Source organism: Streptomyces lushanensis (genome assembly GCF_001700515.1).
GTDB lineage: Bacteria > Actinomycetota > Actinomycetes > Streptomycetales > Streptomycetaceae > Streptomyces > Streptomyces lushanensis.
In genome coordinates this window covers 1-57,671 of record NZ_MAUD01000024.1, presented here as the reverse complement: position 1 = coordinate 57,671, position 57,671 = coordinate 1, and the positions used below count along the sequence as shown (strand labels likewise).

The following is a 57,671-nucleotide window of genomic DNA, read 5'->3' as shown; positions in this document are numbered from 1 at the left end:
GTTTGATCCGAGGTTCAGGCGGGTCGGTGGAGGCGGTGCCCGGACACCTTCACCGACCGGGCCCGTCCCCGGGCCGAACCGGTACGGCCCCGACCCCACCGGGCCCTACCGGCGGCGGGCAGCGCGACGATCCCGGCGGCCCACCGCCGCGACGATTCCGGCGGCGGGCCGTGCCGGAGCGGCGGGCGGCACTCGTGGAGCGGCTCAGCCGCTGTGCGATTCCAGGGCGTCGATGATCTGCGGCCAGAGCGGGCGGGGGCGGTCATGGCCCATGTCGGGAATCAACAGGAGTTTCGAGCCTCGCACCAGCTCCGCGGTGCGCCGCCCGCCGCTGGGATCGATGAGCGTGTCGTCCAGGCCGTGGACCACCAGGGTCGGGATCCGGAGCTGCCGAAGAGCCTCGGCGCGTGAGCCGGCGAGGGTCATCGCCGCGAGCTGGCGTGCCAGACCGGCCGGGTAGTACGCGCGGTCGTAGCTTCTGGCGGCCAGTTCGCGAACGGTCGCGGGGTCGCCGTAACGCCTGGAGGCCCACACCAACTCCCTTTCCGCCGCCGCGATGTATCCCTCGCGGTCCGACGGCTTCGGGCTGGAGAGCACCGCCCGGGCCTCGGGGCTCGACAGACCGTATTCGGTTTCGCCGGTCGAGGACATCATCGACGTCAACGACAGCAGCCGCTCGGGCCGGGTGACCGCCATCGTCTGGGCGATCATGCCGCCCATCGAGGTCCCGACCACATGCGCGCGTTCGATGCCGAGCGCCGTGAGCAGACCGAGGCCGTCGTCGGCCATGTCCCGAAGGGTGTAGACGAGCATCCCCAGGGCGGAGGGAATATCGCCCGAACTCACCGTGGCGATGAACTTGCCCATGTCCACGGGGTGATCGTCGAACTTCGTGGACAGCCCGGTGTCACGGTTGTCGTAGCGGATGACATGGCGGCCACGCCGCGCCAGCGCACGGCAGAAGTCGTCGTGCCAGGCGATCATCTGAGCACCGAAGCCCATCACCAGCAGGACAGGCGGGTGGGAGGGGTCACCGAAGGTCTCGTACTCGACGGACACCTCGGGCGAGACGTGAACGTTTGGCATGGCTCGGAGTGTCCACCATCGCCGGTCGGAACGCACACCGTTGGGGGAGGTGCCGACGCTCCACCCGCGACGGCGCGGCTGCCGCGGCCGACCGGCCCGGGTCCAGCGGCCGTCCTGCCATTCGTACGGGCCCGTCAGCGAGCCCGCCCGTCACCGGGCCTGTCCGTCCACCGGGGCCGCACGTCGGCGGGCCGTGCCGCGCGAAGGCGGGGGCCTTTTTCGCTGCGTCCGGCGCGCATCTCCTGTGTGAGTTCCGTTTGCCCGTTGTACGCCTTTTCCCTGTGTGATGGCGCAGTTCGTGAACGCGACGGGTGCAGTCCCGTGCGTCCACTGCCGTCTCGCTCCGCACGTGCCGGTGTACGGTCGGTCTGACAACGTTGTCTTCCTCCAGGTCGGCTCGTGCGGACGTACCGCGACGCTGGAGAGGTCACGTGCCCATCAGATCCCAAGTCCCCTTGCCCCGCGCGGTTCCACCGCGTACCGCCCGCCGACGTCGTCGACCCCTGCACGCGACGGTCGCCGTGCTGCTCACCGGCGCGCTCGGCTTCGGCGCGCTGGCCGGTGCCGGTGCCGCCGCGGCCGTGCCCGTCACCACCACGCCCGCGGGCACGTCCGGCGGGACGGACTACACGAAGCTCGTCGACCCGTTCGTGTCGACCGCGGGCGACGACGGCAACGACCTGCCGGGCGCGCAGGCGCCCCACGGTCTGGCCAAGGTCAACCCGCTGACCACGCCGAACCGCAACCACACCGGGTACGACTACAACGAGGACCACATCGCCGGGTTCACCTCGACGAACCTCGACGGCGTCGGCGGCTCGGGAGGCGGCGGCGACCTGCTCGTCGTCCCGACCTCCGTGCAGTACGACAGCCGGCCCGCCACCGGCACGTACGCCCACGCGTTCAGCCACGACGACGAGACCGCGACGCCCGGCTACTACCAGGTGGGCCTCGGGTCCGTCTCCGGTACCGCGTCGTCGGTGAAGCAGGACTCCGGCACCATCAAGGCCGAGATGACCGCGACGACGCGTACCGCGTTGCAGAGGTACAGCTTCCCCGCCGGATCGAACCCCGAGCTCGTCCTCGACCTGGCGAACAACTTCACCAGCCGCACCCGCTCGACCATGAAGGCGACGACGCTCCCGGACGGGACCACGTCGATCAGTGGTCTCATCGCCGGGTCGTTCAACGGCGCCGCGTACCAGCTCTACTACAACGCCACCACGAACGTCCCCGTGACCTCCCTGAAGAGCTGGGGCAACGACGGCAGGCTGAGCGACGCGACCACGCGGGACGGGTCCGACACCGGCGCCGTCCTCGGGTTCGACCAGGCCGCAGGCGACGACATCGAGCTGCGCGTCACGCTGTCGCCGATCAGCGCCGAGCAGGCCGCGACCGACCAGCGCAACGAGGTGGGCGGCCTCACCTTCGACCAGGCGCGCGCCCGCACGAAGGCCGCCTGGAACACGTCGCTCGGCGCGGTCGACGTGCGCGCCTCGGCGAAGTCCGACCCCGGGTCGACGCTCACCAAGGAGTTCTACACGCACCTGTACCGCATGTACGCGCTGCCGGTGAACGCCACCAGCACCAGCGGTACGTACCGCGGCGCCGACGGAGCGGTGCACGAGGCGAACGGCTTCACGTACTACGACGGCTGGTCCACCTGGGACGACTTCCGCAAGTACTCCGTCGAGGCGTACATCGACCCGGCCACCTACCGGGACATGATCCAGTCGTTGATCGTGCTCTTCGCCGACACGCGCGCCTCCGGCAAGAGCCTCGGCGGCCTCACCCACTCGGTCCCGACCGTGCGCTGGGAGCGCTCGGCCGTGCTGGTCGCCGACGCGCTGTCGAAGGGCTTCAAGAACTTCGACCGGCTCGACGAGGCGTACCCCGCGCTGCTGTCGTACTCCGGGTACTACACCGGGGCGCAGCTGCGGCAGGGGTACGTCACCGGTGATCCCGGTACGACCGTGCAGCGCGGCTACGACCAGTGGGCGCTCTCCGTCGTCGCCGACGCGCTCGGCAGGAAGGACGACGCGAAGAAGCTGCGCACCCGGTCCACCATGGCGATCGACAACCTCGTGAAGTCCGGCGCCTGGACCGCGGCCGACGGCACGGAGGTCGGTCTGCTCACCCCGCGTGCCGCGAACGGCGACTGGCAGAGCGCCGACTACGAGAAGTTCGAGGCGGCCGGGCTCTACCAGGGCACGCTGTGGCAGTACCACTGGTACGACGCGTACGACATGGGCGGCCTCATCGAGGCCATGGGCGGCGAGAAGGCCGGCAGGGCCGCGGTCAGGCACATGTTCGGCGAGGACTCCGGTGTCGACGACGGCTCGACCATGCTGCACTCCAACGCGAACGAGATCGACCTCCAGGCCCCGTACCTCTTCAACTACGTCGGCGAGCCGAGCCTGACGCAGAAGTGGGTGCGGGCCATCTACACCGGCACGACCTGGAACCGCTACATCGCGACGGGCTCGACGAACGAGGCCCCCAGCTCCGGCGGCCAGTTCACCCCGCCGGTCAGGACCCAGGTCTACAAGCTCTCGCCGAACGGCTTCCTGCCGACCATGGACAACGACGCCGGCACCATGTCGACCATGTTCGTCGGTGCCGCCCTGGGCCTGTTCCCGGTGACCGCCGGCTCCAGCCAGTTCCAGATCGGCAGCCCGTTCTTCGACTCCACGACGATCACGTACGCCAACGGCTCCCGGTTCACGGTGAAGGCCGACGGCGTGTCGCCGAGCAACTACTACGTGCAGAACGCGACCCTCAACGGCAAGCGGTTCGACAACACGTGGCTCGACTACTCGCAGATCATCTCCGGCGGAACCCTGGACTTCACCATGGGCTCCAGGCCCTCCCAGTGGGGCGCCCGCACGAAGCCCGCGTACTCGCTGAACACCGACTCGGGCGACACGGGTGACGGCGGTACGGGTACGGACAAGGGCGACACCGTCGTCTCCGCCCAACCGGGCAGCGTCGCCACCACCGAGGACGGCACCGTCCACGACAGCGTGAAGCTCACCCTGTCCGGACCGGCGTCGTTCGACGCGCGCAACGGAACCAGCCTCACCAGGACCGGGGCCGCGAGTGTGACCGGCCTGCCGGCCGGTGTCACGGCGGACCTCCGCGTCAGCGGCTCGCGCACGGCGACGCTGTCGCTCACCGGCACCACGAAGGTCGACGCGCGCTTCGGCATCACCTTCCGCGACGCGGCCTTCGCCCACGGCGTGCGGGCCTCCACGGTGGGCGGCACCGGGACATCCCCGACCGACCCGCTCCTGATCTCGGCCGCCGCGGTGCACCGCGAGGCCCTGGGCGCGCTCGTCGACCAGGCGTCCCTGGTGCGCGGCGCCAGTTACTCCGACGGCTCCTGGAACCTGTTCCGGTCGGCCCTCGAACGCGCGCGGACCGTCCTCGCGGACACCACCTCCGCGACGGGCACGATCATGGCCGCGGACGACGCGCTGCACTCCGCCATCGACACGCTCACCATCGACGAGGGCGGCTACGCCGTCCTCCAGGCCGAGGCCCCCGACCAGAAGGAGGGCCCCAGCCTCGTCAGCGAGCGGAACAACTCCGACGGCAACCTCGGCGGCGTCACCGAGGGATCGTGGGAGCGGTTCACCAAGCTGGACTTCGGCGAGGCCGCCCCGCAGAGCATCTCGGTCCGCTACGCGAACTCGCAGCCGACGAACGCGAAGCCGAGCAGCGTCGACATCCACGCCGGCGCGGCCGACGGCCCTGTCGTCGCCACCGTCCAGCTTCCCGGCACCGGCGGCTGGCAGTACTACACCACGGTGCAGGCGGCCGTCACCGACCCGGACGCCCTGCTGGGCGCGAAGAGCGCGACATTCGTGTTCCACGCCCCCTCGGGCCAGCAGTGGGTGTCGAACTTCGACTGGTACCAGTTCTCGCCGTACGAGGTCTCGGCGTCCCCCACGACCACGCTCGCCACGCTGACCGCGGTGAACACCACCACGACCGGCAACGGCTCGCTCCCGCTCAACCTCTCGAACGGCATCTTCGAGAACGTGACGAACGACGCGTGGGCGCGCTGGAAGGACACCGACCTCCGCGACGGCGCCGACACCGTCACCGTCAGCTATGACAAGCCCCAGTCCCGCGCGGCGTCGGACTCGCACATCGAACTGCGCCTCGGCTCGAAGGACGGCCCGAAGAGCGTCGACATCCCCCTCGACTACAGCGGATCGGGCTGGGGGACCGTCGCCACCACGAGCGTGCAGCTCGACCCGGGCGTCTTCACCGGCGTCCAGGACGTGTACGCGGCGTTCGTCTCCAGCACGCAGACCGCTTCCCAGCCCTACGTGGCCAACGTCTACTCGCTGGCCCTGACGCGGACCGCCGACGCCCCCGTGGGCTTCGACGCCACCGCGTTCCGCTCGCACAGCGGCGGCGGGCTCAAGAGTGAGCCGGTCGGCTGGACCGGCTCGGGTTCCACCACCGACCTCGGCGGTACCTACAACGGAGCCTGGCTCGACTACGGGGACATCGACTTCGGCAGCTCCCCGAAGAGCACCGTCACCATCACCTACGTCAACAACTCCGCCCGCTGCGGCACCGGCTCCGCCGTCCAGCTCTACCTGGACTCGTTCGACGCCGCCGACCCCGGCACGCCGTACGCGACCGTACCGCTGCCGGTCACGGGAAGCGCGTGGTCGTCAGGAGGGACGACGAGTCTGACACTGCCCGAGACGGTCACCGGCACGCACACCGTCCACCTGCGGCTGACGACGAACCCGGACTCCTCGCACCCGTACGTCGCGAACCTGGGCCGGATCACCTTCGACCACGTCGAGACGCCCACCGTCACGGACACGTCCGCCCTGCGGAAGGCGATCGAGCAGTACGAGGGGCTCTCCGCCGACGCGGAGCGCTACAACACGATCGACTTCGGTGTGTACGAGCGCGAACTCGCCGCGGCGCGCGCCCTCGTCGACACCGACGACGTGACGCGGCTCGAAGTCGACGCCCGGACGCGTCGCCTCACCCTGGCCGCCGGACAACTGGTCCCGCTCCCGAGGCTGCGACTGGAGAACCTGGTCGCCACCGCGTCGGCCCTCGGCAACGACCGCTACACGGACGCGTCCTGGAAGGCGTTCACCAAGGCGCTCGCCGAGGCGAGGACCGCGGTCGCGGACGGCGCGGCCACGGACGCGGCGCTCACCGCCCGGTACGACACCCTCCGCCATGCCCTGTCCGCGCTCACCACGAAGCCCAGGACGGTGCCCGCCACGCCTGACGCGGTGTCGGCGACGTCGTCCGGCTCCAGTGTGACCGTCGCCTGGTCCGCGCCCGAGGACACCGGCGGCTCACCGGTCACCGGCTACGAGATCACCCTCAGCGACGGCCACCAGGTCGAGATCCACGATCCGGACAGCCGGAGCACGACGTTCACCCGGCTGCGGGCAGGCAGGTCGTACACGGCACGCGTCCGGGCGGTGAACACGTTCGGCGCCTCGCGCCCGAGCGCCGCCACGGCACCCGTGGTGACCGGCGGCGGCAAGCCGCAGAAGCCGACCGTGAAGGGTGTGATCACCGACGGCGAGCGGGTCCGCGTGACCTGGCGGGCGGCCGGCGACGGCGGATTCCCGATCATCGGCTACACCGTGGCCCTCGGTGACGGAACCACCGCGCACGTGCCCGCCACGACCGACACGGCACTGCTCACGGCCACCGGCAGGGCCACGGCACACACGGCCACCGTGACCGCCGTCACCCTGGCCGGGACCTCGGACGACTCCGCCGCGACCGTCCCGGCGACCGCTGCGGCGGCCACCTCGGTGACCGCCTCCGACCCGGCGTACGAGCCGTCCCCCTTCCCGGACGACACGCTCAACGCCACCTACGCGTCGGACAGGTGGCCGGGCACCGGCGACGGGGCCGACTACTTCTCCGATCTGCTCAACGGCGTCGAGGACCTCGGTTCCGACGTCCTCGGTTCCGACGCCAAGGTGCCGAACGGCACCGCGCTCACCGCTGAGAACGACCGGATCGCGGTGCGTGTCAACAACGCGGCGACACAGAAGGAGGTGGACCGCGCCGAGGCCGACGCGACGAACAGCGCCACCGTCACGATGGCCGACGGCCTCGGCTCCCGGCTCGGCCAGATCTACCGCGACGCCCTGAACGGCGGCCGGCTGCCGAAGACCAGCGCGCTGTTCTCCCGCGTCACGAAGAACCTCGACCAGGTCGACGCGGCGAGGAACCACTACGCCTACCCGCGCCCGTATACGCGGCTCGGGTTCGTCGGCGACGGCGGCGACATCTACGAGTCGCAGGACGGCTCGTACGGCAGCCTCGCCACCAGCGGCTCGTACCCGAGCGACCACACCTACGACGGCTACGAAGCGGGGACCGTCCTCGCCACCCTCCTGCCGGAGCTGGCGCCGTCGATCCTCGCGCGCACCTCGGAGTACGGGAACAACCGCGTCGTCCTCGGCTTCCACTACCCGCTCGACGTCATGGGCGGGCGCATCGCCGGACAGGCCACCGTCGCACACCGCTGGGCCGACCCGGACTTCGCGAAGCTGCTGACCCAGGCCCACACCGAGATGGAGAACGTGCTGCTCGCGCGGTGCGAGGAGGAGGGCTACGGCGACACGCTCACGGCCTGCGCGGGCGACTCCTACGCGGGCCTGAGCACGGCGCAGCACGTCGACCTGTACACGCGGCGCCTGGACTACGGGTTCTCCCGGGTCGGGAAGTCCGGGCAGCCCCTCAGGATGCCGTCCGACGCGGCGGCCCTGCTGATCACGGCGTTCCCGGACCTCACCACCGCGCAGCGCGCCCAGATCCTGGAGCAGACCGCGACGGACTCCGGCTCCCCGCTGGACCTCACCGGGGACGGCGGAGCGAGCTGGGAGCGGATCAACCTGGCGGCCGCGATGTCGGCGCACGTCGTCGTCAACGCCGACGGGTCGGTCACGGTGACGAACCACTCGGACGCCACCGGGGCCGGTGTCGCCGACGCCAGGGCGATCACCGTCGCGGGCGCCGCGATCGACGGATTCGACCCGGCCGTGTCCACGTATGTCGTCGACTGGCCGAAGGACAGGAAGATCCCGGCCGTCTCCGCCGTACCGGCCCGGTCCGGCGCGCGGGTGAAGGTCACCGACGGCGGTTCGGTCCTCTCGTCGACCGGGTCCCGGTTCACCACCCGCACGGTCAAGGTGACCTCGGCCAACGGTTCGGTCACCCGGACCTACACGGTCGGGTTCCAGCTCACGGACCGCGACGACCGTCCGCTCGCGGCCGGCGGCGACGGCCGTGACGGCGCGATCGCGGGATCCGGCCTGTGGTCCCACTCGGGCCTGTTCGGCATCGGAGGCATCGCCGCGGACGGAGCCCGGGCGATCCTCGGGGCGCCGGCCACGAGGTGACCGCCGGACCTGCCGCGCCCCGTGGTGCCGCGGCAGGATCCCGCTGATCCCCGAGAGGCACACAGCCGACGGCCCCTCCGGGCGAACCCTGGTGTTCGCCCGGAGGGGCCGTCGCCGTGCCGAGGGGGAGCGAGAGGCCACGGACGTGGACGCGAAGGACGAGGCGGAGGGTGGCCGGCCGGTGTGCCTTCGGCTTCATGCCGTGCGGTGTGCCTCCGGCTCCGTACCGTGCGCGGTCGCCACCGCGTCGGCCGTCTTCGCCGACCGGGGTGGAAGGCGCTCCCGGTGCGGGGGCGGTCGCCCCGCCCCCGCACCGGGAGCCGTCACATCACTCCTCGTCGCGCAGCCGGGCCGCCAAGGAGGTCAGCGCCTCGGACTCCCCGGTACGGCCCAGGGCGGTCAGGTGGGAGACCGCCGCGTCGAGGCGGGTGAGGGCGGGGGCGGGGCGTTTCAGGTAGATGCCCTCCACGGCACCGGCGAGACGGACGCACTCGGCCCACTCCTCGGCACGGTCCCCCTCCGCCGGCTCGCCGAGCAGAGCGAGGGCCTTTTCCAGGGCCGCCAGGGCGGTCTCGTACTCGCCGGCGTAGGCATTGACCCGCCCGTGTTCGTAGGCCAGCGCGGTGTCCAGGGAGCGACCGCGGGTCTCGTACCCGGCGGCGCGGGCCTCGTCGGCGATCCGGCCGGCTTCGGCGAGGTCGGCGAGGGCGTCGGCCAGACCGTCGGGGCCCAGCTGATGGGCCTGGAGACGGGCGAGTTCGCGCAGGCAGTTGCTGAGCTGCTCGTAGCGCGGGGCCCGGGCGTGGGCGGCGAGCGCCTGGTCCGCGGCCTCGCGGGCCCGGCCGAACTCGCCGGACTCGCCGAGGAGCACGGCCGTCTCCGCGGCGATCATGGCGTGGCTCCCCGGGTCGTCGTCCCAGCCGGCCGACTCGGCCGCGAGGGCGGCGAACTCCGCCGTGGCGGCCTTGAGGTCCTCCGCCGCGTGCAGCGCGCGGGCGCGGGACAGGCGCAACTGGGCCACGAGCCGGTCGTCCAGCTCTCCGGCGACCACGCCGGGGTCGGCCAGGAGGGAGTCGAGCAGAGCGATGCAGTCCTCGAACCGGCCCAGGTCGAGGCTGAGCTGGGCCGCGTTGCTGTAGGTGCAGAACGCGTCCGTCCGGCTGCCGCGGCGAAGGTCCAGCTCGGCCGAGCGCGTCAGGTGCCGCAGTGCCTCGTCGGGGCGGCCCAGGTGCATGCACGCCTCGGCCAGATCACCGTGCAGGCGGGCGGTGTCGACCACGTCGGCCGGCCAGCCGGCGGCCAGCCGCAGGGCCTCGGCCAGGTCCGCGTGAGCTGCCTGCGCGTCCTGGAGGCCGAGCCGCAACCGGCCGCGCAGTCCGAGCGTGCGGGGCAGATGCCAGGCGGGGCCGTGCGCCTTCAGCAGGTCGACGAGGGCGTCGGTCTCGGTGGTCGCGGCCGGCAGGTCACCGGAGACGGCGTACGTACTGGCCCGCAGCAGCCGGGCGCCGGAGATCTGCCCGGCGATCTCGTGCCGGGTGGCGAACGCGGACAGCAGGTCCACTTCGGCGAAGGCCGGCGCGACGTGCTCCTCGCTCCGCGAGACCTGCAGGCGCATGCCGAGCGCGGTCGCCCGCAGCCGCAGCAGGCGGGCCTCCTGGTGCGGGGTGAGCCCGGGGGTCTCCTCGTGCAGGCGGACCATGGACGCGTGGGCGGTGGTCAGCGCGGCGGCCGTCACCTCGGCTCCGTCGGCTTCCTCGGCGGGGATCTCGCCGGCGGCGAGCAGGGCGGCGGCGCGGGCGAGCGCCGCGTGACCCGGCGCTCCGGCGTCGTCGTACAGGCCCGCCGCCTCCTCGTGGAGGGCGGCGGCCTCGGCGAACTCGTCCTTCTCGCCGGCCTGCCTCGCCTCGTGGTCCAGCAGGTCCGCGCGCAACCGTACGAGCGGGCCCACGGCCGGGTCGTCGGGATGGGCGTAGTCGCGGGCGGTGACGAGCGTGCGCAGCCGCGCCCAGCAGGCGTAGGCGTCCGGGTGCCCCTGTTCGTCCAACGCCCGTGCCCGGACGAGGAGTTCCGGAAGCGACTCAGGGACGGCGGCGGCCGCGGGGGCGGCGGGCGCGGCGGCCGGCGCGACCGGGGCCACGCTGTCGAGGGTGCGGGTGCGCAGGGTCAGTTCCAGTGTGTCCCGGAGCGGGGCACGGTCGAGGCGGGCCCTGCGCCGGCCGGTGTGGGCCGTGGTTCCGTTGCGGGCGTCGAAGCGGGCGGCGAGGTCGGCGGCGCGGCCCCCCACCTTGGCGCGCAGGCCGGACACCGTCCAGGTGCGGCCCGCGTATCCGGCGGCGGGCAGTTCGCCGTGGCCGAGGAACTCGACGCGCTGGAGGAGGACCTCCACGCCGGTGGAGAAGTCGAACAGGTCCAGCGGCGAGTCCACCTCGTCGAACAGGTTCCGGTTCTCGGCGAGCAGTTCCAGGCCGCGTGCCTCGTTGCCGGTCAGCGCGCAGAACTCCAGGTGCCGGCCGACCTCCCCGGCCATGGAGGGGTTGCGGCGGCAGCCGCGATAACCGGCGAGGTGCAGTTCGCGGGCCCGGTCGGTACGACCGGTGCGCAGCAGGGGCAGCAGCGCGTACGAGACGGAGCGGACCGGCTCCTCCTGGCAGGACTCCTTCCCGGCCAGGACGGGTTCCCAGGTGCGCAGCGCCCGCTCGTCGTCGCCTGCCGTGAGGTGGTACAGGGCGCGCTCGCAGATCTCGCAGGCCTCGCAGTCGCTGAACGGGGTGCGGGTGCGTCCCGCCCACAGCTCGTAGGCGGGGGTGGTGTCCTCGCCGAGGTGGGCGGCGAGCTGGTACGTCTGTCCGTAGTAGGGCTGAAGGCCGAAACCGGCCTTCTCGTAGCGGGCGCGCATCTCCGTGAGCCACTGACGCAGGCTGGCCAGCGGTATCTCGGGCAGCGCGAGCAGGGCGGTGGCCACCCATTTGAACCGCCAGAACAGCAAGTGGCGCAGGCGCTCGTCGAAGACGTCGGGCTGCTCGTCGAAGAGCGTGAGCAGGCGGGCGAAGACGACGGGCGACTTCCGGGGTTCGGCGCCGTAGGTGTACGCCTCCTGGAGTTCGAAGAGCGCCTGGACGAGCGGGACGGGCTCGGCGAACAGCTCGGCCGCCTCGACCAGTTCCTCGGCGGCGACGGTGCGGGTGCGGCCGTAGGGACGCCGGTCGTTCTCCTGGAGCGCCTGGTACAGCTCATCGGTGGTCTGGGGTGCGGTCGGCATCGTCACCTGTCCTTGCGGAGGGCGTGGGCGAGAAGGTCGAGGAAGGAGCGGTTGATGAGGCTCGATTCGGCGGGCCTGAGCGGGCGCCGGGACAGCAGCGCGGCCTGCCCGTAGAGGGCTTCGGCGCTGGTGCGGGCCAGCTCGGGCTCATCGATGGCGATCGCGGTGCGGACCAGCGGGTTGAGCTGGTTGAGGATCAGCTGGGCCCGCGGGGCCTCCTGGCGCAGCGCGCCGAGGATGTCGCCCCACAGGCCGCCCTCCTGCTCACGGGCGAGCTGGGAGCGGGTGCGCTCGTGCCGGGCGTCGCGGCTGTCGACGAGGAGGGCGGGGGCGGAGGCGGGCTGGAAGGTGCGCAGCGCGACATCGCAGTCGAAGACGGCGAGGGCGTCGCGGGCCAGGGCGAGATAGGCCGCCGCGGCCAGTTCCGTCTCGCGGTCGACGGGATCGAGATGGGCGGTGAGGGTCGCCGGGTCGAGGTCGGCGACGCTGACCTCGGGCCTGATCTCGGGCAGCCGGTGGACCAGTTCACGGTCATAGGTGTAGCCGCCGTTGACGACGCCGAGCCCGGCGGCCGAGGCGATCGCCGCGACCTGCCGGAACTCCTCCACGCTCGACGTCACGAGCACCGTGCGGTGGGTGCGCGCGAACTCGTCGAGGGTGGTGTGCCCGTCGGTGGTCTCGAACGGCAGCCAGGGCAGCAGCATCCGCAGGATCTCGTCGTCGTGCACCGCGAGCGACTTCACCGCCAGATGGTGGGCCTGGAGGAAGCGGGCGAGCAGGTCCGGGTCGCTGGCGGCGGCCCGGGCGATCCACGCGCGAAGCCGCTCGGCGAGGGTCTCGCGGACGGCGGCGAGGGTGTCGTCCTCGTACAAGGACTCGCGGGACGCCGTCGGGCGCAGACTCTCGGCGTCGACCACGCAGCGGACGAAGAACGCCCACTCGGGCAGGATCTCCGCGGCCTGCTCGGACAGCATCATGCCCTTGACGTGCACGCGGTGGCCGAGGCGGCGCCCGGCCGGCACCGCCTCGGGCAGCACGCACGCGATGCCCTTCAGGCCCACGGCCGGCAGGTCCAGGTCGATGGTGTCCAGCGGCGTGAACCCGAAGACCTCCTCGCCGTACGCGGCCAGCGCGCGGGAACGCGCTCCCGGCGTGGGGTAGGTACGCGCCCAGGGGGCGGGCTCGGGGTTGACGGCTGCGCCCGGGCCGCCCGTGCCGTCGTCGAAGGTCACCGGGTGGCGCAGCAGGGAGCCGAAGTGCCGGGCCAGCGCGTGCACCTGCGCCGGCCGGGTCCACTCGTCCGCGTCGGCGCGCGGTGTCAGTGTGACGGTGGTACCGGGCCGGGGGCGTGCGGAGGCGGGCAGTGTGCGGACGGTGTAGCTGCCGTCGCCGCGCCCCCGCCACTCCACGGCGGGCGCGTCGGGAGTGCGGGCGGAGCGGCTCATGACGTGGATCTCGTCGGCGACCAGGAAGCAGGAGAGCAGGCCGATTCCGAACTGGCCGATGAAGTCGCCGCGCTGCTCCGCGATCCGTTCGGCGCGCTTGCTGCTGCGGCCGATCGTGGCGAGGAAGGCGTGCACGTCGTCCGCGGTGAGACCGATGCCGTCGTCCTCGACGCGTACCACCGAACCGTCGGCGTACAGGCGGATGCCGAAGGCGTCGGAGGGGGCGGCCGGTTCGAGGCCGTGCCGGGCGGTCAGCGCGTCCACCGCGTTCTGCAGAAGTTCACGCAGGTAGACGCGGGGGCTGGAGTAGAGGTGGTGGGAGAGGAGATCGACGAGGCCGCGCAGATCCACCTGGAAGGTGTGGTCGGCGCCCGCCGCGTGCGCGGTGGTGTCGGGCAGAGTCATGGGCAGTCCGGAGTGGGAGGGGCGACAGGTGCCGCGGAACAGGGATCGGCGTGTGCTCAGACGCGGCGGCGGGCGAACTGCTCCTCGGGCTCCGCGAAGTAGGTCCAGGGCCAGCGGGTGTAGGCGCCGTCGAGCGCCTGGAAGACGCGCCGGACCGTGTGACGCTCGTCGGCCAGCGACAGGGCCATGGCGAACTTGTTGAAGTCGTGCTGCCAGCCCGGGCGCCGCTCATAGGCGGGGTGCAGGATGCTGTGGTCGGCCGCGGCCCGCAACTCGGCCTGGATTTCCGGGGTTTCGAGGCAGTCCTCACTGTCCGACTCGACCCAGTCCTCGATGTGCGCCATGGCGATCACGCAGCCGAGCCGGTGCCCCTGCGGGGCGCGGGTGAGCGCGTCGCGGGCGAACGCCAGGCCCTCGCCCGGCTCGCCGCCCCAACGGGGCTGCAACTGCGACAGCCATTCGATGTGGATCTCCAGGTCCAGCGGGTCGCGGCGCAGCGCGGCGTCGAGCCGGGTCTCGTTGACGGCGGGGCCCAGCGACATGCCGCGGCCGGAGGTGAGGAGCTGGCGCCACGGCGTGACCCACTCCGGCCGTGACTCGGCGGCCTCGAACAACTGCTCCTCGGCGATGCGGAGCCGCTCGTGGAAGACCCGCCACTGCTCCCGCGTGACGTCCTTGGCACGCTGGGCCGTGCGCGCCTCCCAGCCCCAAGCGACGTGGCGGGCCCCGGATATCAGCAGGGCCGTCGCCCGGTGCTCCTTGTCCTCCTCGACGGCCCGGCCGATCCAGCCTTCCACGCCGGACCAGTTGGCGAACTCACCCAGGACGTGGTGGTCGCGGCCGAGATCGAAGGGGACCAGCCCCGCCTTGACCGCCTGCCAGTCACCCGCGTCGGCCGACTCCATCAGCGTGAGCACCCGCCTGTCCCCGAGCGCGCGCAGTTGGTACATCCCGTTCTTCCGTCTGCGGGGGACGGGAAGGGCGTGCGGATCCGCAGGCGGTCTCTCCCCACCCCTACCGAACAGCCTGTCGAACATGCCGCAACCTCCCCTGAACCGCGTGATCGTCGGTGCAGCATAGGCGGCCCCACTGACATCAATTCCACAGGGTGTTCACGGGTGCTTCACGGATCCGGTCCTGGCTCCGCCCTCAGTTCCTCTTCCGTTCCCTCTCCGCATTCCTGCTGGTCATCACGCCGTCGGGGCCGCGCACGTATCGTTGCCGCGGCATCCCGGCGGTCAGCGGGACCGATCGCTGGACCCGATGCCGCGGGAGACGGGGGAGACGGGCGAGCGGCGACGCCGGGTCGGGATCCGCGCCTCGCTCTCCCACCCGTCATGATCCCGGTCCCCCGTGTGTCCCGTCCCGCGGGCATCCGGGACTGCCGCCGGCCGCCGATGGACCCTCCGCCCCCTAAGGTGCAGAGTGGACCCGTTTGCACTGTGCGGACCTGAGAATTCGAAAGGAAAGCCGCCGTGAAGACCTTCACCCTGCCCGGCACCGACATCCTCGCCCCGAACGTCGTGCTCGGCTTGATGCGTATCGCCGACAAGACGGACGAGGAAGTCCGCGAACTGGTCCGCACCGCGCGCGACGCGGGCATCGACTTCGTCGACCACGCCGATGTGTACGGACGCGAGCTGCACGACTGCGAACGCCGCTTCGCCGACGCGATGGCGCTGACCCCGTCGCAGCGCGACGAGATCACGATCCAGACCAAGGCCGGAATCGTGACGGACGGGCCGTACTTCGACTTCTCCTACGAGCACATCGTCAAATCGGTCGAGGGCTCACTCGCGGCCCTGCGGACCGACCGCATCGACATCCTGCTGCTGCACCGCCCGGACGCGCTCGTCGAGCCCGAAGAGGTCGCCCGCGCCTTCGACGAGCTCGAATCGTCGGGGAAGGTGCGCGCCTTCGGTGTCTCGAACCAGACCCCACGCCAGATCGACCTGCTGCGCAAGTACGTGCGCCAGCCCATCGTGGCCAACCAGCTTCAGCTCTCGATCACACACGGGCCGATCATCACCCAAGGGGTCGCCGCGAACATGCTCGCGGAGCAGCAGTCGGTCACCCTGGACGGCGGAGGGATCGTCGACTACTGCCGTCTGAACGACATCACCATCCAGGCGTGGTCTCCCTTCCAGGCCGGTTTCTTCACAGGGGTCTTCCTCGGCTCACCGGACTACCCCGAGCTCAACGCCGTCATCGACCGTCTCGCCGGCCAGTACGACGTCCCCGCCATCGCGATCGCGACCGCCTGGATCACCCGCCACCCCGCTCGGATGCAGGTCGTGCTGGGCACCACCAGCCCGGAGCGCGTCGCGGGCGCCGCCCAGGGCTCCGAGCTGCCGCTCACCCGGGCCGAGTGGTACGAACTGTTCCGCGCCGCGGGCCACCTCGTTCCCTGAACCCGGCCGCTCGGCACCACTGATCAGCCGGGCAGCTTGATCAAGGGCGAAGACCTCTGTGCGGTGGGAGCCGGGACAGCTCCCACCGCACAGAGGTCTTCGCCCTGTCCGAGACCCCACGAGCGTCGACAACGCTCGTGATCAATACATCTGGGTCCTGTCCGGCGGATCTTCGTGGATCGGGCCGCGGCGTCCGGTGGAGGGGGTGCCTCCCGTGCCGTTCAGGCCANNCCGTGCCGGGCGTCGCGGACCCGCGGAAGATCCGCCGGACAGGGCCTAGCAGCCGCCGTCCGACACCTGGAGCCCCTTGCCGGCACCTGCCGTCCGGGCCACGATGTCCGGCACGCAGCCCGCCGCGTCGAGAGTGTAGGAGTAGGGGATGCCGACCGTGGTGTTGGACTTCAGGTCGGGCCCCGCGGGGTTGTTCTCGCTGCCGGGGCTGGACCAGGTCACGTTGTCGAGGATGTTGCCGCCGACCTGCCAGTACCCGGCCGCGTCGGTGTAGAAGGTGCCCAGGACGTCCTTGGAGTCCTCGAAGTAGTTGTTGTCCACCTTGGCGCGGGCCCCGGCCCGGGAGTTGATGCCGGACTCGTTGAGCTTCACGTAGTGGTTGTTGTAGATGTGGGCCACGCCGCCGCGCAGCAACGGTGTGCGGGAGTCGATGTTCTCGTACAGGTTGTGGTGGTACGTGATGAAGCTGTTCGAGAGTTCGCTCTCGCTGGACCCGACCAGGCCACCGCGGCCGGAGTTGCGCAGCGTGCTGTAGGAGAGGGTCACGTACCGGGTGTTGTTCTTCAGGTCGAAGAGGCCGTCGTACCCCTCCGACTCCCCGCCCGACGCCTCCAGGTCGACGTGATCGACCCAGATGTTGTGGACGTCGCTCTCCATGCCGATGGCGTCACCGCCGTTGGACGTGGGCGAGCCGGACTTCTTGACGTTCCGGACGGTCACGTTCTGGATGATGATGTTGCTGGACTTGCGGATGTGGATGCCCAGTTGGTCGAAGACGGCTCCGCTGCCGACGCCGATGAGCGTCACGTTGCTGATCTCCTTGAGCTCGATCACGCCGGCGGCGGTGTTGCAACTGCCGCCCGACACCTTGCTGGTGTTGCCGTGGTTGATCGTCCCCTGCACCTCGATGGTGATCGGGGTGCTGCTGCTGGCCCGGCCGCACAGCGCCGCGTGGATCGCGGTCCCCGTGGTGGCCCGCACCGTCTGTCCGCCCGTACCGCCGGTGGTCCCACCGTTCTGGGTCGCGTAGCCGGTGACACCGCCGGTCGCCGCCGACGCCTCGGGCACGGACAGAACCACACCGGTCACGGCCGCGAGAGCCATGGTGGCCAGCGCCGCATGGAGTCGCAGTGCGACTGATCGTCCTCGTGCCATCTTCGCCTCAACTTCCCTCGTGTACACGGATGTTGTTGCTGCCGTTGTGATCGCGCCGGGACACGCCCCGCGCAGAGGACCGGTCACGGCGTGACCTGGGCGCCGCCGAAGGTCACCACGAGGCGGCCGTCCGCGGCGAAGGACCAGCGCAGCGCCCCGGAGTACGCGGAACACCGCGATCCGTTCGAGCCGGTCCAGAACTGGTTCGACCCGTCGGCGCTGCCCACGGTCTTGTCGTTGGACCCGTCGTCGTCGCGGCAGGAGACGTTGCCACGGAAGACCGAGGTGCCGGCGTCGAACGAGAAGTTGCGCTCGGCGTTGTCGATGCTGACGTTGTCCGAGACCGTCATGCTGCCCGGGTTCCGGTTGTAGGTGAATCCGTGCTTGCCGTTGTCGTAGGCGATACTGCGGCGAACGACGTGACTGACCTTGATGTCCTCGCCGCCGAGCTTGTAGCCGTTGCGGTCACCGCTGGAGTTCTGGGTGCCGTCGGAGAGGGTGCCGTTCTCGTAGGCGAGGGAGTCCTCGATGGTCACCGCGCCGATCGCGCCGGTGTCCGGCTTGGTGTAGAGGTCCCAGCCATCGTCGATGTTGTTGTGGGACACGGCGTGGCGGAAGACATTGCCGGGTCCGGAGGTGAGCTTGGCGGCGAAGCCGTCGGCGTCCTCACCGTCGGGGTCGGCGTTGTCGTGCGACTCCGCGCCCAGGATGAGGTTGTCGGACGGCCACCGGTCGCGGGGGGTGTCGGATGCCGTCCGCGAGAGCTGCAAACCGGTGTCGCGGTTGAAGCGCGTCACCGTGCGCTCGAACACGTTGCCACTGCCGCCGACGAAGATCCCGTTGTCCCCGGCGCGCTCGACGACGATTCCCTTGACGTGCCAGTACGACCCGTTGACGGCGAGCCCGCGGTTCGACGGACTCGTCGACTGGGCCGCGAAGTTCAGCACCGGCGTCTCGCCGGGGTAAGCGGTCAGTTCGGTGCGGTCGCCCGAGGTGCCGTCGGCGCCCTGCGGGACGGTGACGGTCTGCGAGTAACGGTACGTGCCGCCCCGCACGTAGATCGTTCCGCCGGGTGTGATCCTGGCGATCGCCGAGGTGAGGGTCGTCGGGGCGGACTGCGTGCCCGCCGCGCTGTCGGTGCCGTTCGGCGACACGTACAGCGCGGCGGCGGACAACGCCTCGAAAGGTACGGACACCGCCTGCGCGGTGGTGCCGGGGAGGATGAAGAGCGTGCCGGCCAGCAGGCCGACGCACGCGATGAGGGGCCTCACTTGCATCGTGTCTCCAGGTGGGTTGGGTCTGGTCAGGACTCCGTGGAGGTACTGGAGAGAGCGCTTGGTCAGGAACGGTAGGGACGCTCCATGAACACGTCAATGACCCTGTACATGATTCTTGTTCAGTGATCTGAACATGCAAGGAGCGTTGGCCTGTCTCATGCGCACGCGATGCCTTGTACGTGATTTGTGTTCAACAATGTGAACGATAAAGCCACGCGGGTCCGACGGCTCACGGCGCGGCACCGCGCGCGCTGCGTGGACATCGGCGGACCCGCGACCCGTCGGCGGATCGGCTTCGAGCCGGACCCGGCCCGCGGGCTCCTCGCGGGACGGCCGGGCGGCCTCGGCCGTGAGGCGGCCCGGGTGTTCCGGGCGGGCCGGGTCAGTCCGTGGGGCGACCCGCCGTCAGGTCGCCGGCGAGGAGCGCCCAGATCTCCAGGTCCTGGCGGAGGCCGTTGAAGGGGAAAACCTCGCGGAGGGTTCCCTCGTGGCGCATTCCCAGACGTTTGGCGACGGCGATGCTCCGGCTGTTCGCGGGGGTGACCCGCCATTCCACGCGGGCCATTCCCCGCTCTTTCACCGCCCAGTTGACCAGGTGGTCGGCCGCCCGGGTCACCAGTCCCCTTCCTCCTGCCTCGGGGGAGAGCCAGGCGCCGAGTTCGCACACCCCGGACTGGGTGTCGAAGATGCGGAACAGGGCGCCGCCTTCCAGTTGTCCGTCCACCCAGATTCCGAATATCCGGCCATTGCCCTTCGCCTGTTCGTCGGCATACCGCTGGAGCCACTGACGGGCCGATTCCGTGTCGGTGATGACATGGGCCCAGGGGAGCCAGGGCGACAGGTGGGGGCGCACCCGGTCCACGTAGGCGGCGAATGCCGTGGCTTGCCAGGGTTCCAGTGGGCGCAACTCTGCAGTTTCGGACAAAGGGTGGCCGAAAAGTGCCACAGTAAGTCTCCCGTGTTCGTGATTTTTGGGTATTCGGTCGCCGTGCCGGACCATGCTAGGTCCTTCGGTCGCGGCTCAGCGCGAGTGCGCGGTCCGGCCCGGGCGTACCGTCCGGGCGCCGGAGACGTCGACCACGTAAGGCAGTTGCCGGCTCTCGGCGACGCGGGTTCCGGTGGCGATGTCCCACTGCGGACGGCGCCGGCCGGCATGCCCGGCCAACTGCCGACCGTCCTCGCGCGGGACCGGGCCCGGCAGCCCGCGTACGCACGCCTTCGCCACGCGCCTTCGCCCGCCGCCGCACGTCCGCCCGTGGGAAGACCGGGAAGACCGGGAAGACGTCGCCGACCTGCGGCGACAACTCGTCCGACTCGGCGTTCCGCTCGGCTGCTTGTGAAGCCTCACCGGACCGCTTTTCCAGGACGGGGAGTCACCCCGACGAACCCGATCGGGGCACTGCAACCGAAGGGTTGCACGCTCATGGCCGAAATATGGTCAGTGGTGTCCCCGCATGTCGGGGTAAATCATCCTAGCGTGATCGTGCAGCGCATGGATGTGCAGGCGAAATCTATTGTGTGGGTTTCGGCCACTGGGAAGGATCGAGTCCTGAGCGAATTGCCTTATCCAGGTAACTTTTCATTCAGGGGGGAAGTACGTGAATAAGTCCTTTTATGGGCTCGTTGGTGTGGCAATTACCGTCATATTCGGCGCTTCTTCGTGTGTTATTTCGGCGCAGATCGCCGCCGGGCAGGGGGAATCCGGAGCGGCCGAGGTCAAGGTGCTTGCCGATCATGGGTGGGGCCCCTGACACCGTAATGGCGACAGCGGCGTGCGCATTTCGATCCTTCCGGGGCCGGAATTCCAGTGCAGGAGTGAGGGTGGGGCTGTGATGGCAGCTGTGAGCGTGCATGACGTCGTGGCACAACAGGTCGAGCAGCGACCCGGCGGCTGTGCCGTACGTGATCCGGCGGAAGGGGAGGGGCTTTCGTATCGCGAACTGTGGGAGCGGGCCGGGTGGCTCGCCGCGGAGCTGGCGCGGAGCGGGGTCCGTCGCGGGGATCTGGTCGCGGTCCCCCAGGACCGGTCCGTCGACCTCGTCGTGACCTTCCTCGGCATCCTGCGCTGCGGCGCCGCCTACCTCCCGCTGGACGGGCTCGCCCCGAAGAACCGGCTTGCCGGCATCGTCGCCGAGTCGGGCACGCGCTGGGCCGTCCACTCGCCCCGCCAGGACGCGCTGGCCGGGCCGGACGGCCGCTGGGCGGAGCTCATGTCCTGGCTGCCCCGCGGGGTGGAACCGCTCCCCGTGCTCTACGAGGATCCGGGGCATCCGGTGCCCGAGGTGCGGAGCCAGGGGGACGACCCCGCGTACGTGTCCTTCACCTCCGGCTCGACCGGGCGGCCCAAGGGCGTTGTGGTCCCCCACCGCGCGGTGCTGCGGCTGGCCCTGCGGTCCAGATTCTGCGACGTCGAGCCCGGCGACCAGGTGGCCAGCGCCGCCAATCCCGCCTTCGACGCCACCACGTTCGAACTGTGGAACGCCCTCACCGCCGGCGCAACGGTGGTCGTCTTCCCTTCGGCCACCGACCTGCCCCTCGACGACTGGACGGCGCTGATCCGCGGCGAGCGGATCGACACCATGTTCCTGACCACCTCCCTGTTCCACACCGTGGCAAGGGAGCGTCCGAACGCGTTCGGCACGCTGCGCAACCTCGTGGTCGGGGGCGAACAGCTGGAGATGGCGGCCGTGCGGAAGGTACTGGCGGCCGAACCGCCGGGCCGGCTGGTGAACGGATACGGACCGACGGAGACGACGACCTTCGCCGCCTACTTCGACTGCACCGAGGACAGCCTCGCCGGCCTGGAACGCATCCCCGTCGGCTACCCGCTCCAGGACACCACACTCCACCTGCTGGACCAGGACCTGAAGCCGGTCCCGGCCGGTGACACCGGCGAGCTGTGCGTGGGCGGCCCCGGCGTCGCCCTCGGCTACCTGCGTCGCCCGGAGCTCACGGCCGAGCGGTTCACCACCCTTCCCGCGAACGGGGAGCGGATCTACCGCACCGGTGACACCGGCCGGCGGCTTCCGGACGGGGCGATCGAACTCCTCGGCCGGAGCGACCGACAGGTCAAACTGCGCGGCTTCCGCATCGAGCTGGAGGAGATCGAGCGTGCCGCGCTGGACTGCGGGCTCGCCGACTCCGCCTTCGTGGAGAAGGTCGGCGAGGGCCCGGCCGCGTCCCTGGCCGGTTTCGTCCTGCCGTCCGCGGACGGGCTCGCCGCGGCCGGTGCCGGTGCCGTCGCCGAACTGCCCGCGTTGCTGGACGCGAGGCTGGCCCGGACCCTCCCCACCTACATGCGCCCCGCCCGCTGGCTGGTGCTGGACAGGGTCCCGCTCGGCTCCACCGGCAAGGCCGACCGGGCGCAGCTGCTGAAGCTGCTCTCGGCCGCGCCCTCTGCCCCGGACCCGGCCGGCTCCGCCCCCACGGTTGAAACCGCCTCGGCGCAGCCGCCCGTCACCTCTGAGCTCGTGGCCGTGCTCGGCGATGTCTGGCGCGAGGTGCTGGGCACCGAGCAGGTGCTCCCCGAGCACAACTTCCTCGAACTGGGCGGTAATTCCATCCTCGCCATGCAGGTGGCCGCCAGGGCCCGGCAACGGCTCGACGCACCCGTCGACGCGGGCGCGGTGCTGCTGTGCGACACCCTGGGGGAACTGGCCGTCCATGTGGCCGGCACTTTTCCGGGCGAAGGTCTCGCGGCCGGCTCCGAGCCGGCCGGACCGGGGCGGGAGGTCACCGCATCGTGACGGCCGGAACCGACACCGGGAACACCGCCGCGCGGGTCGAGCCGCCGGTCTTTCCACTGTCCTTCGCACAGGAGCGGCTGTGGTTCGTGGACGCCGCGGCCCCCGGGAACGCCACCTACAACGTCCCGCTGCTGTTCCGCTCCCACCAGCCGCTGGACGCCGCGGCACTGGCCCGTGCCCTGGAAGCGGTCACGGTACGGCACCAGCCGCTGCGGACCGTCTTCCGGTTGGACGACGGCAGGCCCGTACAGAGGGTGTTGGAGGCACGCCCCGTCGAGGTGGAGGTCGTCGACGTCGCGGGCTCGGCGGATGCCGGGGCACGGGTGCGCGCGGAGGCGGCGGCCCGTGGCCGGCTGCCCTTCGATCTGGCCGAAGGACCGCTGCTGCGCTGCACGGTGTGGCGGGGGCTGCCGGAGGGCGGGGACGCCGTCCTGCTGACGGCCCATCACATAGCGTTGGACGGCTGGTCGCTCGCCCCGCTCTTCGACGACCTGGCGGCGGCCTACGACGCGGCCCTGGACGGCCGCGACCCGGCGCTGCCCGCCCTGCCCGCCGCCTACAAGGACTTCGCCGCGCGTGAGCGTCGCACGGCGGACGATCCCGTCCTTCGGCAAGCGGTCGAGGACCGGGTCGCGGAGCTGCTGAGCATTCCCGTGGGCCTGGAGCTGGCCGGACGCAGGCCGGCCCTCGCCGCCCCCGACGGTTCCCGCCCGGGACGGCAGGTCGCCCGCGGCGTTCCGGACAAGGTCCGTAAGGGCGTGGCACAGCTGGCACGTTCGCTGCGGGTGACTCCCTATGTGGTGCTGGCCTCGGCGTTCCAGGCGGTCCTGCACCGCTGGTCGGGACGGAGCGAGTTCCTGCTCGCGACGATGACCGCCAACCGGGCGCACGCCGACCTCGAAGAGGCGGTGGGGTTCTTCGTCAACACGGTGCCGCTGCGTTGCCGGGTCGACCCGGAACAGTCGTTCACCGAGTTGTGCGGCGCCGCCCGGCGCGAGGCGTTCCGCTCGCTGACGTATCAGGGCATTCCGTTCGACCGGCTCACCGCGTCCGCCACCGCGGCGCGGGGGGAGGGCAGACGGCCCCTGGTCGACATCGGGTTCGTCTACCAGAACACGACCGTTCCGCGGTCGGCGCACACCCGGTGGACGCCACCCGAGGTGCTCGGCACCGGTACCGCCAAGTTCGATCTGCTGCTGATCGTCGACGAGACCGAGGACGGGCTCCTCGTCACCGTCGAGTACGACACCGACCGCTACCCCGCGCAGACGGCCGAGGCCGTGGCGGACGGGCTGGCGCAACTGCTGGAGCGGGTCGTCGAGGAATCCTCGGCCCCGCTGCGAGAGCTCCCCCCGCTGCCGGGGGAGCCGGACGCCGAGGCGCTGCCACCGCTGCCCCGGCCCGTCGCCGTACGCGTCCCCGTGACGTCCGGAAGCGGCACGACGAATCCGGTGACGGCCCCCTCCGCCGCACCCGCCGAGCGGCCCGGGCAGACAGCGGACGAGCGCCGAGCGGCCGAACTCTTCGCCGCCGCGCTCTCCGGCCGGGACCACCCCGGCCCGGCGGTCGACCCGGCGGTTCTGGCACCCACCGCGAACTTCTTCGTGCTCGGCGGCCACTCGCTGCTCGCTGTCACGATGCTCTCGGCCGCCCAGCGCCGGTACGGTCTCGTGCTCTCGCCCCGCAACTTCCTCGCCGACCCGACGGTCGGGGGTCTCGGCCGGCTGCTCGCCGCCGCGGGGGCCGAGGACGGGGAGAGCGCCTCGTCCGGCGCCGGCCGTCCGCCGGCCGTCACGGTCACCGACGACCAGCGGCACCCGGCGTCCGCGATCCAGCAGCGGTTCTGGTTCCTGGACCGGCTGCCCTCGCTGCGCGCGGCATACCTGATTCCCACCGTCGTGGAGTACACCGGCGCGGTGGACCAGGACGCGCTCCTTGCCGCGGTGGACGCGGTGCTCGCCCGGCACCCCTCGCTGCGCTCCCGGTTCTTCCTGGACCGCCGCAAGCGGCAGGTGTACTACAGCACGGACGGCGTACCGGCGAACACGCGCGTCACGAACGCCTCCGGCTGGAACGCGGCACGGTTGCGGGCGCACCTGTCCCGGCTCTGCTGGGCCTCGATGGACCTGGCGCGGGGCACCCCCGCCCAGGCGGAGATCGTGGTGCGGGAGGACCGCACACTGCTGGTGCTCGTGGTGCACCACATCGTCGCCGACGGGTGGTCGCGTGACCTGCTGATGGCCGAAATCGCCGAGGTGTACCGAGCCCGCACCAGCGGACGCGAACCGGAACTGCGGGATGCCGTGCACCCCGCGCTGCTCGACACCGCCCATGACACGCCCACCGACGCGGACACCGCCGCGCAGACGGCGGCGATGCAGGAGCACCTGCGCGGCGCACCGGTGGATGTCGTCCTGCCGCACGACCGGCCGCGCGGCGAACTGCAGACCACCAACGCCGGGCTGTGCACCACCTGGATCGGCGGTGAGGTGGTCACCAAGCTGCGCACGGTCACCAGTGGGGCCTTCGGCTGCACGATGTTCATGACCAGTGCCGCGCTGCTCGCGGTCACCCTGGCCCGGCTCGGCGGCCAGCGGGATTTCCTCTTCGCCCTGCCCTGGGCGGGCCGGGAGACCCGGGGCAGCGCGGAGGCGGTCGGCATGCTCGTCAACACCCTGGTGCTGCGGGTGGACCTGCGGCACAGCACCACCTGGGCCGATCTGCTGGCCCGGGTCAGGGAGAGCTGCATGACCTCGTACCGCAACGCCCACGTCCCGCTGGACGCGCTCGCCGCCGAACTGCACCCCGACCGCGACCTGAGCCGGCCGGCCCTCACGCCGGTCTACCTCAGCTCCCAGAACAAGGCACCTGTACCGGACGAACTCAGCCCCGGCAACACCGGCCGTTATCTGCCGCTCGACCCGCTGCACCTGAAGTACGAGCTCGAACTCGTGGTGACGGAGCACGGGGAGCACGACATGGAACTGGCCTTCTCCTACAACACCGGCCTGTTCCGTGAGGACACGGTGCGCGCGCTGCTCGCCGACATGGCGGTGGCAGCCGCGGACCTGGTCGCCGACCCGGATTCGCATCCACTCAAGAGGAGCATGTCGTGAATGACGCCACAGCCGAGCAGGCGTCGGCCCCGAACCGGACGGAACTTCTCCTCAAGGTCCGGCAGGCATGGGCCGACGTGCTCGACCTGGACAGCGCGGACCACGTCCCCGACGATGTCAACTTCCTTGAAGCGGGCGGGAGTTCGCTGCTGCTCATCATGCTCTGGGAAGAGCTCCACCCGCTCGCCTCCCACACCCTGAAGGTCTCCGACCTCTTCCAGCACAGCACTGTCCAGGCGCAGGTCTCCCTGCTCGCCGGCTCCGACGGGACCGGTGAGGAGCCGGCCGCCCGGCTGGGCGCGCACAACCGTGAGGGCCTGTTGAGCCGGGCGCGCCGAAGCCAGCTCGTATCCGAGTGATGGCGAACGAACGGGACACATCCATGACGAACAGCACGGACATCGCGGTCATCGGTGTCGGCCTCCGTTACCCGGACGCCACCACCCCGCACGAGTTCTGGCAGAACATAGACCGTGGCGTCATCTCGATGCGGGAGATGCCCGCGGAGCGGCTCAAGGCCGCCGGCGTCACCGACGAGATGCTCGCCGACCCCGCCTTCGTGGGCGTGGCCACCTCGCTGCCGGGAGTGGAGGAATTCGCCTCCGAGTTCTTCGGCTACCCGCCGCGCGAGGCAGAGACGATCGACCCCCAGCAGCGGCTCTTCCTGGAGGCGTGCTGGGAGGCTCTGGAGGCCGCGGGACACCCGGCACGCAGGAACGGGCCGGTGACCGGTGTCTTCGCCGGCAGTGCCGCGGGCAACTATTCGGCGGCCCTGCTCGCCGCCAAGGCCCGGCAGCACGGGCTGCGCGCCGCGGTGGACGACCTGGAGCTCACCGTTGGCGGCCAGGCCGACTTCATGACCTCCCGGGTCGCCTACAAGCTGGGCCTTCGGGGCCCGGCCCTGAGCATCCAGACCGGCTGTTCCTCCTCCCTGTACGGGGTGCACTACGCCACCCTGAGCCTCCTGTCCGGCGAGTGCGACATCGCGCTGGCCGGCGGCGCCACCGTGCTGGAGCCCTTCCGCGGTTACCGGTACCAGCTCGGGGGAGTGCTCTCCGAGGACGGCTACTGCCGTTCCTTCGACGCGAATTCCACCGGTACCACCTACAGCTCGGGCGTCGGCGTGGTCGCCCTGCGCCGTCTGGAGGACGCCCTCGCCGACGGTGACGAGGTGCTCGCGGTGATCCGCGGCAGCGCGGTCGGCAACGACGGAGGGGACCGGCTCGGCTTCGTCGCCCCCAGCCCCAACGGCGTCGCCGACGTGGTCGCCGCCGCGCTGCGCACCGCCGACGTCTCCGCGGACCGGCTCCGGTACGTCGAGGCCCACGGCACCGCCACCCCGGTGGGCGACAACATCGAACTCATCGCCCTCACCAGGGCATTCCGTGCCACCACGGCCAAGAGCGGCTACTGCGGTCTCGGTTCGGTCATGTCCAACATCGGACACACCGGCCCGGCGGCCGGCATCGCGGGCTTCATCAAGGCGGTGCATGTGGCGCGCACGGGCAAGATTCCGCCGCATCCGACCTTCGAGAGGCCCCGCGACCCGGGCATCCTGGAGGAGAGCCCGTTCTTCGTCACCACCGCGCCCGAGCACTGCGCGGAGCCCGAGCGCCATGTGCTCGTGAACTCCATGGGCGTCGGCGGCACCAACGCCGCCGTGGTGCTCGCCCCGCCGCCCCGGCCGGTCCGGCCCGTCGCGCCGCGGCGGTCCACGGTACGGCTGGTCCTGTCGGCCCGCACCCGCGCCGAGCTGGACCAGCAGTCCCGCGGGATGGCCGACGCCCTCGACGAGGGCGAGTTGCCCGCCGAGGATGTCGCCCACACGCTCCGGGTCGGCCGGGCCGCCTTCGACGAGCGACGGGTGGTCACCGCTCCGGCGCACCGGCTGACCGCCGCGCTCCGGCTGCCGCGTCCGCCCTCCGTACGGACCAGGCGGATCGACGGTGCGCGCTCCGCGCTGGTGGTGCTTCCGCCGGCCGGGGCACCGCAGCCGCCCGCCGCGCTCGTGGCGGGGCTCAAGACGGCGCTGCCGGCCGGTACACCGTTCGTGACCGGCCCCCTGGAGAACGAGTCCGAAGGGCGCTTCGTGCTCCTGGCCGGGCACGGCGAGCCGGCCGGCGACCGTCATGTGATCTCCGCGGAGTCCTGCGCCGACGCGGACGAGAACGCCGTGGCCGAGCTCCTGGACGAGGCCGCGGCAGCGGCCTGGCTGTACGGCGTCGAGGTGGACTGGGACGCGCTGGCGGACGGGCGGGGGCGCCGGGTGACGCTGCCGACGTACCCGTTCACCCGCAAGCGGCACTGGGCCCTGGACCGGCTGCCCGGGTTCGACCAGCCCGCGACGCTCCCGCCGGACACCGGCGTGAGCGCCCCGGCCGGGCCGGGTTCCGCGGCGGGCGCCGCGGGCGCCGCGCCCACCACCATGGAGGCGCAGTTGACCGAGCTCTGGAAGGAGCTCTTCGGTCACGACACCATCGGCCTCGACGACGAGTTCGCCTCCCTGGGCGGCACCTCCCTGCTGTCCGTGCGGATGGTTCTGGAGATCCAGCAGCGGCACGGCGTCCTCGTCAACATCCACCGGGCAGGCGGCAGCCAGGCCACCCTCCGCCGACTCGCGCAGATGGTCTCCGGATTGCAGAACGGTGCCGGGCTGGGCGACGCCGAGGTCGACCCCGCCGCCGACGGCGACGGGGCGATGATCGACGCGGACCTGCAGATCCCGCTGGAGCCGCTGGCCAAGCAGTCGGCCCCTGGCCGGGACGTGCTGCTCACCGGCGCCACCGGCTACCTCGGCGCCTTCCTCCTCGACGCACTGGTCTCCGCCTCCAAGGGCCGCGTCTACTGCGTGGTACGGGCCGCGGACGAAACCGAGGGCATGGCCCGGCTGAAGGCCGCCGCGGCCAAGTTCGGACTGCCGGAGCCGGATCCGGAGCGGGTGCACGCGGTCCCTGGCGATCTGCGGGACATCGGCACCGTGTGCGGGGAGTACCGGGGCGGTGAGCTGGCCACGCGGATCGGGCACGTCCTGCACTGCGCGGCCAAGGTCGTCTTCACCGAGCCGTACCGGATACTGCGTGAGGACAACGTCCTGCCGCTGGTCGGGCTGCTCAACTGGATGCGTCCCCTGGGCATCCGTGACATCGGGTTCATCTCCACGGTCGCCGCCACCGCGCCCGCCGGGCCCGAGGGACGGCTGCTGGAGACCCGCGATCAGGCGCTGGACCCGCAGCTGGGCGGGTACGGCGTGAGCAAGTGGGTCGGCGAACGCATTCTGGACCGCGCGGACCAGGACGGTATGCGGGTCCGGCTCTTCCGGCCCGGCCTGATCATGGCTTCCTCCCAGTCCGGTGCCTGCAACGACAAGGACCTGATCTGGTTCCTGCTCACCAGTGGCCTGGTGGTGGGGGCGCGTCCGGTCGACGACCGCGGCATGCCGGTCTCGCCGGTGGACGTGCTCTCCCGCGCGGTCGCCGAACTCATGCTGTCCGCCAAGTCCGTCGGCCGCGCGTACCACTTGGTGGACGAGACCTCGCCCAGCCTGGAGGACCTGTTCGCGGCCCTGGAGGAGGCCGGTCTGCCCACCCGCGTCGTGCCGCTGACCGAGTGGCAGCGGCTGATCGCCGAGCAGGCCCAGGCCACGGGCAGCAAGGTGCTCTCCGCCACCGCCCTGTACGAGATGGAGGGTCACGAACTCGACGAGGCGGGCGTCCAGGCAAAGGGCTGGCAGCCCTGGCTGCGCCGCTCCCGGCTGTCCCCCGCCGTCACCGGTGAGCAGCTGCGCAGGGGACTGTCGTTCCTGGCCCACCGGACCGACGACATCGGCTCCCTGCTGCCCGAACTGGCGGCCGAGGGCGCGCGGAACGCCGCGAAGGAGGAGATATGAGCGACACCGGCAACGAGAACAGGTACACCCCCGGCGCCGCGCAGAGCCCGCAGGCCGGCCCGGAGAAGCCGGTCCACCGGCTCGCGGTGATCGGCGCCGGCGTCATGGGCAAGGGCATCACCACCCTGGCCGTCGGCCACGGTCTGCCCGTCGTTCTGGTCGATCTCGACGAGAATGTCCTCGGCAGGGCCCGCACCGACATAGCCAACCAGCTGCGGCTGGCCCGGATGATGGGCAAGCTGCCCCGGGAGGGCGCGACCGGCGACCTGGTCGTCACCACCCGCCTGGCGGACATCGCCGGGGCCACGACCGTGATCGAGGCGGTCACCGAACTCGCCCCGCTGAAGGCCAAGGTACTTGCCGAGGCGTCCGCGCTGGTCGCCCCGGGGACCTTGCTGGTCTCCAACACCTCCGCCGTGCCCATCGACGAACAGGCGGACGCGGTGCGCAGGCCGCAGGACCTCGTCGGCATCCACTTCATGAACCCGCCCTACATGATCCACACGGCGGAGCTGATTCGCGGGCCGCGCTCCGGGGAGCACGCCGTCGCCGCGGCCGGCGCCCTGCTCCGGACGCTGGGGCAGAACGGCATCGTCGTCGGTGACGGACCGGGCTTCGTGATCAACCGGATCCTCCAGCGCATGATCAACGAGGCGGCTCGCATCGTGGCCGACGGCATCGCCTCCCCGGCATCCGTCGACGCCGCCTTCCAGGGCTGCCTGGGCCACACCACCGGCCCGCTCGCCACCGCCGACCTGATCGGCCTCGACAACGTGGTCGACTCGCTGCGTGTGCTGCACGAGCGTACCGGCGACGCCGGTTACGAGCCCTGCGCCCTGCTGCTGGACAAGGTCGCCGCCGGCGACTTCGGCCGCAAGACCGGCCGCGGATTCTTCGAGTACGGAGGTAGCGCGTCATGACCACCCACACCGGCCAGGCGGAGACCGCCCGGTCGATCCGCGAGAACCTGACCGAGTTCCTGCAAGGGCGTACCAGGACCGATGTCGCTCCCGACGTGGACCTCTTCGCCACCGGTCTGGTCACCTCGCTCTTCGCCATGGAACTACTGGTCCACGTGGAACGGACCTTCGTGGTGCGGGTGGCCGGCCCGGACCTCACCCTGGACAACTTCCGCACCGTGAACCGGATGACCGAACTCGTCCTGCGCCTGCGCGGCGGTACCGATGCGTGAACGGAAGCCGCGGGAGCCCGTGCCGGCCCCGGACGCGGCGCGGCCGGAACTGGAGCGGCTGGCCACCGACATGGTCGGCGACCGCGCGGACGCCTGGGACCTGGCCGGAGAACTGCCGCGCGACCTGCTGCGCGAGCTGGGTGGCAAGGGCCTGCTGACGGCCCAGGTCCCGGCGCGGTACGGCGGCCCGGGCCTGAGCAGCGTCGCGGGCGGTGAGCTCACCGCGCACGTCGGCTCCCTGTGCTCCTCCCTGCGCAGCGTGATGACCTCCCAGGGCATGGCCGCCTGGACCGTGGAACGCTTCGGCGACGAGGAGCAGAAGGCCGCGTACCTGGGCGCGCTGACGTCCGGTCAGCTGGCGGGGGTCGCGTTCAGCGAGCCCGGCGCCGGGAGCGACCTCGCCGCCATGGCGACCACGATCCGGCGGGAGGGCGACACCGTCGTCGTCGACGGCCGCAAGGTGTGGGTCACCGTCGGTGCGTACGCGGACCTCCTGGTCGTCTTCGGGCGGTACGGCACGGGAGCTGCCGCGGTCGTCGTCCCCGCCGACGCCCCGGGCGTCGGCCTGGAGCGGGTGGCCGATCCGCTGGGCTGCCGGGCAGCGGGCCACGCCGGCATCCGGCTCGAAGGGGTGCGGCTGCCCGCCGACAGCCTGCTCGGCGGCGCCGGTCTGCCCATCGACTGGCTGGTGACCTCGGCGTTGACCTACGGCAGGATCTCGGTGGCCTGGGGCTGCGTCGGCATACTGCGCGCCTGCCTGCGGGCGGCCTGCCGGCACGCCGCCACCCGGGAGCAGTTCGGTGCCGTACTGGCCGAGCACCAGCTGGTCGCCCGGCATCTCGCGGAGCTCCACGTCGCCCAGGAGGCCGCCACCCGCTGCTGCGAGCACGTCAGCCGCTGCTGGGACGAGGGGAGCCCCGAACTGGTGACCGCCGCCGTGACCGCCAAACACCTGGCGGCCGGGCAGGCGGCGCGCGGCGCTGCCAGGGCTGTGCAGGTGATGGCCTCGGCCGGAGCCGGCGACGGCGGGCCGGTGGCCCGCGCCTACCGCGACGCGAAGCTCATGGAGATCATCGAGGGCAGCAACGAGATCAGCCAGCTGCTGCTGGGCAAGCACGCACTGGCGGTGTGGTCATGACCATCGGAATAGGCGCCATCCACTGTGTGCTGCCCACCGAGCGCGTGCTCGTGGAGGACCTCCCGGAGGTCCCCGAACTGGGCCCTGAGGAAACCGGGTTCCTCAAGGGCAGCGGCATCGCGACGGTGGGTGTCCTTGAGGGCCGTACCGCCGGAGACCTGGCGGTCGAGGCCGTCCAGGGCCTGCTGGCCCGGCTGGACGAGGACACGCCCGGTGCCCCGCGGCGGCCGGACACCCTGATGCTGGTCGCTCCGCGCGCGCCCGATGTGCTGCTCGGCTCCGACGTGTGCCGCGTGCAGGCGGACACCAAGCTCGACGGTGCCTTCGCGTTCACCGTGGACGGGCTCGGCTGCACCGGCTCCAGCGCCGCCTGGGGACTCGGCCGCGACCTGCTGCTGGCCGATCCCTCACGGCAGAGCGTGCTGATCGCCCACGGCAGCCGGCCCACCGGCCTGGACCGGGTCCGCCACCCGGTCACCGTGATCGGTGACGGCGCCTGCGCCATGACCCTGGTGCGGGGCGGGCGTCCCGTACTGCGGGCCCATCGCATGGAGACCGACGGCTCCTTCCACGACCTGTTCCGGGTCGACTACAAGCAGGTGCCGTCCTACGAGTGGCGCGAGGAGTGCCGTTCGGCGGACCGCTACCTCTTCGACCTGGCCCTGCACAGCCGGCTGCGGCTCGGCCGGATGGTGGACGAGGTCCTCGCCGAGGCGGGCGTGGCCAAGGACGACATCGCCGCGACCCTCATGCAGAACGTGACGGCGAGCGCCTACCAGTTCTACGAGTCCCTTCTCGGTCTGCCCATCCATCCCGTCTGCAACGAGCACCTGGTCGCCTACGGACATCTGGGCGCCATGGACGTCGTGCTGAACCTCGACCGGCTGCTGGCTCGCGGCGAGCTGCGGCAGGGCGACCTCGTGCTGGTCCTGAACAACAGCCCGGTCGCCGCCTGGGCCGTGACGTTGTGGGAGGTCTGACCGTGTCAGAGGCGAGAGCGGGAAGCGAGACGGAGATGGACAGGATGAACGAGGCCGACGCCTCCACCCCGCCGGGACCGGCCAAAGCGGTCAAGTGCCTGGTGTGGGACCTGGACAACACGCTGTGGAACGGGACCCTCCTGGAGGACGGGGAGGTCACGCTGCCGGAGCGGATACGCGAAGTGGTCAAGGCCCTCGACGAGCGCGGCATCCTCCAGGCGGTGGCCAGCAAGAACGACCACGACCACGCCTGGGCCCGGCTGGAGAAGCTGGGAATCGCCGAGTACTTCGTGCTGCCCCACATCGGGTGGGGTCCCAAGTCCGGGTCCGTGCGGCGGATCGCCGACCAGCTCAACTTCGCGCTCGACACGATCGCCTTCGTCGACGACCAGCCCGCCGAGCGGGCCGAGGTCGCCCACCACCTGCCCGCGGTGCGCTGCTACCCGGCGGAACAGGCCGCGGAGCTGGCCTCGCTGCCGGAGTTCAGCCCGGTCGTCACCGTCGACTCCCGCCGCCGCCGCGAGATGTACCAGGCGGGCTTCCGCCGTGAGACGGCCCGTGAGGAGTTCGCCGGGCCCGACGAGGAGTTCCTGCGCACCCTGGTCCTGGAGATGACCATCCGCCGGGCGACCGGACCGGACCTCGCCCGGGTCGAGGAACTGACCCTGCGTACGAGCCAGATGAACGCCACGGGTGTCCACTACGGTGACGAACACCTGCGCGCCCTGCTGACCGACCCGAGGCACGAGGTCCTCGTGGTCCAGTTGCGCGACCGGTTCGGTGACCACGGCGCGGTCGGCATCGTGCTGCTGGAGCGGCACGCCGGCGCCTGGCTGCTCAGGCTGCTCGCCACGTCCTGCCGGGTGGTCTCCTTCGGCGCCGGCACGGTGCTCCTGCGCTGGCTCGTCGACGAGGCGGCGCGCTCCGGGGTACGGCTCTTCGCGGACTTCCGGCGCACCGAACGCAACCGGATGATGGAGGTCGCCTACCGCTTCGCGGGGTTCGCCCCGTACGAGGGAGAGCGTTCCGACGTCCTCCCCGGCGAGGCCGATGCCGCGGACCAGGAGGGGATCGAGCTGCTGCACATCGAGCCCGTCCGGCAGGATCCGCCCACCACGATGCGTCTCGACGCGCCCGATCTGGGGACGCCCCGGCCTGCCGGGGAGCCGGGCCGTGACTGATGTGCTGACGATGTACGAGTGGTTCGAGCGTTCCGTCGCCCGCCACGCCGGTGAGCCGGCTCTCGAGGCCGGCGGCGAACGGCTCACCTACCGGGAGCTGCGCGCCGCCGCCGAGGCGGTCGCGGGCCGGATCCTCCAGGAGCACGGCACGGTACCCAGCAGGGTTTCCGTGATCGCGACCCGCAGCGTGGTGTCCCTGTCCGGCTACCTGGCGGCGCTCCGCCTGGGCGCCGCGGTGACCCCGATCAACCCCGCATTCCCGGCCTCGCGCAACCGCGTGATCTGCGAACTGGCGGGCAGCGAGGTACTGATCGCGGACGCCGCCGACTCCGCGCAGCTCGACAAGGAGCTGGGCGGTGCCGTGCCGACCGAACTGCGGCTGGCCGCGGACGAGGTGGCGTCCGCCGGGCGCGCGGGCACCCCGCCGATGCGCCCGCTGCCCGCGCGTACGGCGTCCCCGGACGATGTGGCGTACATGCTGTTCACCTCCGGATCGACGGGGCGGCCCAAGGGCGTGCCCGTCCGGCACCGCAACGTCTCGCCGTACCTCGCGCACAACATCGCGCGCTTCGGTATCGGACCGGGCTGCCGGATGTCGCACACCTTCGACCTCACCTTCGACCCGTCGGTCTTCGACCTGTTCGTCACCTGGGGCGCCGGCGCGACCCTCGTCGTGCCCGACCGGGCCGAACTGCTCTCGCCGGTCGACTACGTGGTGGACAACGAGATCACGCACTGGTTCTCGGTGCCGTCCGTGGTCTCCGTCGGGCAGGAGCTGGGCAGCCTGAGCGCGGGGCGGGCGACCGACCTGCGGATGAGCGTGTTCATCGGCGAGCAGCTGTCGTACGACCAGGCCGCGGCCTGGCACGCGGTGGCCCCCGGGGCGACCCTCGTGAATGTCTACGGTCCCACCGAACTCACCGTTGCCTGCACCGAGTACACCCTGCCGGCCGAGATCGGCGACTGGCCGAAGACGTCCAACGACACGGTCCCCATCGGGCCCGTCTACGGCTTCCTGGAGCATCTGGTCCTCGACGGGCAGGGCCGCCCCGCCGAGGAGGGCGAGCTGGTGGTGCGCGGGTCCCAGCGCTTCGACGGCTACCTCGACCCGGCCGACAACAGCGGGCGCTTCCTGCTGCACGGCGGGGACGGCGTCGCCGTGTACGACGGTACGGGCGAGCTGACGGCCGAGCACTACTACCGCACCGGCGACCGGGTGCGGTGGGAGGACGGACAGCTCGTGCACCTGGGCCGGCTGGACAACCAGGTGAAGGTGCGCGGCTACCGCGTCGAACTCGGCGAGATCGAGGCCGCCCTGCGCCGGCACACCGCCGTGCGCCAGGCCGTCGTGGTCGCGCTGCGCAGAGGGGACGAGACCGAGCTCGTGGGCTGCTACACCGGCGAGCCGGCCGAGCCGGGCATCCTCGCCCGGGCGCTGCGCAGGCAGCTTCCCGTCCACATGGTGCCGCGCCGCTTCCGGCATCTGGAGACCATGCCGCTCAACGCCAACGGAAAGATCGACCGGCTCCGCATCACATCCGACCTGATGTCACCGGATCCGGCGTCCACGGTCGCCTAGGAGATCACAGTGTCCATCCTCCAGAACATCGTCCCGCCCAAGGGCGTGGTGCGCACGCTGTGCCTGAGCAACCTGGCCAAGACAGCGGGCCACGGCATTCTCATGTCCGTCAGCCTGCTGTTCTTCACGCGGACCGTGGGCATACCCGCCGAACGGGTCGGTCTGGCCATGACGATCGGTGCCGCGGTGGGCATGGCCGCCAGTATCCCGGCCGGCCGGCTCGCGGACCTGGCCGGGCCGCGCAACACCACGGTGGGCTTCCTGCTGCTGCTCGGTGTGTTCGTCTGCGGCTACGGTTTCGTCGACGGGTTCACGGGCCTTGTGATCGTCACAAGCCTGGCGCTGATGGCGGAGTCCTCGACGGACGCGGCCCGCGGCGCGCTGATCGCCGGGCTGATTCCGCAGCAGGAGCGGGTCCGGGCCTGGTCCTACATGCGAGCGGTCAGCAATCTGGGCGTGTCACTGGGGGCCGCAGCCGGGGCGGTCGCCCTGTTCTTCGACAACCGGACCGGCTACGTCGGTCTGCTGATCGCGGGCGGGGCGATGTTCGTGGTGTCCGGGCTGGCCTACCTGACCGTGCCGCAGGTCGCGTCGGCGCCCAAGGAGCAGTCCGGCTCGAAGTGGATCGTGCTGCGCGACGTTCCCTATGCCTTCGTCGCGCTGCTCAACTCGGTCCTGGTGATGAACGTCGCCATCCTCACCGTCGCGCTGCCCGTCTGGCTGACCGACCGGACGACGGCGCCCACGTGGGTGTACTCGGTGATCATCATCCTCAACACCATCATGGTCGTGCTGTTCCAGGTGCGGGCTGGCAAGGGCAGCGACGACGTGCCGGGCGGAGCCCGAACGCTGCGCAAGTCGGGTGTGCTGCTCGCGGTGTGCTGTGTGCTCTTCGCCCTGGCGGCGGACCGGCCCGTGTGGCTCGCCGTGCTGATTCTGCTGGCGGGAGCCATCGTCCATGTGGTCGGCGAGATGTTCTACAGCGCCGGCTCCTGGTCGCTCGCCTTCGGGCTGGCACCCGACCACGCCCAGGGCCAGTACCAGGGAATGTTCGGTATGTCCACCCAGCTCGGGACGGTGGTGACGCCGGCGCTGGCCACCGCGCTGATCGCCGGTCTGGGCGCGGCCGGCTGGCTGGTCTTCTCGGCCCTGCTGCTCGCCGCGGGACTGGTGGCGCCGGCGGTGGCCTCATGGGCCGCCGGGACCCGCCGGACGCCGCCCTCCGGCGTCGAAGAGTCCGTCGCGTAGTCCGTCCGCCGAGCGGGTCGGCCCTGGGCCGCCCGGAGAGAAGAACCCATGGACTTCAGTCTCTTCTACTTCGCCAACGACAGCACCGAGAAGGAGAAGGACCGCTACGAGCTCCTGCTGGAAGGCGCCCGGTTCGCGGACCGTAACGGCTTCTCCGCCGTGTGGACGCCGGAACGGCATTTCCACCCCTTCGGCGGCCTGTACCCGAACCCCTCCGTCACGGCGGCGGCGGTCGCCGCGGTGACCGAGCGGGTCGGAGTCCGCGCGGGCAGTGTGGTGGCACCGCTGCACCATCCGTTGCGGATCGCCGAGGAGTGGTCGGTCGTGGACAACCTGTCCAACGGCCGGGTCGGGCTGTCCTTCGCCTCCGGCTGGCACGCCACCGATTTCGCGTTCTACCCGGAGAACTACGAGAACCGCCGGCAACTGCTGCTGGAGCGGGTGGAGCAGGTACGGGCGCTCTGGCGGGGCGAGAAGCTGACGGTGACCGACGGCGTCGGCACCACACAGCAGCTCGGCGTGTTCCCGCCTCCGGTGCAGCCGGAGCTGCCCGTCTGGGTCACCAGCGCCGGCGGAGCGGAGACCTTCCGCAACGCCGGCAGGCTCGGCGCCGGGCTGCTGACCCACCTCCTCGGCCAGGACCTGGACGACCTCGCCTCGAAGATCGCCGAGTACCGCAAGGCGGTCGTGGAGCAGGGCAGGTCCGACGGGTGGACCGGTCATGTGGCCCTCATGGTGCACACCTTCCTGGGGGACGACGAGGACACCGTCCGTGCGGAGGTCCGCGGTCCGCTGTCCGAGTACCTTCGCAGCTCGCTCGGGCTGCTCCTGGGCTCCCAGCTGGACGGTCGCCGGATCGACGCGTCGCGGCTCGCTCCCGAGGACGTGGACTTCATCGTCAACCGCTCCTTCGACCGCTACTACGACGGCGGCGGTCTGCTGGGCACGCCGGAGAAGGTACGGGACACCGTGAACCGCTTCCGGGAGATCGGTGTGGACGAGGTGGCCTGTCTCATCGACTTCGGACTGCCGACGCGTTCGGTCCTGACAGGTCTCACCCACTTGAACCGGCTGCGCGTGCTCTCCGCCGAGGACGAAGGGGACCGGTGAGCGGTCGGACACGGATGGGCGGACCGACCCCGACGACACGACAACGGAGAGGGCCATGGGCGGCATAGTCGACTTCGAGGTGCGCTTTCCCGCTTCCCGCGTGGACGCGCACCACATGCACACGGAATCCGGCGTTCCGATCAATGACATCCTCGCGATCACACACACCGAGGACTTCCCCGTCCTCGGGGATCACGAACAGGCGTGGGAGCTGGCGGCCGAGGCCGCGCGGGCGGTGCTGGAGCGCAACGCGGTGCCGCCCGAGGAGGTCAGTCACGTCATCTACGCCGGCTCGGGCGAGTGGGACCAGCCCTTCTGGTCACCGGCCGCCCGGGTCGCGCTGGAACTGGACATCTCCCGCGCGCACTGCTTCGAGGTGACCAACTTCTGCAACGGTGGCATGGCCGCCGTACGTGCCGGTCTCAACGAACTCGCCGTGAGCGGCGGCCCGTACGTCCTCGTGCTCGTCGGCGACCGCCTCAGCCAACTCGTCGACTACCAGGATCCCGACTCCAAGGCGCTGTTCAACTTCGGCGACGCCCCCTCGGCCCTGCTCCTCGGCCGGGGCGACTGCGCCTTCGAGGTGCTGACGTCGTCGATGCGCACGGACCCGTCCTGGGCGGACTACTACTCGGGGGACGTCGAGGACGATCGGATCCTGATGCGCCGGCGCGGCCGCAGGACCGGCCTCGCCGACGCCTACCTGGAGAACTTCCCGGCCCGGGTAGGGGACGTCCTGTCCACGCTGGGCAGGGACCTCTCCGACGTGGCGTACCTCCTGATCAACCAGGGCGACAAGGGCATGCACGAACGGTTGCTGAAGCACCTGGGCATCCCCGAGCGGAAGAGCGTCTTCAACTACGACCGGCTCGGGCACATGGGCGGATCCGACCCGCTGATCGCTCTGCGCGGCCTCATGGACGACAAGCGGCTCGAGCAGGGCGACCTCGTGCTGCTCGCCAGCAGCGGCATGGGGTTCACCTGGGCCGTCACGGCAGTGGAGTACCGGGGCCTGTGAACGGCATGGCCATGGGGGCCGGGGTGAAGGACCTGCGGCACTCGCTCGCACCGGTGTCCGCCCGGGGAGGGACGCGCACCGAATCCTCCCTCGCGCCCGTCACGCTGGTGTTCCTGCACCACGCCGGGGGGTCGGCGGCGTCCTTCGCACCCTTCACCCGACGGCTTCCCGCACAGTGGAACCTGTGGTCCGTCGACCTTCCGGGACGACTGATGGCCACCGGCGAGCGGGCCTGCCGCACCTCCGTGCAGGCCGCCGCGTACGTGGTACGGGAACTCCGCTCCTCGCTGTCCGGCCCCTACGCGGTCTTCGGGCACAGCATGGGCGCGCTGATCGCCTTCGAAGCGGCCCGGGAGCTCTCGGCGCTGGGCCTGCGGCCCGAGTGGGTGGGGCTCTCCGGGGCGCCCGCGCCCGGTCACCGGCTCGACCGCGCCCAGCGCCACCTGTGGCCGAGGGAGCGGCTGACCGCCTTCATGCGGGGCCTGGGAGGCACTCCCGAGCAGGTTTTCGAGCTGCCCGACCTGCTGGACCTCATGGTCGAGGTGCTGCGCGGCGATCTCTCGATCGTGGACACCTACCGGCTGCACCCCGGACCGCTGCTCGATTCCCCGCTCACCGTCTTCACAGGAGAGGACGACCCCGTGGCCGGTCCGCGGATCGCCGCTCCCTGGAGCGGGCACTCCACGGCCCGGACCACCGCACGCTCCTGGCCGGGCGGTCACTTCTACCTGTTCGAGCATGCGGACGAGGTATGCACCGCCATCCGCGACGAGGTCGCCGCCGTGTCCCTCGCGGGCCGCTGACCGGCGTCCATGTCTCCTCCCCCTCTTTCCGGAGCACCTGCCATGCCGGTTCGTCTCTTCACCTCGGAGTCCGTGACCGAGAGCCAACCCGACAGGACCGCCGACCAGATCGGCGACACCTCTCCCGGCGCGCTTCCGCGCGACGCGGGAGCGCACGGACCAGGAGCGCACGGACCGGGACCGTACGGACCAAGTGGACGCGCCGCGGAAGGAGGTGGGCGAGTGGAGGCGGGACATCGCCTACTCGGTGACGTCATGATCCGCCGCGTCGTGAGGGGCGACGACCACCTGGTCGGAGAGCAGACCGTGGACGGCGATGAGATAGCCGAGCTGCGCCCTGCTGACGCTGCCGAGCTGGCGCGAGATGCGGCTGATGTACTCGGCCACCGTGCGCCGGCTGATACCGAGCCCACGGGCGACCTTCTCCTCGGTGTGGCCGGCGACGAGGAAGCGGATGATGCTCTGCTCAATCTCGGAGACGACGACGCGCGGGCGGTTCTTCATGTTCGGCTCGACAGGGGTGCCCCGTGCCCAGGCGTATTCGAACAGGTTGGTGAGGAACCAGACGATCGCCGGATCGCGGACCTCGAGGGCCTCGTCGGAGTAGTCCGGTTTGGTGGGAATGTAGGCCACCTCCCGGTCGCAGATGATAAGCCGGTCGAACATTTCATCCACCGTCCGAATTTCCCCGCCGGCCTCCGCGACCTTTCTGATGTATTCGACGGTCGGTGGATGCGACCACACCGAATGCTGATAGAGCGTCCGCTGGCGGATTCCCCTCGCCAGAAGATTGAGATTGCGCTGCGCCACCGATTCCAGTATTTCCGGCGGCCGGCGGCCTCCGGGCTGCGCGGTGAGCAACTCGGACCTGCAGGCGGCCACCGAGGCATCGATGGTACGGGCGATGAGTTCACCGCCGCGCAACACGGTGGAGCTGGGCAGTTCACCTTTGCGCGCGGAGGTGAATACCTCTTCCGCGGTTTGAAAGGACTCCGTCAGGTGGAGGAGGTGCTGGCGCCTGGCCGCGACCTCCTTCTCGATGGGGGCCAGGGCTCGGCCGGCGGCCACGGAGGGGGGTACGGGAATCAGGTGTCCGGCGTCGCCCGCTGCGGGTTCCAGCAGGCCGAGGGCGGTGATGCAAGGAGTCGCCGAGTCCGCGGCGATCGAGCCGACCGATACCGCCTCCCGGTACTGGAGTAACGCCGCCTCGCAGAGCACTGCTCCGCAATCCTCCTGATTGCATCGGTTGTGCCCCAAATGTCCTCCTGTTCGATTGTGCAATGCGTGCAGATAGTACCGCCGGGGATTGAGCCCGACAAGTCTCACAAAAAAAATACAAATCAGTCGTTCCTGCGCATCGGGTATCTCCCCTTGATTGCTTGCCGAGCCGGGTTTCACAGGAAGAGGACGAGAATATGTCCCAGAGAATTCACAGTGAAAAGTTCCGTAATGTGGTGGGCGGGCTGAGCGTGCCGGGCATGGGCACCGAAGTCGTGGGCCCGCTGCTCGCGAATCTGGTTCAACTGCTGCGACCGGAGCGGGTCCTGGAAGTGGGGATGGGGTACACCACGCCTTTTCTCGCCGGTGCCCTCGCGGACGCGGAGGACGCTGTGCGGCTCGAGTCCCGGGCGCTCGCCGCCAAGACCCGGGAACATCTCGGCCGGGGGGCGGAGCTGGACGACGCGTGGCTGCTGGCCGACCCTCCGTTGGTCTCGCCCTCGCACCACCTGGAGCCCTACCTCCCGCGCCTGGTGGCCGTGGACAATCTGTCCATCGCCGACTCCTCCGCCGACCGCGTCCAGGAGGCTCTGCGCGAGCTGGACCTCGACGCGCGGGTCACGGTCGTGAACTCCGACCTCAAGGACGCTGCCGAACGTCTCCCCGAGGACTTCTTCCCCATCGACTTCGCCTGGGTCGACGCATGGGAATGCCTCTACTTCTTCGACCGCTTCTGGGAGCTGATCAACCCGGACGGCGGACTCGTGGTCATGCACTATCTGATGACCTATCCGGAGGGTGAGGCCCTGCTGCGTTACATCGAGAAGTTCCAGCAGGCCAACCCGGGCGAACTGGAGGTGGTGAGCCTCCTGGAATCGCAGAAGCTGATGCAGAACAGCATCACCGTGCTGCGCCGCACCAGCGGGGTACGCGACCGCCGCTACGCGGGACGGGGCGGCGGGATCCGGTACAGCGAGGAACTGCGCCAGGACGCCGAGCGCCACCTCCGCCTCGCGGCCGGCACCGGTGCCGCCGTACCGGCCCATGACTGAGGCCGGGAGGGCGGCGGTGGCGGGCAGGGTTCTCGACGAGCCTCGCGCGCGCAGCTTCGCCTTCATGCTGGGCAGCCCGCGCGTGGGTGGTGCCACGGAACTGCTGGCCCGACGCGCGGCCGAGGGTCTCCCCGCGGAGGCCGAACGGAGCTGGCTGCGGCTCAGCGGGCTCCATCACTCCGGAGTGGAGGGCTTCGGCCCGTCTTCCGCGGCCCTCGCGAAGGACGACGATCGCCCTGACGGGGATAGGCACGAGAGGCTGCTGCTGGACGCGACGCTGGAGCACACGGACATCGTGGTCGTGTCCCCGCTCTACTGGTACAGCGTCTCCGCGCAGACCAAGCTCTACCTGGACCACTGGGCGGCGTGGATGAGCCATGCCGACCTCGACTTCCGCGGCCGGATGCGCGGTAAGACCCTCTGGGCCGTCAGCACCTTCGCCCGCGGTCAGGCCGACGACGCCGAGCCCCTGGTGGGCATGCTCCGGCGTACCGCGCGCTATCTGGACATGCGCTGGGGAGGCGCCCTCCTGCACCAGGCACGCAGCACCGGCGAACTGGCGGACCAGGAGGTCGCCCACCACGCCGCGGCCTTCTTCGGCCCCGCCCACGCGGAACTCCGGTCACACTGAGCCCGAGGGGTGCCCGGAACACGAAGTTCCGGTCACCCCTCATCGCACACGGCCTTGCGACGCTCTGGGCAACACAAAGCCCCGTCGCGTGCCCGTAATCACGGCCGAGAGACGGCGGGATGGTCCGCGGTCACAGCGAGGTGGCTCCGTTCGCCACTGCCGATGCCTCGGCCAGACGCTCGAACGTCTCGTCGAGTACCACCCTGCGCTCGTCCTTGTACGCGGGATCCGGCTCCAAGCCGTCGATCGTCCGCTCCCACACGCCCAGAAAGATCTCCTGCCAGGCTCTGATCACCTCGGGCGAGGGCAGGGTCACACCGACCCGTCCTTGGCGCACCAGGACGAGCAGCAGCTCCAGGTTGCAGGGAACGGCCGTGCCCCAGTACTCGTCCGGTTCGAGCTCCACCGGATCGCCGGCCATGGCGTCTGTCACCTCGGACACCAGCCTGTCGGCCAGTGCCGCGAGATGGTCCGCCGCCGTGTCGCTGTCGAAGTTGCCCGCGCCCCATGTGCCCACTGCTCCGCCTCCGCATGCCGTGTTGTTGTGTGCGCTCGTCATCACAGCAGAGCGCACCGACAGGTCGACAAGGCGGGCAACGTCTCCGGCGGCAGCGCCGACCAGCTCGTCAACACCGTCGACAAGACGCCGCCCGCCGACGCCGACGTCGCGGGCTGCCGCGTGTGGCAGGGCGTCATGGACCCGGACAGTGGCGAGACGGTCTGGAAGGAGAACTGCTGGACCGGCAGCTCCGTCCCCGGCCGGCATTGACAACCGCCCTCGCACTCCTCCACCATCATTCCACTAATCAAGTAGTGGAATGATGGTGGTGATCGTGGAGTACCGCATCGACAGGCGGAGCGGGGTCCCCGCCTTCCAGCAGATCGTGCAGCAGACCAAGCAGGCCCTCCGGCTGGGCGTACTCGTGCCGGGTGACCGGCTGCCCACCGCCAAGGAGGTCGCCGAGACCAGCACGGTCAACCCGAACACCACCCTCAAGGCGTACCGCGAGCTGGAGCGCGAGGGCCTGGTCGAACCGCGACCGGGCCAGGGCACCTTCGTACGCCGCACGCTGGGCCGCCCCGAGACGGGCACCGACTCGCCGCTGTACGCGGAGCTGGTGGCGTGGATGTCGAAGGCGGCCGGGGCCGGTCTGGAGCAGGAGGACGTGGCCGCGCTGGTCGCGTCGGCGATGGAGAAGCAGTACGCCGCCGGGCACGTGGCGGCGGCGGGGTCCACGACAACGGGGTCCACGGGGGCCACGACAACTGGGAGCACAGGTGAGTGAAGGTATGTACGCGGGGGAACCGGCGATCGAGGCGTACGGGCTGGGGATGCGCTACCGGCGGGGCTGGGCGTTGCGGGACTGCTCCTTCCGGCTCCCGGCGGGACGGATCTGCGGCCTGGTGGGACCCAACGGGGCGGGCAAGACCACGCTGCTGAGCATCGCGGCCCATGTCCTGCAGCCGACGAACGGCTCGATCAGCCTGTTCGGTGAGGCTCCGGGCTCGGTGGAGTCCGGTCGGCGCACAGCGTTCCTCGCCCAGGAGAAGCCCCTGTTCCGCCGCTTCACCGTGGCGGAGACCCTGCGTCTGGGCCGGGAGCTGAACCCCGGCTGGGACCGGCGCGCCGCCGAGGACATCATCCGCGCGGGCGACGTGCCCTTCGACGCGAGGATCAGCACCCTCTCCGGAGGCCAGCGCACGCGCGTCGCCCTCGCCCTCGCCTTCGGAAAGCGCCCCGACCTGCTGATGCTCGACGAGCCGATGTCCGACCTCGACCCGGTCGTGCGCCACGAGATCACGGGCACCCTCCTCGCCGAGGCCGCCGAGCGCGGAACCACCGTGCTGATGTCCACCCACGTCCTCGCCGAACTGGAGAACGTGTGCGACTACCTCGTCGTCGTCTCCGGCGGCGGAGTGCGCCTCGCCGGTGACGTGGACGAGCTGATGTCCGTGCACACCCTGGTCACGGGCGCCAAGGAGGGCGACGGCATGCCTCCCGCCCTCGGGCACCACACCCTCGTCGAGTCCCGGACCAGCGGACGGCAGTTCACCGCGCTCATCCGCCCCGAGGGCCCGGTCACCGGCCCCTGGGACATGAACGCCCCGAACATGGAGGAACTCCTGCTCGCCTATCTCCGCTCACCCGACGCACCACCGCTGATCACCCCCACCGCCCAGGTCCACGGCCAGGGGTTCGGCGCCGGGGCGGTGGCGGCATGAGCACCTTCACCCGCGGCTCGACCAGCAAGTCGACCGGCTCCACGAGCGACGGCAAGAACGGAACCACCGGCGGGACCATGAACGGGACCACCGGCGGGACCTTGAAGGCGACCACCGCGGAGGCCGACCGGCGCCCCCGGCTCAGCGGTATGACCTGGCTGGTCTGGCGCCAGCACCGGGCCGCGTTCTGGACGATCCTCGCCGCCACCGCGCTCTGCGTGGCCTGGATCGTCCACCAGCGCGGCCGGCTGGTCGACTTCCTCGACGGCTACGGCTATCCCGGCAAGAGCCTCGACGAGGCGGGCGGCACGTTCCAGCAGTACGGTGACGCGTTCTCCTTCGTCTCCTTGGGTCTCCAGGCGATACCCATCCTGCTCGGTGTCTTCCTCGGCGCCCCGCTCATCGCGGGCGACCTGGAGAACGGCACCGCCAAGCTGGTCGCCGCCCAGTCCATGAGCCGGACCCGCTGGCTCGCCACGAAGCTGGCGCTGGCCGGACTGGTGGTCGTGGTGAGCACGGGCGTGCTGTCGGCGGTGTTCGGCTGGTGGTGGAACCCCGTCAAGTCCGAGGCCATGGTCATGGACTGGACCTCGGGCGAGGCGTTCAACACGACGGGCCCGGTGCCTGTCGCCCTCACCCTCTTCTCCGTCTTCGGCGGGGTGGCGATCGGTGTGGTGCTGCGGCGCACGCTGACGGCCATGGTGGTCACCTTCGGTTTCACCGTCGTCCTCCAGCTCGTCTGGGGCTACTTCCTGCTGTCGCTCGGCAACGTCGTCACGGTCACGACGAACAAGGGCGTCACAGACGAGAACGTGTTCCCGTCGCTCCCTCACGGCGCCTACGAAATCGACCAGTCGTATGTCGCAGGCAGCGGGGATCTGGTGGGCTGGGGCACCTGTTCGGGGTCGCTGACCGACGCGGCACGGCAGGTGTGCCTGGACAAGGAGGATGTCGTGGGCTGGTCGGTGCGGTACCTCCCGCTGTCGCAGATGAACGCCATGCAGTGGTTCGGGGCGTCGATTCTGTTCGCCCTGACCGCCGGTGTCGTGGCGTTCCTCTTCCTCTGGGGTCGTAAGCGGCTCGTCTGAGTCCGTACGCCCCGCGCCCCTTTTACGAAGGGGCGCCTCTTTCCCCTCTGTTTCCTTAATCCCGTCCGCCGGGCTGCTCTGCCATGCCCGGAGGTCCAGAGAGAGGCATGCCTTGAATCAGCGTAAGAGGCGAGCGAGTGAGGCTCCCGCTCTCGCCGTGCTCGTCGCCGCCGCCCTCACCTCGGCCCTGCTCGGTGCCCCGGAGTCCGGGGCCGCACAGTTCGACAGCGGTACGGCAGACACGGCAGGCACGGCCCGCGCCCTCGGCAAGGCCAGGACAGTCACCCTCGTCACCGGTGACCGGGTCACGCTGGACGCCACCGGACAGGTCACCGGTGTGCGGCCCGGCAAGGGTCGGGAAGGCACCGCCTTCCGAATTGCGCGGAGCGCCGGCCGCACCTACGTCGTCCCGCGTGACGCCGAGCGGCTCCTCGCGAACGGCACCGCCGACCGGCGGCTGTTCGACGTGACGCAGCTGGTCAAGTGGGGTTACGACGACGCGGCCCGCCCCGACCTCCCGCTGATCGTGACGTACGCCAAGGACCGCACCCTCGCGCCGGGCGCCCTGTCCGCCGCCGGAGCCCGGGTCGGCCGGGACCTGCCCAGCGTCAACGGGGACGCGCTGAAGGCCCGTAAGTCCGAGGGCGCCGACCTGTGGGAGACGCTCACCGGCAGCGGGGGGACGGCGCGGGAGAGGTCGGCCGCCGCCGACCGGGTCGAGAAGATCTGGCTCGATGGGAAGGTCGAGGCGGCCCTCGACCGGAGCACCGCGCAGATCGGCGCCCCCGGGGCCCGGGCGGCGGGGTACGACGGCACGGGCGTCAAGGTCGCCGTGCTGGACACCGGAGTTGACGGCACGCACCCGGATCTGAAGGGCCGTGTCGACGCGGCGGAGAACTTCTCCGAGGCGGCGGACACGGTCGACCGGGTGGGTCACGGCACGCATGTGGCGTCCACGGTGGCGGGGTCCGGCGCGCGCTCCGGGGGTACGTACAAGGGGGTCGCGCCGGGCGCCCGGCTGATCAGCGGCAAGGTGCTCGACGACAGCGGCCACGGCGAGGAGTCCGGGGTCATCGCCGGCGCGCAGTGGGCCGTCGCGCAGGGTGCCGAGGTGGTCAACCTCAGCCTGGGCGGCCCCGACAGCCCCGGTGACGACCCCGTAGAGCAGGCGGTGAACGAGCTGTCCGCCTCCTCGGGCGCCCTCTTCGTGATCGCCGCCGGCAACGAGGGCCCGAGCGCCGGAACCGTCGGATCGCCGGGCAGCGCCGCCGCCGCGCTCACCGTGGGCGCGGTGGACCGTGCCGACGCGATGGCCGAGTTCTCCAGCCGCGGCCCGACAGCGGACGGTTCCCTCAAGCCCGACCTCACCGCCCCCGGCGTCGACATCGTCGCCGCGAAGGCCGCCGAGGGCACGGAGGGCGACCCGGCCGCCGACGGCTACGTGTCGATGAGCGGTACGTCGATGGCGACCCCGCATGTCGCGGGCGCCGCCGCGATCCTCGCCCAGCGTCACCCCGACTGGACCGGTGAGCGCCTCAAGGCCGCGCTCATCGCGTCCGCCGAGCCCACCCCCGGCGTCTCGGCGTTCGCGCAGGGCACGGGCCGTACGGACATCGTCCGCGCCCTCGGCCGGCAACTCACCACCAGCCCCGCCACCCTAGGCTTCCCCGCCCAGCAGTGGCCGCACACCGACGACAAGCCGGTCACCAAGACCGTCACCTACCGCAACGACGGCGACCGCCCCCTCACCCTCGACCTCACCACCGAGGCGTACGGCGAGGACGGAAAGCCCGCCGCCGAGGGCATGTTCGAGGTCTCGCCGAAGCGGCTCACCGTCCCGGCGGGCGCCACCGCGACCGCCCAGGTCACCGCCGACGGCGGCGCGGGCACGGCCGACGGCGCCTTCGGCGGCTCGGTCACCGCGACGGACGGCGCCGGCAACACCGTACGGACCGGTGTCGGCGTACAGCGCGAAGCCGAGTCGTACGACCTGACCGTCAGGCATCTCGACCTCAGGGGGAAGCCCGCCCGGCGGTCCCAGACCGGGGTGCAGGGGCTGGACAGCGAGATCTGGAACGACTACTCGGACGACACGGACGGCGAGTTCACCGTGCGGCTGCCCAGGGGCCGTTACAGCCTCGAAGGCCGTATCGACACGGGCGCGACCCCGGACGCCGGGGACCTGGCCCTCCTCCTCAACCCCAAGTTCTCGCTCACCCGTGACACCACCCTCGTCATGGACGCCCGCAAGGCCGAACCGGTCCGGATCACCGTGCCGGACGCGAGGGCCAAGCACACCGACGCCACCTTCAACTACGGGTTCGCAATCGACGGGAACCAGAGCGTCACCACGTACGAGACGGGCGGCTTCGGCAAGCTGCGCGTCGGGCAGTTCGGCGCCCGGCTGCCCGCCCGCGAGGCGTTCGCGCAGTACAACGGCACCTGGACGCACGGGAGTACGAGCTACCGGCCGGCGATGAACCGTACCGGCGATCTGGCCGGCTTCACCGCGAACCTGAAGCGCTCGCAGTTCGCCAGGGTCACCATCCCCGTCGGTGAGCCCGCCAAGGACAAGAAGGGGTCGCTCGTCGCCGCGCCCCTCACGCCGGGGGGCGGATTCTGGGCCGACTTCAACCCGACCGAGTTCTCCCTGCCCGCCACCCTCACCGACTACGTTCTGCCGGGCGTGCGGTGGCGGTACTCCGTGTGGCAGACGAGTGGCACGGACGCGGACGGCGAAACCGTGTACGACGCCGGCCAGTGGACCGCGAACCCCCGGGCGTACAGCGCGGGCGAGCAGTACACCGAGCGCTTCAACACCGGCGTCTTCGGCCCGCATCTCACGGGCCCGCTGACCGGCGGCGAGGACCGTCCGGGCGCGGTCCGCGTCGGTGACACCCTCACGGCGTACCTTCCGCTCTTCTCCGACGGCGCCGGGCACGTGGGCGAATCCCGTTACAGCAAGGCCAGGAGCACCCTCCACGCGGGCGGCACGGAGATCTTCGCCGCGAACACGGACCTGGCCGGCGTCGCGTACGAACTCCCCGCCGCCAAGCGCACGTACCGCCTGACGACGGACGTCTCCCGCCCCACCTCCCTCTCGTCGGTCTCCACCCGGGTCACCGCCGAGTGGACCTTCACCTCCGGGCACGTCACCGGTGCCGGGCAGCGGCTGCCCCTGTCGGTGGTCCGCTTCACGCCCCGGCTGTCCACGGAGAGCACGGCCGAGGCGGGTACGCGTTTCTCCGTCCCGTTCACGGTCGAGGGCGCGGCCACCGCGCGCACCGCCCGCAAGTTGGCCTTCTCCGTCTCGTACGACGACGGCCGGACCTGGCACCCGGCGAAGGCGGTCGACGGCAAGCGCCTTGACCTGCGCCACCCGGCGAAGGCGGGCCCGGTCTCTCTGCGCGTGACACTCACGGACGCGGCCGGCAACACCCTGAAGCAGACGATCCACCGGGCCTACCGGGCCGTCAAGTAGACGTCTGTACACGTGTGTTGGTCGGACGCCCGGGTCGGCTTCGGCCGGCTCGGGCGCTCCTGCTGTGAACGGGACCCGCCGACCGCCCGGAAAGTGAGAGGGGCCCGAGGGGAGGAGGGGGAGCGCGATTGTCGGGCAGGACGGCCTCGTGACGCAACCGTCCCTCCCCTCGTAGCCGAGCGGGCGGCGCGAGAACAGGCCGATCACGGTGGCCGGGCAGAGCTTGCCCCCCGCTGGTGACGACGGTCATGCGTCACGGCTTCGTCGAGCAGCGGCGGGCACGCCGTCCCAAGACGCCGGCCGCCTTCGTCCGCGGAATGCTCGCCGACGAATCCCGTCCCTCTCCGGGTGACCCGGCCAAGATGGCGGCGATCATCATCGGCAGCGTGGATACCACTCCCGCACCCAAGCGGATCGTGCTGGGAAGCGATTCCTACGGAATCATCGTCAAGGCGCTCACCGAGCGCCTGGCCGACATCGAGCCGCAGAAGGAAATCGCGGCTTCGACCGATTTCGCCGCCACGCCGGACGGGCCGAGGTAGTCGACGATGATCGTAGTGCTGAGCGAGATGGCCCAAGGGTTGTCCCGTAATCCCCGGCGGGCGCGCGCCGACGGCTACGGCGCCTCGCCGCGTTGTCGGAACGCCCGAATACATCCAGTATGCGGGTGCCCCTGCGCCTTGCGACGCACCGCGTCCGACGCCGCGCGCTGATCCGCCAGCGATTACGGGACAGCCCTTGGTCAGCTGAATCCGACGACCGGATACGTTCCCGCCGTGCCCGCGGTCGAACGGTTCTGTCGGGCATTCGACGGGTGCGGGCGTTTCGCGCTGAGTTTCCCCTTCCACCGGCCGGGCACTCTGCTCGCGGCGGTGATCCGGCAGACGCCCCAGTTGCCGCGCGAGCACGTCAGGGTCGCCCGTGACGCGCCCGAGCTCAAGGAACGGCACGACCGGGTGACGAGAGTCGAAGTCGCGCTCTGAGCTTGGGAAGCACCCGGCACTCTTGCCCGCCTCTGACCGGGGGAAACGCGTCCCTGGGAGCGTGCCGCAGTGGCTTCGTTCGGGCCCCTGCTGACCGCTGTCCACCGTCCTGACCGGCGGGTAGTGGCACGCCCATCCTTGGGTGGGCGGCCGAGACGCTGTTGGTCGGCCGAGAGCTGAGCGGGAGCGGCCGCGTTCGGTACGGCCGCAGACCCCCCGGCACGGCAGCGGGGCCCGGACCGTGCGTCGCGGTCCTGGCCCTGCCCCGTGCGGTGCCGCCCCGCCCTGTGCGGTGCCGCCCCGCGACAGTGGTGCGTCAGCTCTGTGCGGTGTCGTCGCCCGTCTGCCCGGCGCCCTCGGCTGCGCCTGCCTTCTCGCGGATCTTGCGCACCAGCTCCGCCTTCCGGTCGGCGGCGCCCTTGCGGTCGAGGTTGCGGTGCGGACCATTGTTCTGCCGTTCGGCGCGGGACAGCCTCTTGCGCTGGCCGCCGCCCATGCCCACAGGGTTGTTGATGTTCTTGCTCACGGTCATGGGTTCTCCCGGAATGATGTGAAGTGATCTACGGATTCATCGGTGGGGGACGGGCGCGGCGACGCCGAGGGACGTCAGCAGGGGCCCATCATCACGCTCTCACTCGTCAATCGGCGTCCTGGCCTCCGGCCGAGTATGCGCCGTGCACGGACATGCTGGTCATGTATCAGTGCAAGCGCGGGACATCGATCCCGAACTCCCTGATCGCCCGCGCCCGACCGTGCCCGCCCGCGCCCCGACCGTGCCCGCCATGGTTTCCAGCCGGGGGCGATCGCGTCCAGCGCCCGGCCACCTACGGCAGGAACCCTCGTACCGCTCGGCAACAGCATCCCGGATGTCGAGGGGCTTGCCGGCCTTGAGCGCGTGACGATCCCCCCGGGCGGGTGCCGGGGCGGTTGCCCGGCCGGGGAGCGGGACGGCCGGCGTGAGGCCCGCGCTGGTAAGGTTGGGTCACGCTTGCAGAGAGCCTGGGCCCGTGCCGGACAAGGTACGGGCCCAGGTCCGTTCAGGGCGCCGAAACGAGGAACCCCATGAAGGCGAAGCAGCCGGCCTCCGGTCGCTCCGGAGCCGGCAGGTCCGACCAGGGGAGGGCCCCGCGGGGCGAGCTCTCGGTGCCGGGGACACTGGCGCCCGGCCTCCCGCCGGCCGGCTCCTTCGCGGAGCTGGAACTGCCGGTCGAGCTGATGGGGGTGCTGGCGGGGCTCGGGATACGGGAGCCATTCCCGATCCAGGCGGCCACCCTGCCGAGCGCGCTGGCCGGCCGGGACGTGCTCGGCCGCGCGCGGACCGGCTCGGGAAAGACTCTCGCCTTCGGGCTGGCGCTCCTCGCACGTACGGCGGGCCGGCGCGCCGAACCGAAGCGCCCTCTCGCGCTGGTCCTGGTACCGACAAGGGAACTCGCGCAGCAGGTGAGCGAGGCGCTGGCTCCCTACGCGGAGGCGCTCGGGCTACGCTCGCTCGGTGACTGTGGTCGGCGGGCTGGCGATCGGCCGGCAGGCGGCGGCACTCCGGGCGGGTGCCGAGGTCGTGGTGGCGACGCCGGGACGGCTGGCCGATCTCGTCGCCCGGCGGGACTGTCACCTGGACCGGGTGCGGATCGCGGTGCTGGACGAGGCGGACCAGATGTGCGACATGGGTTTCCTGCCGCAGGTCTCGGAGACCCTGGACCGGACGCCCCCCGGCGGGCAGCGGATGCTGTTCTCCGCGACGCTCGACCGCAACGTCGATCAACTGGTCAGGCAATATCTGAGTGAGCCGGTGTTCGCCGCGGTCGACCGGGCGGAGAGTTCGGTCGCGACGATGGACCACCACGTATTGAACGTCCATCCCGCCGACAAGTACGCGACAGCCACCGAGATCGCGGCTCGGGACGGGCGGGTGCTGATGTTCCTGGACACCAAGCACGGTGTGGACCAGTTCACCCGCCACTTGCGGAGCAGCGGCATACAGGCGGGTGCTCTGCACAGCGGGAAGTCGCAGCCGCAGCGCACGCACACGCTGGCCCAGTTCAAGGACGGCGGGATCACGGTGCTGGTGGCCACCAACGTCGCCGCCCGTGGCATCCACGTCGAGCACCTGGACCTCGTCGTCAACGTGGATCCGCCCTCCGACCCCAAGGACTACCTCCACCGCGGCGGGCGCACCGCGCGTGCCGGGGAGTCCGGCAGCGTGGTCACGCTGGTCACGCCCGGCCAGCGCCGGGACGTGAACCGGATGATGTCGGAAGCCGGGATCCGGCCCGCGGTCGCTCAGGTTCGCTCCGGCGAGGAGAGGCTGACCAGCATCACAGGCGCGAAGCGCCCGCCGGTGCAGGACGGGGCGAAGACCGGCGACGCGGCGTTCCGGGGTCTGGGTACCCGCGCGGGCCGCCCGCCGAAGGAATCCCGCAAGGCCGCGGAGGCGCGCACGATGGCGGAGGCCCGCAAGGCCGCCCGAGCGCGCAGGGGCCGCTGACGGGCGGTACGGCCGCCGCGGTCGGGGGACACAAGGAGGCACCCACTGCCTCGCATCGAGCGGAACGTCAAGGAGAGCTGATGGCAAACAGGGTCCAACAACCCTATGAGGACGCCGAGTTCGAGTTCATCCTGGCGAGGGCGGACGTGCCGGTGCTCGCGTACTTCCACGGGGTGTGGCCCAAGGCCGCGGCAGCATGCAAGGAAATGGATCCCCTGGTGCGGGAGGTGGCCGACACCTACGAGGGCCGACTGATCGTCGTGCGGGCCGACATCGCAAGATGCCCCGGCCCCGTACGGCGGTACGGCGTCACCGGCGCGCCCTCCTTCGTGCTGATCGATCGGGGCGAGCCGATGGCGGACAGGAGCGGTCCGATGTCCAGGACCGCGCTCGGGGAGTTCCTGGACGCCCACCTGTGAGCAGACCGCATACCGGCCGGCGAGGTTGCGCCCGCAGCGACCGGCCCGGGCACCGTCGTGGCCGCAGACGTACAACTCTTCACCGAAACCGGCGAGTGCCCTGATGAGGTCCTGGTGAGGCCCTGGTGAGGCCCTGGTGCTCGCGCAAGGCGGCTACCCGTCGTGGCCGGAAGTCTGCTCCATCCTGTTCGCCCGATGGCTGCCTGCATCGGCACCAACACGGCTTCCCAAGTCGATCCAGAACGGTTCGGGGTTGCCTTGTGGGCGCCGCTGGACACCACTGTTTACCGCTCCAACTGGCACGTTACGGCACGGTCGGGCTGTTTCCCGCAGACGAAGAACCGCCTTCACCATGTGGCCGTGATGACCTCCGCCAGCACCCGATGAGCCGTACGGCGCCGACTCGCGTCTGCGGCCCGGTAGACGGCGGACCGGGCCAGGGGGTGGCAGAAGCGGACGCGGGTGGAGAACTCGATGAGCCCGGTGGCGGTTGCGTCCGTGCCGGCGGTCGGTAGGTCGATGCGGAGGTGGCGTGCAGCGGGCCAGGGCAGGGCGGGGGTCGCCGGTCGGGTCGGCGCTGGCGAGGGTCAGCAGCAGCCGTGCGCCGGCGGGCAGTTCGGTGAGCCTGGCCCGGAAGCTGCGCCCGGTCCGGGACGGCACCGACGAGGTGTCCGGCAGGGCGAAACCATTGTCCTCGGGCAGTTCGAGCAGCGCCAGCGGGTTTCCGCGCGCTTCGGCCAGGAGGCGGTCGCGTACCTGCTCGTCGAGCGTCACATGGCTCTGCGCCGCCAGCAGCGCGCGTGCGTCGGCATCGCTGAGCCCGTCGACGAACAGGCCGGGCAGCTCGTCCGGTTCGCCCGCCGGGGACGGGAGCCGGACCGCGAACACGATGGTCACGGGCTCGGAGGTGACGCGGCGGGCGAGGAAGGCCAGCGCCTTCGACGACGCCGCGTCCAGCCATTGGGCGTCGTCGACCACACACAGCGGCGGGCGTTCACGGGCCGCGGACGCCAGCAGCTCCAAAGCCGCGATTCCGACGCGGAAGAAGTCCGCCGGCCCGGTGGCCAGTCCGCTCGCGCCCCGGAGGGCCTCGCGGTGCTGAGTCGGCAGCTCGGCGAGATGGCCGAGCACCGGTACGCGGAGCTGGTGCAGGGCGGCGTGCGGCAGCTCCGTCTCGTACTCCGACCCGGACGCGTGGATCACCCGGAACCCGGACGCCGCCGACCGGGCGTGATCCAGCAGCGCGCTCTTGCCGATGCCCGCCTCACCCCGCAGGACCAGCACGCCACCCCGGCTCCCGCGGGCGGCGCCGATCAGCTCGTCGATGCGCCGGATCTCTGCACGCCTGCCGACGAGTGGACCGAGGGCGGGTGTCAACGGACGCATGGCACCGTGCTCCATCGGCGGGCCGGAAGAAGTCCGCGAAGGGATCGCGGCCTGGCGTACGCCGTCTCGCCCGGGCGAGACGGCGTACGCCAGGGGGCCGCGGCCGTCAGTTGAAGACGGTGTCGGCCGGGAGGCCGGACTGGCTCAGCACGTCGGCCCGGTTGTAGTAGTCGTCGTTCGTGACGATTTTGTTCCCGCGCATCTTGAGGATCGCGACGGCGGGCACGGAGAACGGCTTCGGCGCCCCGGCCAGGTGCCCGCTGAACGTCCAGCTGATCGCCACCTGGCCGTTGTCGGCGAACGCGCTGTTGACCTTGACGGTGGCGTTGTTGACGAACTGCTTGGTGACGGTTGCCCACTGGGCGACTCCGTCACGGCCCCTGAAGGTCTGGCCGAGGGCGTGGTCGCTGTAGCGGGCGTCGTCGGTGAACAGGGCGGCCAGGCGCTTGGGGTCCTTGCTGTTCCACGCCTTCTCCCAGGAAGTGGCGATCGACGGCTTTCCGTGCTGCCAGTGCCGGCTCGCCTTCTCGGCCGGTGCGGAGGACGAGTGGCGGGCCGTCCTCGCCGTACTGGTGTCCTGGGAGCCGTAGGCGGCCGCGGCGGATATTCCGGTGAGGACGGCGGTCGCGGCGACCGCGACGACGGCGGCGACGGCCGGACGGATGATCTTCATTGTTTCTCCAGGAAGAGCATGGGCTGATGGGCGTGGTCGTCACGTGACGACGGTGCGGGAAGATTCAGGGGGCCGGCTCGTGGCCCTGTCCGGGGCGACCGGCGTGGGTATCGTCGGCCTTGCTGTGGTCGGCCTTGCTGTGGTCGGCCTTGCTGTGGTCGGCGTGCTCGGCGGTCGCGGCTGCCCGGTCGCGCCGGGCGAGCGATGCGGTGACGGTGATGCGGTGACGGCGACGTAGCCGGGGATCGGGGCGCGGCGCGTCTATCCGGCGGCCAGGGACTCCAGGGCGGCCATGCCCTCCAGCGAGAGCACGCGCGCGTTCTGCAGCGCCGTGACGACCCAGCGGTCGTCCCGCCACACCGTGACGAAAAGCTGCATGGAGAAGCGCGTCGACGGCGGCTCCTCCTCGCCCGGCAGGAGGATGCCGACGCGGTTGTGGATCACGCCGACGCCGGGGCTGACGATCCGGGCGAACGGCACCTCGCCCCGTACCAGTTGGGAGCCCTTCATGACCGTGCCGAGGAGCACCTCGTGCGCCGTGATCATCTCGGCGCGGCTCCGGTGGACGGTTCCCTCGAGCTCCGCGAACACGGCGTCCTCGGCGAAGTCGGCGAAGAAACCGGCGGCGTCCCCGCGGTTCCATGCCTCGTGCATCCGGGTCGGAATGGTGCTCATCGTCTCGACCGACTGTTCCATGCGATTACCTGATTACCTTTCCGCGATGTGTGCGTCACCATCCTCACCAGGCCGGGCGGCGGGCGCCTTGACTGTCCGTGCGCGGTTGCTGGATGTCAGCGCCGCCGCGTTGTAGCCGTACGTCGCCTTGAAGAGCCTGCTGAAATGCGCCGGATCGGCGAATCCCCAGCGCGCGGCGACAGCCGCGACCGTCCGGCCGCTTCGCGCCAGATCGGCGCGGCACCGCTCCAGGCGGCGCCGGCGGATCAGGGCCGCCACCGTCAGCGGCTGGTCCTGGAAAAGCTTGTGGAGCCGGCGTACGGAGATGTGGTGTGCCGCGGCGATCCCGGCCGGGGCGAGATCCCGGTCGGACAGCCGCGCCTCGATATAGCCGAGAACGCGGTCGCGCAGCACCTCGTCGGGGGCCGGGCGTACGTCGCCGAGCCGGGCTTCGAGTGCCATCGAGACCAGCTCGATGACCGCGGCCGCCGTCCGGTCCGCCTCGCCGGCGCGGAATCCGGTCAGCGACCGGGCCATGTCGCGCGCCAGTGAGGACACCAGGGCCGCCGGGCCGCGGTCGCCTTTGATGCGTACGCCGGCCAGGCGGGCGGCGTCGCCGGGGCGGAGCCTCAGCTCCCGACGGGGCACCAGCATGGTGACGTGCGTGGAGGCGGTGCTGGCGAACCGTACCGGCCGCGCCGGGTCGATCAGGACCAGGTCGGCCGACGAGAGATCGGCGGTGCCGCGGCCCTGCTCGACGCGCGCCTGTCCCCGCGTCACCAGGTCGATCTGCCAGAGCTCCTCGTCGGCCGCGCGGGTGCTACGGGCGTCCCGGAAGCACTCGCCCTCGGGCGTGGTCAGCTCGATCAGCTTGAGAGGCCCGAGGCCGCGCGCCACGACGCCGGCCCGGAATTCCCCGGCGTGGTGCCGCCTGCTGAGCACAGGCGGCAGCCCGCTGGCCGCGAGCGTCTCCCCGAAGGCTTCGATGTCGGTAAACACGGATCCCACGGTAGGCCGGTCGGCGAGCGACCGGATGAATGACAGTCCGATGTTCCGCCGTGGCCGCCGATGAAGATGAACACGTACAGCGCCGCCGGAAGGGCGTCCGGGCCGGTTCGCCCGTGCCGGGCGGAAGGCGGACCGCCTTCAGCGCGGCTTCGGTGCAGCTTCGGGGCAGGGGGTGAGCGCGTCCTCCAACGCCGCCCGCGCGCCGCGCAGGGCGAGACGGAGCCGGGTCCGGTGCGCGGCGGACTTGGGCCGGCAGGAGGCCGCCCTGGATCGCGGCCATGGTGAGGTCGGCCAGCTCCGTCACGTCCGCGTCCGGGTAGGGTCCATGTGTCCAACGGCGCCAACCTGGCAGGGAACGACCCGACCCTGATGCCGGCGGAGCTGCGGCGGCGCTGACATGCCTTCGCGGAAGGCGACACCCCGAGCAGTGGTCCATCCCGCGGCTGCCTCCTGCCGGTCAGGGAGGTGTCCCGTGCTGGTCAGGTGGGGGTGGGCTGGGTCTGGATGCAGTTCTTCCATTCGACCCAGCGGCGGAGCCCGCCCCTGGGTCGAATGGAAGAACTGCACCCAGACCCAGCCCATCCCCACCTGACCAGCACGGGACACCTCCCTGACCGGCAGGAGGCAGCCGCGGGATGGACCACTGCTCGGGGTGTCGCCTTCCCCGCAGG

At 71.1% G+C, this 57,671-nt stretch carries 40 protein-coding genes and 2 pseudogenes; 28 read left to right on the top strand and 14 right to left on the bottom strand.

From position 1 onward, the window contains the following. Window positions 1-204: 204 nt before the first annotated feature. On the bottom strand, window positions 205-1,086 hold the full coding sequence (locus BFF77_RS02255) for an alpha/beta fold hydrolase (protein WP_066943220.1): 882 nt from the start codon (window positions 1,084-1,086) through the stop codon (window positions 205-207). 431 nt (window positions 1,087-1,517) lie between these two features. Between BFF77_RS02255 and BFF77_RS02250 the strand changes: the two genes are divergently transcribed. Beyond that, window positions 1,518-8,498 carry a glycoside hydrolase domain-containing protein gene (locus BFF77_RS02250; RefSeq protein WP_079124753.1) on the top strand — a complete coding sequence of 2,327 codons (6,981 nt, stop codon included), beginning with the start codon at window positions 1,518-1,520 and terminating at the stop codon, window positions 8,496-8,498. 328 nt (window positions 8,499-8,826) lie between these two features. Here the strand turns inward: BFF77_RS02250 and BFF77_RS02245 are convergent, their stop codons facing one another. From BFF77_RS02245 to BFF77_RS02235, 3 genes are read right to left on the bottom strand one after another with little or no spacing between them, the layout of a single operon-like run. After that, the gene (locus BFF77_RS02245; protein WP_066943218.1) at window positions 8,827-11,757 is read right to left on the bottom strand and encodes a hypothetical protein; all 2,931 of its coding nucleotides are present in this window, start codon (window positions 11,755-11,757) and stop codon (window positions 8,827-8,829) included. 2 nt (window positions 11,758-11,759) lie between these two features. Next, window positions 11,760-13,607, bottom strand: a complete 1,848-nt coding sequence (locus BFF77_RS02240; protein WP_066943216.1) for an HSP90 family protein — start codon at window positions 13,605-13,607, stop codon at window positions 11,760-11,762. Between the two features lie 56 nt (window positions 13,608-13,663). After that, entirely contained in the window at window positions 13,664-14,644 is a 981-nt protein-coding gene (locus BFF77_RS02235) for a hypothetical protein (protein ID WP_066943214.1), read from the bottom strand. A 438-nt stretch (window positions 14,645-15,082) separates the two neighbouring features. On the opposite strand from BFF77_RS02235, the gene BFF77_RS02230 reads away from it, so the two are divergent. Next, complete coding sequence (locus tag BFF77_RS02230) at window positions 15,083-16,018, top strand: aldo/keto reductase (RefSeq protein WP_066943213.1); 936 nt, start codon at window positions 15,083-15,085, stop codon at window positions 16,016-16,018. 279 nt (window positions 16,019-16,297) lie between these two features. Here the strand turns inward: BFF77_RS02230 and BFF77_RS02225 are convergent. From BFF77_RS02225 to BFF77_RS02215, 3 genes and pseudogenes are all read right to left on the bottom strand, one after another. Continuing rightward, window positions 16,298-17,404, bottom strand: a pseudogene (locus tag BFF77_RS02225) (pectate lyase family protein); the annotation flags it as partial. Between the two features lie 83 nt (window positions 17,405-17,487). Then, on the bottom strand, window positions 17,488-18,681 hold the full coding sequence (locus BFF77_RS02220; RefSeq protein WP_066943209.1) for a right-handed parallel beta-helix repeat-containing protein: 1,194 nt from the start codon (window positions 18,679-18,681) through the stop codon (window positions 17,488-17,490). Between the two features lie 382 nt (window positions 18,682-19,063). Beyond that, window positions 19,064-19,627 carry a GNAT family N-acetyltransferase gene (locus BFF77_RS02215; RefSeq protein ID WP_066943207.1) on the bottom strand — a complete coding sequence of 188 codons (564 nt, stop codon included), beginning with the start codon at window positions 19,625-19,627 and terminating at the stop codon, window positions 19,064-19,066. A gap of 886 nt (window positions 19,628-20,513) precedes the next feature. Here BFF77_RS02215 and BFF77_RS02210 point away from each other — a divergent pair. The 14 genes from BFF77_RS02210 to BFF77_RS02145 are packed head-to-tail and all read left to right on the top strand — an operon-like array spanning window position 20,514 to window position 39,678. After that, a complete protein-coding gene (locus BFF77_RS02210; protein WP_079124751.1) occupies window positions 20,514-22,427 on the top strand; it encodes a non-ribosomal peptide synthetase in 1,914 nt (637 codons plus the stop codon). Continuing rightward, entirely contained in the window at window positions 22,424-25,543 is a 3,120-nt protein-coding gene (locus BFF77_RS02205; RefSeq protein ID WP_169922595.1) for a condensation domain-containing protein, read from the top strand. The genes BFF77_RS02210 and BFF77_RS02205 overlap by 4 nt, the downstream gene beginning before the upstream one ends. Continuing rightward, a complete protein-coding gene (locus BFF77_RS02200; protein ID WP_066943203.1) occupies window positions 25,540-25,902 on the top strand; it encodes a phosphopantetheine-binding protein in 363 nt (120 codons plus the stop codon). The genes BFF77_RS02205 and BFF77_RS02200 overlap by 4 nt, the downstream gene beginning before the upstream one ends. 23 nt (window positions 25,903-25,925) lie before the next feature. Further along, complete coding sequence (locus BFF77_RS02195) at window positions 25,926-29,429, top strand: beta-ketoacyl synthase N-terminal-like domain-containing protein (protein WP_066943255.1); 3,504 nt, start codon at window positions 25,926-25,928, stop codon at window positions 29,427-29,429. Further along, on the top strand, window positions 29,426-30,349 hold the full coding sequence (locus tag BFF77_RS02190) for a 3-hydroxyacyl-CoA dehydrogenase family protein (protein ID WP_079124749.1): 924 nt from the start codon (window positions 29,426-29,428) through the stop codon (window positions 30,347-30,349). Before BFF77_RS02195 ends, BFF77_RS02190 begins: the two co-directional genes overlap by 4 nt. Beyond that, a complete protein-coding gene (locus BFF77_RS02185) occupies window positions 30,346-30,621 on the top strand; it encodes an acyl carrier protein (RefSeq protein WP_066943201.1) in 276 nt (91 codons plus the stop codon). Before BFF77_RS02190 ends, BFF77_RS02185 begins: the two co-directional genes overlap by 4 nt. Then, on the top strand, window positions 30,614-31,759 hold the full coding sequence (locus BFF77_RS02180; protein WP_079124748.1) for an acyl-CoA dehydrogenase family protein: 1,146 nt from the start codon (window positions 30,614-30,616) through the stop codon (window positions 31,757-31,759). The genes BFF77_RS02185 and BFF77_RS02180 overlap by 8 nt, the downstream gene beginning before the upstream one ends. Next, entirely contained in the window at window positions 31,756-32,739 is a 984-nt protein-coding gene (locus tag BFF77_RS02175; protein ID WP_066943199.1) for a 3-oxoacyl-[acyl-carrier-protein] synthase III C-terminal domain-containing protein, read from the top strand. The genes BFF77_RS02180 and BFF77_RS02175 overlap by 4 nt, the downstream gene beginning before the upstream one ends. 44 nt (window positions 32,740-32,783) lie before the next feature. Then, on the top strand, window positions 32,784-33,920 hold the full coding sequence (locus tag BFF77_RS02170) for an HAD-IIIC family phosphatase (RefSeq protein WP_066943197.1): 1,137 nt from the start codon (window positions 32,784-32,786) through the stop codon (window positions 33,918-33,920). Next, window positions 33,913-35,499: an amino acid adenylation domain-containing protein gene (locus tag BFF77_RS02165; protein WP_211280133.1), complete on the top strand. Its 1,587-nt coding sequence runs from the start codon at window positions 33,913-33,915 to the stop codon at window positions 35,497-35,499. Before BFF77_RS02170 ends, BFF77_RS02165 begins: the two co-directional genes overlap by 8 nt. 9 nt (window positions 35,500-35,508) lie before the next feature. Continuing rightward, window positions 35,509-36,747 (top strand): MFS transporter, encoded by a 1,239-nt coding sequence (locus BFF77_RS02160; protein WP_079124747.1) that lies wholly within the window; start codon window positions 35,509-35,511, stop codon window positions 36,745-36,747. A gap of 48 nt (window positions 36,748-36,795) precedes the next feature. Beyond that, window positions 36,796-37,857 (top strand): MupA/Atu3671 family FMN-dependent luciferase-like monooxygenase, encoded by a 1,062-nt coding sequence (locus BFF77_RS02155; RefSeq protein WP_066943195.1) that lies wholly within the window; start codon window positions 36,796-36,798, stop codon window positions 37,855-37,857. A 55-nt stretch (window positions 37,858-37,912) separates the two neighbouring features. Then, window positions 37,913-38,875: a 3-oxoacyl-ACP synthase III family protein gene (locus BFF77_RS02150; protein WP_066943192.1), complete on the top strand. Its 963-nt coding sequence runs from the start codon at window positions 37,913-37,915 to the stop codon at window positions 38,873-38,875. Window positions 38,876-38,880: 5 nt separating this feature from the next. Continuing rightward, on the top strand, window positions 38,881-39,678 hold the full coding sequence (locus BFF77_RS02145) for a thioesterase II family protein (protein WP_245703104.1): 798 nt from the start codon (window positions 38,881-38,883) through the stop codon (window positions 39,676-39,678). A 240-nt stretch (window positions 39,679-39,918) separates the two neighbouring features. Here the strand turns inward: BFF77_RS02145 and BFF77_RS02140 are convergent, their stop codons facing one another. Next, the gene (locus BFF77_RS02140; protein WP_066943190.1) at window positions 39,919-40,896 is read right to left on the bottom strand and encodes a LuxR C-terminal-related transcriptional regulator; all 978 of its coding nucleotides are present in this window, start codon (window positions 40,894-40,896) and stop codon (window positions 39,919-39,921) included. Window positions 40,897-41,156: 260 nt separating this feature from the next. Between BFF77_RS02140 and BFF77_RS02135 the strand changes: the two genes are divergently transcribed. Together BFF77_RS02135 and BFF77_RS02130 are read left to right on the top strand one after the other, a co-directional pair. Beyond that, window positions 41,157-41,948, top strand: a complete 792-nt coding sequence (locus BFF77_RS02135; RefSeq protein ID WP_079124754.1) for an O-methyltransferase — start codon at window positions 41,157-41,159, stop codon at window positions 41,946-41,948. Beyond that, window positions 41,941-42,579, top strand: coding sequence for a flavodoxin family protein (locus tag BFF77_RS02130; protein ID WP_066943244.1), 639 nt, complete (start codon window positions 41,941-41,943; stop codon window positions 42,577-42,579). Before BFF77_RS02135 ends, BFF77_RS02130 begins: the two co-directional genes overlap by 8 nt. Window positions 42,580-42,709: 130 nt before the next feature. Here the strand turns inward: BFF77_RS02130 and BFF77_RS02125 are convergent, their stop codons facing one another. Next, window positions 42,710-43,096, bottom strand: a complete 387-nt coding sequence (locus tag BFF77_RS02125) for a DUF4259 domain-containing protein (RefSeq protein ID WP_066943186.1) — start codon at window positions 43,094-43,096, stop codon at window positions 42,710-42,712. A 27-nt stretch (window positions 43,097-43,123) separates the two neighbouring features. Between BFF77_RS02125 and BFF77_RS02120 the strand changes: the two genes are divergently transcribed. From BFF77_RS02120 to BFF77_RS02090, 7 genes are all read left to right on the top strand, one after another. Further along, window positions 43,124-43,348 (top strand): hypothetical protein, encoded by a 225-nt coding sequence (locus BFF77_RS02120; protein WP_066943184.1) that lies wholly within the window; start codon window positions 43,124-43,126, stop codon window positions 43,346-43,348. A gap of 49 nt (window positions 43,349-43,397) precedes the next feature. Further along, window positions 43,398-43,865, top strand: a complete 468-nt coding sequence (locus tag BFF77_RS02115; protein ID WP_066943182.1) for a GntR family transcriptional regulator — start codon at window positions 43,398-43,400, stop codon at window positions 43,863-43,865. 4 nt (window positions 43,866-43,869) lie between these two features. After that, the gene (locus BFF77_RS02110; RefSeq protein WP_066943180.1) at window positions 43,870-44,802 is read left to right on the top strand and encodes an ABC transporter ATP-binding protein; all 933 of its coding nucleotides are present in this window, start codon (window positions 43,870-43,872) and stop codon (window positions 44,800-44,802) included. After that, entirely contained in the window at window positions 44,799-45,890 is a 1,092-nt protein-coding gene (locus BFF77_RS02105; RefSeq protein WP_079124745.1) for an ABC transporter permease subunit, read from the top strand. Before BFF77_RS02110 ends, BFF77_RS02105 begins: the two co-directional genes overlap by 4 nt. Before the next feature lie 112 nt (window positions 45,891-46,002). Continuing rightward, complete coding sequence (locus tag BFF77_RS02100) at window positions 46,003-49,371, top strand: S8 family peptidase (protein ID WP_079124744.1); 3,369 nt, start codon at window positions 46,003-46,005, stop codon at window positions 49,369-49,371. A 236-nt stretch (window positions 49,372-49,607) separates the two neighbouring features. After that, on the top strand, window positions 49,608-49,913 hold the full coding sequence (locus BFF77_RS02095; protein ID WP_066943178.1) for a Rossmann-fold NAD(P)-binding domain-containing protein: 306 nt from the start codon (window positions 49,608-49,610) through the stop codon (window positions 49,911-49,913). A 234-nt stretch (window positions 49,914-50,147) separates the two neighbouring features. Continuing rightward, on the top strand, window positions 50,148-50,354 hold the full coding sequence (locus BFF77_RS02090; protein WP_066943176.1) for a hypothetical protein: 207 nt from the start codon (window positions 50,148-50,150) through the stop codon (window positions 50,352-50,354). 316 nt (window positions 50,355-50,670) lie between these two features. Here BFF77_RS02090 and BFF77_RS02085 read toward each other — a convergent pair whose 3' ends face one another. Then, entirely contained in the window at window positions 50,671-50,886 is a 216-nt protein-coding gene (locus tag BFF77_RS02085; protein WP_066943173.1) for a DUF6243 family protein, read from the bottom strand. 530 nt (window positions 50,887-51,416) lie between these two features. Here BFF77_RS02085 and BFF77_RS02080 point away from each other — a divergent pair. Both BFF77_RS02080 and BFF77_RS02075 read left to right on the top strand, forming a co-directional pair. Further along, window positions 51,417-52,839 (top strand): annotated as a pseudogene (locus tag BFF77_RS02080) (DEAD/DEAH box helicase). 80 nt (window positions 52,840-52,919) lie between these two features. After that, window positions 52,920-53,258: a thioredoxin family protein gene (locus BFF77_RS02075; RefSeq protein WP_066943171.1), complete on the top strand. Its 339-nt coding sequence runs from the start codon at window positions 52,920-52,922 to the stop codon at window positions 53,256-53,258. 153 nt (window positions 53,259-53,411) lie between these two features. Here BFF77_RS02075 and BFF77_RS02070 read toward each other — a convergent pair whose 3' ends face one another. Together BFF77_RS02070 and BFF77_RS02065 are read right to left on the bottom strand one after the other, a co-directional pair. Continuing rightward, entirely contained in the window at window positions 53,412-54,644 is a 1,233-nt protein-coding gene (locus tag BFF77_RS02070) for an ATP-binding protein (RefSeq protein WP_245703098.1), read from the bottom strand. A 106-nt stretch (window positions 54,645-54,750) separates the two neighbouring features. Beyond that, window positions 54,751-55,317, bottom strand: coding sequence for a nuclear transport factor 2 family protein (locus BFF77_RS02065; protein ID WP_079124743.1), 567 nt, complete (start codon window positions 55,315-55,317; stop codon window positions 54,751-54,753). Here BFF77_RS02065 and BFF77_RS35030 point away from each other — a divergent pair. Further along, window positions 55,307-55,555, top strand: a complete 249-nt coding sequence (locus BFF77_RS35030) for a hypothetical protein (RefSeq protein WP_141698334.1) — start codon at window positions 55,307-55,309, stop codon at window positions 55,553-55,555. The genes BFF77_RS02065 and BFF77_RS35030 overlap by 11 nt on opposite strands. A 23-nt stretch (window positions 55,556-55,578) precedes the next feature. On the opposite strand, the gene BFF77_RS02060 is transcribed toward BFF77_RS35030, so the two are convergent. Beyond that, entirely contained in the window at window positions 55,579-56,013 is a 435-nt protein-coding gene (locus BFF77_RS02060; RefSeq protein WP_066943169.1) for an SgcJ/EcaC family oxidoreductase, read from the bottom strand. 12 nt (window positions 56,014-56,025) lie between these two features. Next, a complete protein-coding gene (locus BFF77_RS02055) occupies window positions 56,026-56,991 on the bottom strand; it encodes a helix-turn-helix domain-containing protein (protein ID WP_066943167.1) in 966 nt (321 codons plus the stop codon). Between the last annotated feature and the right edge of the window lie 680 nt (window positions 56,992-57,671).

Excerpts from the sequence above, each read along its gene's own strand:
- BFF77_RS02255 (WP_066943220.1), bottom strand. The coding sequence starts at position 1,086 with ATGCCAAACGTTCACGTCTCGCCCGAGGTGTCCGTCGAGTACGAGACC.
- BFF77_RS02245 (WP_066943218.1), bottom strand. The coding sequence starts at position 11,757 with ATGCCGACCGCACCCCAGACCACCGATGAGCTGTACCAGGCGCTCCAG.
- BFF77_RS02240 (WP_066943216.1), bottom strand. The coding sequence starts at position 13,607 with ATGACTCTGCCCGACACCACCGCGCACGCGGCGGGCGCCGACCACACC.
- BFF77_RS02235 (WP_066943214.1), bottom strand. The coding sequence starts at position 14,644 with ATGTTCGACAGGCTGTTCGGTAGGGGTGGGGAGAGACCGCCTGCGGAT.
- BFF77_RS02220 (WP_066943209.1), bottom strand. The coding sequence starts at position 18,681 with ATGCAAGTGAGGCCCCTCATCGCGTGCGTCGGCCTGCTGGCCGGCACG.
- BFF77_RS02210 (WP_079124751.1), top strand. The coding sequence starts at position 20,514 with ATGGCAGCTGTGAGCGTGCATGACGTCGTGGCACAACAGGTCGAGCAG.
- BFF77_RS02195 (WP_066943255.1), top strand. The coding sequence starts at position 25,926 with ATGACGAACAGCACGGACATCGCGGTCATCGGTGTCGGCCTCCGTTAC.
- BFF77_RS02190 (WP_079124749.1), top strand. The coding sequence starts at position 29,426 with ATGAGCGACACCGGCAACGAGAACAGGTACACCCCCGGCGCCGCGCAG.
- BFF77_RS02185 (WP_066943201.1), top strand. The coding sequence starts at position 30,346 with ATGACCACCCACACCGGCCAGGCGGAGACCGCCCGGTCGATCCGCGAG.
- BFF77_RS02180 (WP_079124748.1), top strand. The coding sequence starts at position 30,614 with ATGCGTGAACGGAAGCCGCGGGAGCCCGTGCCGGCCCCGGACGCGGCG.
- BFF77_RS02175 (WP_066943199.1), top strand. The coding sequence starts at position 31,756 with ATGACCATCGGAATAGGCGCCATCCACTGTGTGCTGCCCACCGAGCGC.
- BFF77_RS02170 (WP_066943197.1), top strand. The coding sequence starts at position 32,784 with ATGAACGAGGCCGACGCCTCCACCCCGCCGGGACCGGCCAAAGCGGTC.
- BFF77_RS02155 (WP_066943195.1), top strand. The coding sequence starts at position 36,796 with ATGGACTTCAGTCTCTTCTACTTCGCCAACGACAGCACCGAGAAGGAG.
- BFF77_RS02150 (WP_066943192.1), top strand. The coding sequence starts at position 37,913 with ATGGGCGGCATAGTCGACTTCGAGGTGCGCTTTCCCGCTTCCCGCGTG.
- BFF77_RS02145 (WP_245703104.1), top strand. The coding sequence starts at position 38,881 with ATGGCCATGGGGGCCGGGGTGAAGGACCTGCGGCACTCGCTCGCACCG.
- BFF77_RS02135 (WP_079124754.1), top strand. The coding sequence starts at position 41,157 with ATGGGCACCGAAGTCGTGGGCCCGCTGCTCGCGAATCTGGTTCAACTG.
- BFF77_RS02130 (WP_066943244.1), top strand. The coding sequence starts at position 41,941 with ATGACTGAGGCCGGGAGGGCGGCGGTGGCGGGCAGGGTTCTCGACGAG.
- BFF77_RS02115 (WP_066943182.1), top strand. The coding sequence starts at position 43,398 with ATGATGGTGGTGATCGTGGAGTACCGCATCGACAGGCGGAGCGGGGTC.
- BFF77_RS02110 (WP_066943180.1), top strand. The coding sequence starts at position 43,870 with ATGTACGCGGGGGAACCGGCGATCGAGGCGTACGGGCTGGGGATGCGC.
- BFF77_RS02105 (WP_079124745.1), top strand. The coding sequence starts at position 44,799 with ATGAGCACCTTCACCCGCGGCTCGACCAGCAAGTCGACCGGCTCCACG.
- BFF77_RS02085 (WP_066943173.1), bottom strand. The coding sequence starts at position 50,886 with ATGACCGTGAGCAAGAACATCAACAACCCTGTGGGCATGGGCGGCGGC.
- BFF77_RS02075 (WP_066943171.1), top strand. The coding sequence starts at position 52,920 with ATGGCAAACAGGGTCCAACAACCCTATGAGGACGCCGAGTTCGAGTTC.
- BFF77_RS02070 (WP_245703098.1), bottom strand. The coding sequence starts at position 54,644 with ATGCGTCCGTTGACACCCGCCCTCGGTCCACTCGTCGGCAGGCGTGCA.
- BFF77_RS35030 (WP_141698334.1), top strand. The coding sequence starts at position 55,307 with ATGATCTTCATTGTTTCTCCAGGAAGAGCATGGGCTGATGGGCGTGGT.
- BFF77_RS02065 (WP_079124743.1), bottom strand. The coding sequence starts at position 55,317 with ATGAAGATCATCCGTCCGGCCGTCGCCGCCGTCGTCGCGGTCGCCGCG.
- BFF77_RS02060 (WP_066943169.1), bottom strand. The coding sequence starts at position 56,013 with ATGGAACAGTCGGTCGAGACGATGAGCACCATTCCGACCCGGATGCAC.